54 protein-coding genes and 1 pseudogene (2 of these 55 only partly in view) are annotated in these 57,000 nt (G+C 55.0%); 23 read left to right on the top strand and 32 right to left on the bottom strand.

What is annotated here, in order from left to right:
- The 4 genes from xylA to xylF form a co-directional block, all read right to left on the bottom strand.
- On the bottom strand, positions 1-394 hold the beginning of the coding sequence (gene xylA, locus ACR0JG_RS13620) for a xylose isomerase (protein WP_480570417.1). It extends 914 nt beyond the left edge of the window; 394 of the gene's 1,308 nt are visible here — the first part of the coding sequence; the start codon lies at positions 392-394; the stop codon falls past the left edge of the window.
- 9 nt (positions 395-403) lie between these two features.
- On the bottom strand, positions 404-1,207 hold the full coding sequence (locus tag ACR0JG_RS13625) for an ATP-binding cassette domain-containing protein (protein WP_170379765.1): 804 nt from the start codon (positions 1,205-1,207) through the stop codon (positions 404-406).
- Positions 1,207-2,505: a sugar ABC transporter permease gene (locus ACR0JG_RS13630; protein ID WP_170396208.1), complete on the bottom strand. Its 1,299-nt coding sequence runs from the start codon at positions 2,503-2,505 to the stop codon at positions 1,207-1,209. The genes ACR0JG_RS13625 and ACR0JG_RS13630 overlap by 1 nt, the downstream gene beginning before the upstream one ends.
- A gap of 63 nt (positions 2,506-2,568) precedes the next feature.
- Positions 2,569-3,588, bottom strand: coding sequence for a D-xylose ABC transporter substrate-binding protein (gene xylF / locus ACR0JG_RS13635; protein ID WP_170512769.1), 1,020 nt, complete (start codon positions 3,586-3,588; stop codon positions 2,569-2,571).
- A 151-nt stretch (positions 3,589-3,739) separates the two neighbouring features.
- Between xylF and ACR0JG_RS13640 the strand changes: the two genes are divergently transcribed.
- Both ACR0JG_RS13640 and ACR0JG_RS13645 read left to right on the top strand, forming a co-directional pair.
- Entirely contained in the window at positions 3,740-4,957 is a 1,218-nt protein-coding gene (locus ACR0JG_RS13640; protein WP_170612510.1) for an ROK family transcriptional regulator, read from the top strand.
- The gene (locus ACR0JG_RS13645) at positions 4,947-6,455 is read left to right on the top strand and encodes a CRTAC1 family protein (protein ID WP_480570421.1); all 1,509 of its coding nucleotides are present in this window, start codon (positions 4,947-4,949) and stop codon (positions 6,453-6,455) included. The genes ACR0JG_RS13640 and ACR0JG_RS13645 overlap by 11 nt, the downstream gene beginning before the upstream one ends.
- Here ACR0JG_RS13645 and ACR0JG_RS13650 read toward each other — a convergent pair whose 3' ends face one another.
- The 13 genes from ACR0JG_RS13650 to ACR0JG_RS13710 form a co-directional block, all read right to left on the bottom strand.
- A complete protein-coding gene (locus tag ACR0JG_RS13650) occupies positions 6,456-7,754 on the bottom strand; it encodes a cytochrome-c peroxidase (RefSeq protein ID WP_480570424.1) in 1,299 nt (432 codons plus the stop codon).
- Entirely contained in the window at positions 7,744-8,691 is a 948-nt protein-coding gene (locus tag ACR0JG_RS13655) for an aldose epimerase family protein (RefSeq protein WP_480570427.1), read from the bottom strand. Before ACR0JG_RS13655 ends, ACR0JG_RS13650 begins: the two co-directional genes overlap by 11 nt.
- 8 nt (positions 8,692-8,699) lie before the next feature.
- Positions 8,700-10,157: a xylulokinase gene (gene xylB, locus ACR0JG_RS13660; protein ID WP_480570430.1), complete on the bottom strand. Its 1,458-nt coding sequence runs from the start codon at positions 10,155-10,157 to the stop codon at positions 8,700-8,702.
- Between the two features lie 76 nt (positions 10,158-10,233).
- Positions 10,234-11,388 (bottom strand): Gfo/Idh/MocA family protein, encoded by a 1,155-nt coding sequence (locus tag ACR0JG_RS13665; protein ID WP_170635298.1) that lies wholly within the window; start codon positions 11,386-11,388, stop codon positions 10,234-10,236.
- A complete protein-coding gene (locus ACR0JG_RS13670; RefSeq protein ID WP_480570434.1) occupies positions 11,388-12,443 on the bottom strand; it encodes a sugar phosphate isomerase/epimerase family protein in 1,056 nt (351 codons plus the stop codon). Before ACR0JG_RS13670 ends, ACR0JG_RS13665 begins: the two co-directional genes overlap by 1 nt.
- Before the next feature lie 28 nt (positions 12,444-12,471).
- Positions 12,472-13,500, bottom strand: a complete 1,029-nt coding sequence (locus tag ACR0JG_RS13675) for a LacI family DNA-binding transcriptional regulator (protein ID WP_480570437.1) — start codon at positions 13,498-13,500, stop codon at positions 12,472-12,474.
- 37 nt (positions 13,501-13,537) lie between these two features.
- Positions 13,538-15,160 carry a dihydroxyacetone kinase subunit DhaK gene (locus tag ACR0JG_RS13680; protein ID WP_480570440.1) on the bottom strand — a complete coding sequence of 541 codons (1,623 nt, stop codon included), beginning with the start codon at positions 15,158-15,160 and terminating at the stop codon, positions 13,538-13,540.
- Between the two features lie 11 nt (positions 15,161-15,171).
- Positions 15,172-16,164 (bottom strand): ABC transporter ATP-binding protein, encoded by a 993-nt coding sequence (locus tag ACR0JG_RS13685; protein ID WP_170511811.1) that lies wholly within the window; start codon positions 16,162-16,164, stop codon positions 15,172-15,174.
- A complete protein-coding gene (locus tag ACR0JG_RS13690; RefSeq protein WP_170511808.1) occupies positions 16,157-17,254 on the bottom strand; it encodes an ABC transporter ATP-binding protein in 1,098 nt (365 codons plus the stop codon). Before ACR0JG_RS13690 ends, ACR0JG_RS13685 begins: the two co-directional genes overlap by 8 nt.
- A gap of 2 nt (positions 17,255-17,256) precedes the next feature.
- The gene (locus tag ACR0JG_RS13695; protein WP_170399676.1) at positions 17,257-17,445 is read right to left on the bottom strand and encodes a hypothetical protein; all 189 of its coding nucleotides are present in this window, start codon (positions 17,443-17,445) and stop codon (positions 17,257-17,259) included.
- Positions 17,442-18,380, bottom strand: coding sequence for a carbohydrate ABC transporter permease (locus tag ACR0JG_RS13700; RefSeq protein WP_010442361.1), 939 nt, complete (start codon positions 18,378-18,380; stop codon positions 17,442-17,444). The genes ACR0JG_RS13695 and ACR0JG_RS13700 overlap by 4 nt, the downstream gene beginning before the upstream one ends.
- A complete protein-coding gene (locus ACR0JG_RS13705) occupies positions 18,377-19,324 on the bottom strand; it encodes a carbohydrate ABC transporter permease (protein ID WP_480570443.1) in 948 nt (315 codons plus the stop codon). Before ACR0JG_RS13705 ends, ACR0JG_RS13700 begins: the two co-directional genes overlap by 4 nt.
- 79 nt (positions 19,325-19,403) lie before the next feature.
- On the bottom strand, positions 19,404-20,723 hold the full coding sequence (locus tag ACR0JG_RS13710) for an ABC transporter substrate-binding protein (RefSeq protein WP_480570446.1): 1,320 nt from the start codon (positions 20,721-20,723) through the stop codon (positions 19,404-19,406).
- Positions 20,724-21,125: 402 nt separating this feature from the next.
- Between ACR0JG_RS13710 and ACR0JG_RS13715 the strand changes: the two genes are divergently transcribed.
- A complete protein-coding gene (locus ACR0JG_RS13715; RefSeq protein ID WP_170403467.1) occupies positions 21,126-21,905 on the top strand; it encodes an MOSC domain-containing protein in 780 nt (259 codons plus the stop codon).
- 104 nt (positions 21,906-22,009) lie between these two features.
- Here ACR0JG_RS13715 and ACR0JG_RS13720 read toward each other — a convergent pair whose 3' ends face one another.
- The 3 genes from ACR0JG_RS13720 to ACR0JG_RS13730 form a co-directional block, all read right to left on the bottom strand.
- Positions 22,010-22,654: an IS6 family transposase gene (locus ACR0JG_RS13720; protein WP_480570449.1), complete on the bottom strand. Its 645-nt coding sequence runs from the start codon at positions 22,652-22,654 to the stop codon at positions 22,010-22,012.
- Between the two features lie 310 nt (positions 22,655-22,964).
- Positions 22,965-23,771 (bottom strand): phytanoyl-CoA dioxygenase family protein, encoded by an 807-nt coding sequence (locus ACR0JG_RS13725; RefSeq protein ID WP_480570451.1) that lies wholly within the window; start codon positions 23,769-23,771, stop codon positions 22,965-22,967.
- 4 nt (positions 23,772-23,775) lie between these two features.
- Entirely contained in the window at positions 23,776-24,834 is a 1,059-nt protein-coding gene (locus ACR0JG_RS13730) for an L-idonate 5-dehydrogenase (RefSeq protein ID WP_170396195.1), read from the bottom strand.
- A 69-nt stretch (positions 24,835-24,903) separates the two neighbouring features.
- On the opposite strand from ACR0JG_RS13730, the gene ACR0JG_RS13735 reads away from it, so the two are divergent.
- A complete protein-coding gene (locus ACR0JG_RS13735; RefSeq protein ID WP_480570454.1) occupies positions 24,904-25,671 on the top strand; it encodes an SDR family oxidoreductase in 768 nt (255 codons plus the stop codon).
- Positions 25,672-25,718: 47 nt separating this feature from the next.
- On the opposite strand, the gene ACR0JG_RS13740 is transcribed toward ACR0JG_RS13735, so the two are convergent.
- The 5 genes from ACR0JG_RS13740 to ACR0JG_RS13760 are packed head-to-tail and all read right to left on the bottom strand — an operon-like array spanning position 25,719 to position 30,653.
- Positions 25,719-26,309: a LysE family transporter gene (locus ACR0JG_RS13740; RefSeq protein WP_170403474.1), complete on the bottom strand. Its 591-nt coding sequence runs from the start codon at positions 26,307-26,309 to the stop codon at positions 25,719-25,721.
- Between the two features lie 16 nt (positions 26,310-26,325).
- On the bottom strand, positions 26,326-27,249 hold the full coding sequence (locus ACR0JG_RS13745; protein ID WP_480570457.1) for a 2-hydroxyacid dehydrogenase: 924 nt from the start codon (positions 27,247-27,249) through the stop codon (positions 26,326-26,328).
- Positions 27,242-28,090, bottom strand: coding sequence for a fumarylacetoacetate hydrolase family protein (locus ACR0JG_RS13750; protein ID WP_480570460.1), 849 nt, complete (start codon positions 28,088-28,090; stop codon positions 27,242-27,244). Before ACR0JG_RS13750 ends, ACR0JG_RS13745 begins: the two co-directional genes overlap by 8 nt.
- 11 nt (positions 28,091-28,101) lie before the next feature.
- A complete protein-coding gene (locus ACR0JG_RS13755) occupies positions 28,102-29,898 on the bottom strand; it encodes an IlvD/Edd family dehydratase (protein ID WP_480570463.1) in 1,797 nt (598 codons plus the stop codon).
- The gene (locus tag ACR0JG_RS13760) at positions 29,895-30,653 is read right to left on the bottom strand and encodes an SDR family oxidoreductase (protein WP_170635307.1); all 759 of its coding nucleotides are present in this window, start codon (positions 30,651-30,653) and stop codon (positions 29,895-29,897) included. The genes ACR0JG_RS13755 and ACR0JG_RS13760 overlap by 4 nt, the downstream gene beginning before the upstream one ends.
- 190 nt (positions 30,654-30,843) lie before the next feature.
- On the opposite strand from ACR0JG_RS13760, the gene ACR0JG_RS13765 reads away from it, so the two are divergent.
- Together ACR0JG_RS13765 and denD are read left to right on the top strand one after the other, a co-directional pair.
- Complete coding sequence (locus ACR0JG_RS13765; RefSeq protein ID WP_480570466.1) at positions 30,844-31,728, top strand: NAD(P)-dependent oxidoreductase; 885 nt, start codon at positions 30,844-30,846, stop codon at positions 31,726-31,728.
- Positions 31,725-32,693, top strand: a complete 969-nt coding sequence (gene denD / locus ACR0JG_RS13770; RefSeq protein WP_480570469.1) for a D-erythronate dehydrogenase — start codon at positions 31,725-31,727, stop codon at positions 32,691-32,693. The genes ACR0JG_RS13765 and denD overlap by 4 nt, the downstream gene beginning before the upstream one ends.
- On the opposite strand, the gene ACR0JG_RS13775 is transcribed toward denD, so the two are convergent.
- On the bottom strand, positions 32,690-33,340 hold the full coding sequence (locus ACR0JG_RS13775; RefSeq protein ID WP_170396177.1) for a GntR family transcriptional regulator: 651 nt from the start codon (positions 33,338-33,340) through the stop codon (positions 32,690-32,692). The two genes, denD and ACR0JG_RS13775, sit on opposite strands and share 4 nt — an antisense overlap.
- Positions 33,341-33,537: 197 nt before the next feature.
- Here ACR0JG_RS13775 and ACR0JG_RS13780 point away from each other — a divergent pair, with 197 nt between their 5' ends.
- The 10 genes and pseudogenes from ACR0JG_RS13780 to ACR0JG_RS13825 all read left to right on the top strand — a co-directional run bounded on the left by ACR0JG_RS13780 (position 33,538) and on the right by ACR0JG_RS13825 (position 44,542).
- Entirely contained in the window at positions 33,538-34,551 is a 1,014-nt protein-coding gene (locus ACR0JG_RS13780) for a TRAP transporter substrate-binding protein (RefSeq protein ID WP_170396175.1), read from the top strand.
- A 79-nt stretch (positions 34,552-34,630) separates the two neighbouring features.
- The gene (locus ACR0JG_RS13785; protein WP_480570472.1) at positions 34,631-35,800 is read left to right on the top strand and encodes a mandelate racemase/muconate lactonizing enzyme family protein; all 1,170 of its coding nucleotides are present in this window, start codon (positions 34,631-34,633) and stop codon (positions 35,798-35,800) included.
- 16 nt (positions 35,801-35,816) lie between these two features.
- Positions 35,817-36,659, top strand: a complete 843-nt coding sequence (locus ACR0JG_RS13790; protein WP_255612041.1) for a TRAP transporter small permease subunit — start codon at positions 35,817-35,819, stop codon at positions 36,657-36,659.
- Entirely contained in the window at positions 36,659-38,281 is a 1,623-nt protein-coding gene (locus tag ACR0JG_RS13795) for a TRAP transporter large permease (protein WP_480570475.1), read from the top strand. The genes ACR0JG_RS13790 and ACR0JG_RS13795 overlap by 1 nt, the downstream gene beginning before the upstream one ends.
- 10 nt (positions 38,282-38,291) lie before the next feature.
- Positions 38,292-39,242, top strand: a complete 951-nt coding sequence (locus ACR0JG_RS13800; protein WP_480570477.1) for a phytanoyl-CoA dioxygenase family protein — start codon at positions 38,292-38,294, stop codon at positions 39,240-39,242.
- A gap of 24 nt (positions 39,243-39,266) precedes the next feature.
- The gene (locus ACR0JG_RS13805; protein ID WP_170396167.1) at positions 39,267-40,769 is read left to right on the top strand and encodes an altronate dehydratase family protein; all 1,503 of its coding nucleotides are present in this window, start codon (positions 39,267-39,269) and stop codon (positions 40,767-40,769) included.
- Positions 40,766-41,770, top strand: coding sequence for a Gfo/Idh/MocA family protein (locus ACR0JG_RS13810; RefSeq protein WP_480570480.1), 1,005 nt, complete (start codon positions 40,766-40,768; stop codon positions 41,768-41,770). Before ACR0JG_RS13805 ends, ACR0JG_RS13810 begins: the two co-directional genes overlap by 4 nt.
- Before the next feature lie 106 nt (positions 41,771-41,876).
- Positions 41,877-42,797 (top strand): annotated as a pseudogene (locus tag ACR0JG_RS13815) (NAD(P)-dependent oxidoreductase); the annotation flags it as partial.
- A 3-nt stretch (positions 42,798-42,800) separates the two neighbouring features.
- Positions 42,801-43,682 carry a DMT family transporter gene (locus tag ACR0JG_RS13820; RefSeq protein WP_480570483.1) on the top strand — a complete coding sequence of 294 codons (882 nt, stop codon included), beginning with the start codon at positions 42,801-42,803 and terminating at the stop codon, positions 43,680-43,682.
- Positions 43,679-44,542 carry a sugar kinase gene (locus tag ACR0JG_RS13825; RefSeq protein WP_480570486.1) on the top strand — a complete coding sequence of 288 codons (864 nt, stop codon included), beginning with the start codon at positions 43,679-43,681 and terminating at the stop codon, positions 44,540-44,542. Before ACR0JG_RS13820 ends, ACR0JG_RS13825 begins: the two co-directional genes overlap by 4 nt.
- Here ACR0JG_RS13825 and ACR0JG_RS13830 read toward each other — a convergent pair.
- Positions 44,529-45,725: a mannitol dehydrogenase family protein gene (locus tag ACR0JG_RS13830; protein ID WP_480570489.1), complete on the bottom strand. Its 1,197-nt coding sequence runs from the start codon at positions 45,723-45,725 to the stop codon at positions 44,529-44,531. The two genes, ACR0JG_RS13825 and ACR0JG_RS13830, sit on opposite strands and share 14 nt — an antisense overlap.
- Positions 45,726-47,069 carry a glucuronate isomerase gene (gene uxaC, locus ACR0JG_RS13835; RefSeq protein WP_480571128.1) on the bottom strand — a complete coding sequence of 448 codons (1,344 nt, stop codon included), beginning with the start codon at positions 47,067-47,069 and terminating at the stop codon, positions 45,726-45,728.
- Between the two features lie 123 nt (positions 47,070-47,192).
- On the opposite strand from uxaC, the gene ACR0JG_RS13840 reads away from it, so the two are divergent.
- From ACR0JG_RS13840 to ACR0JG_RS13870, 7 genes are all read left to right on the top strand, one after another.
- Positions 47,193-48,209 carry a Gfo/Idh/MocA family protein gene (locus tag ACR0JG_RS13840; RefSeq protein WP_480570492.1) on the top strand — a complete coding sequence of 339 codons (1,017 nt, stop codon included), beginning with the start codon at positions 47,193-47,195 and terminating at the stop codon, positions 48,207-48,209.
- Positions 48,206-49,207, top strand: coding sequence for a Gfo/Idh/MocA family protein (locus tag ACR0JG_RS13845; RefSeq protein ID WP_480570495.1), 1,002 nt, complete (start codon positions 48,206-48,208; stop codon positions 49,205-49,207). Before ACR0JG_RS13840 ends, ACR0JG_RS13845 begins: the two co-directional genes overlap by 4 nt.
- A complete protein-coding gene (locus ACR0JG_RS13850; protein WP_480570498.1) occupies positions 49,204-50,256 on the top strand; it encodes a Gfo/Idh/MocA family protein in 1,053 nt (350 codons plus the stop codon). The genes ACR0JG_RS13845 and ACR0JG_RS13850 overlap by 4 nt, the downstream gene beginning before the upstream one ends.
- A complete protein-coding gene (gene uxuA, locus ACR0JG_RS13855) occupies positions 50,253-51,434 on the top strand; it encodes a mannonate dehydratase (RefSeq protein ID WP_480570501.1) in 1,182 nt (393 codons plus the stop codon). Before ACR0JG_RS13850 ends, uxuA begins: the two co-directional genes overlap by 4 nt.
- Before the next feature lie 224 nt (positions 51,435-51,658).
- A complete protein-coding gene (locus ACR0JG_RS13860) occupies positions 51,659-52,549 on the top strand; it encodes an NAD(P)-dependent oxidoreductase (RefSeq protein ID WP_480570504.1) in 891 nt (296 codons plus the stop codon).
- An 11-nt stretch (positions 52,550-52,560) separates the two neighbouring features.
- Positions 52,561-53,424 carry a sugar phosphate isomerase/epimerase family protein gene (locus ACR0JG_RS13865; RefSeq protein ID WP_480570507.1) on the top strand — a complete coding sequence of 288 codons (864 nt, stop codon included), beginning with the start codon at positions 52,561-52,563 and terminating at the stop codon, positions 53,422-53,424.
- A 112-nt stretch (positions 53,425-53,536) separates the two neighbouring features.
- The gene (locus ACR0JG_RS13870) at positions 53,537-53,956 is read left to right on the top strand and encodes a secondary thiamine-phosphate synthase enzyme YjbQ (protein WP_480570510.1); all 420 of its coding nucleotides are present in this window, start codon (positions 53,537-53,539) and stop codon (positions 53,954-53,956) included.
- Positions 53,957-53,986: 30 nt separating this feature from the next.
- Here ACR0JG_RS13870 and ACR0JG_RS13875 read toward each other — a convergent pair whose 3' ends face one another.
- The 4 genes in view from ACR0JG_RS13875 to ACR0JG_RS13890 are tightly spaced (each overlapping or abutting the next) and all read right to left on the bottom strand, a layout consistent with a single transcriptional unit that may run on beyond the window.
- Entirely contained in the window at positions 53,987-54,757 is a 771-nt protein-coding gene (locus ACR0JG_RS13875) for an SDR family oxidoreductase (protein ID WP_170733469.1), read from the bottom strand.
- Complete coding sequence (locus ACR0JG_RS13880) at positions 54,754-55,794, bottom strand: zinc-dependent alcohol dehydrogenase (RefSeq protein ID WP_480570513.1); 1,041 nt, start codon at positions 55,792-55,794, stop codon at positions 54,754-54,756. Before ACR0JG_RS13880 ends, ACR0JG_RS13875 begins: the two co-directional genes overlap by 4 nt.
- On the bottom strand, positions 55,791-56,891 hold the full coding sequence (locus ACR0JG_RS13885) for a mandelate racemase/muconate lactonizing enzyme family protein (RefSeq protein ID WP_480570516.1): 1,101 nt from the start codon (positions 56,889-56,891) through the stop codon (positions 55,791-55,793). Before ACR0JG_RS13885 ends, ACR0JG_RS13880 begins: the two co-directional genes overlap by 4 nt.
- On the bottom strand, positions 56,891-57,000 hold the end of the coding sequence (locus tag ACR0JG_RS13890) for an ABC transporter permease (protein WP_170403549.1). The gene runs 886 nt beyond the window's last position; 110 of the gene's 996 nt are visible here — the last part of the coding sequence; the start codon falls outside the window, past its right edge — the gene reads right to left on this strand; the stop codon is at positions 56,891-56,893. The genes ACR0JG_RS13885 and ACR0JG_RS13890 overlap by 1 nt, the downstream gene beginning before the upstream one ends.

Below are 57,000 nucleotides of genomic sequence, written 5' to 3' on the forward strand. Positions count from 1 at the left end.
CCTGCATCTTTTCACTGATATAATCGGTGATATCTTCCAATGTGCGCAGGTTATCGGCAAAATTTCCTTGTTCGGGCCGGATGTCAGCGTCGTGCCAGCAAAAGAATGGCTGCCCCAAAAGCTCAAACAATTCGAATGCATTATCTGCCTTCTGACGGGCCCGGCCCATATCGTCCTGAGGATACCATGGGCGTTCGAACGTAGGTCCACCAAAGGGGTCTCCGCCCTCCCACGCGAATGAATGCCACCAGGCCACTGCAAACCGCAGATGGTCCTCCATACGCTTGCCCATGATTATTTCATCCGGGTCGTAGTGACGAAAGGCCAACGGGTTCTTGCTGTCCACGCCTTCAAACTGGACCTTCTCGATCCCTTCAAAAAATCCACTTGGCATTTCTGCCCCCTACTCTGCTTTTTGTGCTGGCTGCTTGCCTAGAATGATCATCGACAAAAGATCGTCGTCAGTGACATCTGCAATATCGACCGTCCCAACCAGTTTTCCGTTCTTCATGACCGAGGCGCGGTCGCACAGTTCCATGACGGCGTGCACATCGTGATCGATCAGAAATATCCCAATTCCTTGCGCCTTCAGCTGGTGGATCAGATCCGCCACCATCTGGGTTTCATGCGGCCCAAGCGCCGCAGTGGGTTCATCCATGATCAGAATGCGGGCATTGAAATAGACGGCCCGAGCAATCGCCACTGATTGTCTTTGCCCACCCGACAAGGCGGAGACCGGGTCATTGAACTTCTGAAAGTTCGGGTTGAGCTGCGCCATGATCTTTCGGCACTCGGCCTCCATGGCTGCGTCGTTGACCAAGCCAAAAGGCGTCGTCATCTCGCGCCCCAGGAACAGGTTTGATGTCGCGTCCAGATTGTCGGCCAAGGCGAGCGTCTGATATATCGTTTCGATATTGTTCGCCCGGGCGTCACGAGGATTGCCAATCTCGACCGGCTTGCCATCGATCAGAATCTCGCCGTGGTCCATCTGATAGGCGCCGGACAATACCTTGATCAACGTGGACTTTCCGGCCCCGTTGTGGCCAAGCAGGCCAACGACTTCACCCGGATAGAGATCGACCGACACATGGTCGACGGCCTTGATCCCACCGAAGGAAATCGAGATGTCGCGCATCTCGACCAATGGCGGCGCGCCTGAACCGCGCCCAGTGCCAGAAGGTTTTTTCTGCGTATCCTGAGCTTGCATCACTTTGCCCCCAGTCGCTTGCGGTAAACGATGTCGATATAGACGGCCAACACGAGGACGCTGCCGACGACGATGTTCTGAAACGGCGCGTCAACGCCAACCATTGCCATGCCCGATTGCAGCGCCTGCATGATCAATGCACCCAGGATCGCGCCATAGATAGTGCCGATGCCGCCCGACAATGCGGTTCCTCCGATCACTGCAGCTGCTATGACCCGAAGTTCGTCGAGCGTACCAATGTCGTTCGAATGGTTCGCCAAGCGGGCCGAGGCGACCACCGCGGACACGGCGCACAAGAAACCCATCAAAGCAAAGATTTTCACGGTTAGCAGTCGAGTGTTGATACCCGAAAGCTCTGCCGCATCCGGGTTGCCGCCAGTGGCAAAGATGTACCGACCAAACCGGGTTTTTCGCGCCACAATTGTCAGCGTGACAGCCACGATGATTAGGATGAGTACAGAAATCGGTATGCCGTATCCGACGACCAGCCCCTCTGGCATTGTCTCTCCGCGCGCTTCGAACATACGTTGCAGCCGCCGCGTTGGTATGGCGTAACTGTTTACGATGTAAACGTACCCAAGGATGGCGATTGCGATTATCCCGGCCAGAGTGGCTTCGGCCCAGACAGGTTTGACGGGGAATCCATGTGCCGCCTTTGCGCGACGACTGCTCCACAAAGCCCAGATCGCGATTGCGGTAGCAAACAAGCCGAACAGCCAGCTTGTCGTCGTTCCCAATGTCCCGTTGGTCCCGCCAAACATCAGGAATGTACTATCCAAAGGACCAATCGTCTGACCGCTGGTCAAATACCACGCCACATTTCTCCAAACCAGAAATCCACCAAGCGTGACTATGAAGGCTGGTATCGTCAGGTATCCGACCATCCAGCCATGAAACGCACCAATCAGCGTGCCGACAAACAGCCCGACAACAATGGTGATCGCCCAGGTTGCTGGATTGTTCAAACCCATCCCAAGGACTTGTGGCAAAAGCTCGGTTTGCGTCATCGCCATCACGGCCGAGGTTGTTGCCAGCAGTGCACCAACCGACAAGTCGATGTGCCGTGTGACGATAATAAATACCATCCCGCATGCCATAATGGCGACCGAAACCGTTTGGATGGACAGGTTGAACAGGTTACGAGGGGTCAGGAAGCGCCCATCTGTGAAGATGTTGAACCCGATGCACAGGATGACAAACGCGCCGATCATTCCCAAAAGCCGCATATCCAGTTCCAGTTGCTGGAACAGGCTGGGTTTCGCTTTTTCAGGTACCGGCTGAGACGAAGTTTCGGTCATTTCCGATCTTTCATATTCAGCATTTGCCCCAGGCCCGGACTAAAGGGCCCAGGGCTGAGTGGTTTAGTTACAAGGGGCAGGTCCGTTTTCAACGCCTTGGCAAAGATCTTCCAGCGGGATCCATCCGGCATCAACAACCACAGACAAGTTGTCCTTAGTGATTGGAACAGGCGCTAGGAAAACCGAGTTCATCTCGGTCCCACCCGGTGATGTCCAGCTCACTGCGCCTTCGACATCAGCAGGGCTTGTCCCACCGCTCAATGCGACAGCAATTTCACCAGCCGCCTTTCCAAGTTCGCGAGCATCCTTCCAAACCGAAACCGTCTGCGTTCCCAGTGCGACACGATTCAATGCCGCGTGGTCGCCGTCCTGACCGGAAACAGGAATGCCTTCCATGCCCTGTGCGGTCAGCGCAGCAACAACACCACCTGCAGTACCGTCATTCGACGCAACGACTGCATCCACGTTGTTCTCGTTCGCGGTCAGGATTTGTTCCATGTTCCGCTGCGCGTTTGCGGGCAGCCAGCCATCCGTGTAAGCCTCACCAACGATTACGATGTCACCGCTGTCGACGGCTGCTCCGATGATCTCTTGCTGACCACCGCGCAGGAAATCTGCGTTCGGATCAGTAGGAGAGCCTTTGATCATCACGTAGTTGCCTTTGGGCATGGCCTCAAAGACAGCCCGAGCCTGCATTCTGCCGACTTCCACGTTGTCGAAGGTCAGATAAAATGCTCGGTCGTCCTCGATCAGACGGTCATAGGCAATCACAGGAATACCTTCGTCCGCCGCGGCCTGAACCGCGGGACCAATGGCCTGCGCGTCCTGCGCTAGGATGATAAGCGCGTCCACGCCTTGCGCAATCAGGCTTTCGATATCCGAAAGCTGTTTGGCCGAGGATGATTGCGCATCGGCCGAGATATACTCGGCACCGCCGGCTTCTAGCGCCGATTTGATCGCGGCTTCGTCTGTCTTCCAGCGCTCTTCCTGAAAGTTGGACCAGCTTACGCCGACTACCGGCTCTGCGAACGCAGTCGAGGCCAGCAGCGTGGCCACAGCTGAGAAGCTGAGAATTTTTTTCATGATTTCCTCCCATATGCAGAGCCATCTCAACTCGATTCGCGGCTCTCACAATTTTAAATAACACATTTATTTCAGTCGGTAAAATATTTAGTCTATAAGACACATCAAAATTCAAATAGATTGAACCAAAAGTAAGATTCGCGAGGGCAAGATGCTGAAAAGCAAAGCGTCTGTAGTTTCTTTGGACCAACGAAACGCGACCCGCCTGCGGGTGTTGGAACAGATCAGAAGCAATGGATCCGTATCGCGGATTGATATCGCATCCGCCTTGGAGACCAGTCCTGCCACGATCACTTCAGCGACGGCTGATCTGATCTCGGCAGGGCTGATTAAGGAAACCGAAGGCGAAGCTCAGTCAAAGTCTGGAAAAAGAGGGCGGCCCAGAGTTTTGCTGCAATTGGATGGCCAATCCATCCTTGTTGCGGGCCTGAAGATTGCTCGTCAGGTGATCTCTGTCATTTTGGTGGATTTTGAAGGCAACGAGGTGACGTCGCACAACGTCCCGCTTGAAGACGCCCGAATGTCGCCGACGAACCTTATATCGACTATTCGCGAAGCCCTTGAAGATACGTGCCAACGGGTCGGTCTTTCAATCGGACACTTGGCTGGCGTTTCAATCGGATTGGCCGGGCAGATTGATGCGGCAAAGAACTTTGTCCACTGGTCATCCTCGGTAACTGAAAGAAACATTGACTTCAGCCCTTTACTTGCGAAAGAACTCCCCTGCCCTGCATTCGTGGAAAACGACGCGAACCTTGTCGCAAAGGCTGAACAGCTTTCTGGGCTAGGCAACGGGTTGAAGAATTTCCTTGTCGTCACGATTGAACATGGTGTTGGGCTTGGCATCGTTCTGGACGGCCGACTTTATCGCGGGGAAAGAGGGTGCGGGGCCGAATTTGGGCATACTAAGGTGCAACTCGATGGCGCATTATGCCAATGTGGACAACGGGGGTGTCTGGAAGCCTATGTGGGGGACTACGCCCTGATCCGGGAAATGACTGTCACAGGTCACGCCGATAATATGCAAACGGTCTCGGATATCCACGCTCGCGCCAATTCCGGTGATGATAGAGCCGCCTCGGTTCTAGCGCGTGCAGGACAGATGTTCGGGCTTGGAGTATCCAATCTGATTAATCTTTTCGATCCCCAGTGCATTATTGTATCGGGCGCGCAAATGAGTTTTGAACACCTTTGCTCAGCCGAGGTTATGACGCGCATTCGAAATGGTGTTGTGAATGTCGACGCACCCTTGCCTGAAATCAAAGTGCATCACTGGGGTGATCTGATGTGGGCCAAAGGTGCGGCCGCCTATGGGATCGAACAAGTTTCGATCCTGAAGGTGAAGGAGCTTGCGGCGAATGCGTCCTGAACTTGCGGCATTACTCTTTCTTGCCACGGCTGCCGAAGCGGGCACTCAACCGCAATTCAAAGTAATAGATGTACCTGCACATATCTACGACGGCGGTTGGGAGCATTTTGTGGGTGGTGGCGTAGCAGTTTTCGACTGTGACGGCGACACGTTTCCCGAATTGTTCGTCGCGGGCGGATCCAATCGATCTCAGCTGTTCAAAAACACCTCTCAGGGCGAGATTTCTTTTCGGATTGAAACGCCGGATCCACTGTTCTTGACGGGAGTAACCGGTGCTTACCCATTAGACATTAACGGCGACGGCTTGACTGACCTGGCCATTTTGCGCGTTGGTGAAGATGTGCTGCTTCAAGGGCAGTCGGATTGTCAGTTCCGTCCCTTCGATAACATCGAGTTCCAATCCGAAGATCACTGGACCACAGGGTTTTCAGCCACTTGGGAAGAAGGCCAGTCTATGCCGACTCTGGCGTTTGGAACTTACGTGGATCGCTTCGATCCAGAAGGTCCGTTTGAATCCTGCGGGCCAACCCTGCTCTATCGCCCGAACGGGAACAGTTATGGCCAACCCCAGCATCTGAAACCGGGATATTGCTCGCTTTCCACTTTGTTTTCAGACTGGGCGCGAACCGGACGTGCTGACCTCCGTATCAGCAACGACCGCCACTATTATGTTCGTGGTGGGCAAGAGCAACTATGGGCCATGGAGCCAGAGCCCCGATTGTATTCGCCCGAAGACGGATGGCTGCCCTATTCGATCTGGGGCATGGGAATAGCCTCTCGCGATCTGACCGGAGACGGCTTTCCTGAGGTTTACTTGACTTCGATGGGTGACCAAAAACTCCAAATTTTTGACCCCGATACCGGCGGCCCGACGTGGCGCGATGCAACTTATGAAAAAGGCACGACTGCCCACAGGCCGCATGTCGGCAACGACGGAAGGCCGTCGACCGGTTGGCACGCGCAGTTTGGAGACGTCAACAATGACGGCAGAGACGACATCTTCGTCGCCAAAGGCAATGTCGAGCAAATGCCCGATGCAGCACAGAACGACCCGAACAACCTTTTGGTTCAGGATTCGGAAGGTCAGTTTATCGAAGCTTCGGCAGAGGCTGGTGTTGCGTCGATAGCGAAGTCTCGCGGCGCAGCGCTTGCGGATCTGAACAACGATGGGCGGCTCGATCTGGTGGTCGTAAACCGTGGATCAAAACTTGAGGTCAACCAGAATATATCAGCAGGTGGCAATTGGCTGTTGGTAGAAGTTACTCAGGACAAATTCAATTGGGCAGCGGTAGGCGGATTTGTCGAGGTTCGAACCAGGCGGGGATTACAGACCCGCGAAATAACCATTGGCGGCGGACATTTAGGAGGCACGGCTGGCTATCATCATTTCGGCTTGGGGGCTGAAACTCAAGTACAGTTACGGGTAATATGGCCGGACGGAGAAGTCGGTGCGTGGCAGGAGGTCGTGCCGAACCAGATCGTTGAAATGCATAGGTGACTATTGATCTACCGGCAGACCGCTTGGAACATAGGCAGGAACGCCCAACCTCTGCGCAGGGTCTTCAAGGCTTGCCAGAAAGCTCAATAACGCGTCGACCTCATTATCTGTTAGAACAACCTTCGGTAACCTATTGCTTTTGGCTATGGCATCTAGATGTTGCTGATCCAGCAGCGGAGTTTCGTCTTCAGAACCCGGAAAATCTGGCAAATAAGCCATTTTAATAGTGTAGCTTCGCAAAGAAGAAACCGAGTCCAGATGGTGGCGTACGATATCCTCAAGCCGTGCAAATGCTCCATTGTGCCCGTAAGGAGCGGTTAGCGTCACATTGCGGAGCGATGGCGTACGAAAGGCAAACGCGTCCTCGGGGTTACCCGTGACGCGAAGACGACCATCATCTCTGACATGGTTCTCAAATCGAGCGGCCTTTCCGGGCCCGATTTGCGGAAGGGCGATCGAATGAAACTTGTGATCTGTTTGGAACCATCCCACGTGGCATGCGCTACACCCCGCCTCTCCATAAAACAGGTTCATGCCAAGTTCGGCGTCTTCGGATAGTGTGCCCTCGCCTCGCATCGCGCGATCAAAAGGACTGTTATCTGCGCGCCATTCGAACGCGATGAATTCTGCGATCACATTTGCTATGGCCGTAAAAGATATCTCACCACCCGGCGTAATGGCTTCAAACCGCTGCTTGTATTCTGGGATAGCGGCAACACGTGCTGCAATCAGATCCCACGCGCCGCCTTGCTGTGTCAAAAGCCCGAGTCGAACTGCCTTGCTGACGTCATTTTCCGAGTAATGACCAGCCATTTCGTCTGGTGAAAGAACCGGGAACATCGCCTGCGCCGCTAATGCCGATTGAAAACCGGACCGCATATGTGTCCCCAAAGGTGTTCTAATCCCGTTGGGTTGTGATGGATCGGCCTCAAGGCGCCCATCATGAAAAAACGTCGTAAACTCTGTCGCACCAAGATTCCAAAGCGCTGGTGAATTACGGGGGATGCGTTGCTCCGGCGTATTCTGGGGATCCAGCCTGCGTTCAGCAGCCAGGCCAATCCCGCCTTCCCCGATTCCTAACGAAAGGCCGTCCGAAGTGCCAAACCTCGGGTGATGGCATGTCGCGCAACTGATGTTCTTGTTGCCGGACAAAATCGGGTCGTAGAATAGCAACTGTCCTAGTTCAACGCGGTCGAAATCAGGTTCTAGGAAAGTTGGAGGTGGCCCAAGCTCCTGAGCATTGGCGCCATTGCCGGAAATCAAAAAGCCAATGGTGGAAATGACTAACCTAGCTCTCATTGCCATCTTCCGAAATCTCGAGCGTGAGCACCTGCCTGTACGGTTTCTCGTAGGTGCATATGATCGAAGGAAACGAGGGTATGTTAGGCGCATTCGGATATCCGGAGGGTTCGATGCACAAACCAGCCGAACCGCTTAGCGGCTTCGCCAATTGGGCACCCGAATAGACCTGTACTCCGGGTTGGTCAGAATAAGCAGTCAGAGAAAGACCAGACGGTGCGGTGAACTTCGCGACCGGACCAGTTGGATCGCGATTCAGGTCAAAGCAGAAATAGTGGTCGATGGCCTTTGGAACATGCCCGATCGATCTGGGCGCAGAGAAATCAAGTTCGCAGTTCTTGGTCGAACACATCGCACCGGACGGAACTCCTTGTTCGTCTAGTTCCAAGTAGCGGACAGAGGCCAGTTCCAGCTTGTGTGCGTCGACACCTTTTGAGCTGCCCAACGAATAATAGTTATGCTGCGTTAGGCTGATCGGCGTAGGACGGTCAGGATAACCTTTTAATATATAGGTCAACCGTGGGTACCGCAGCGTGACGCTGACCTCGAACCGGACATTCGCAGGAAAACCGCTTTCCCCGTCGTGTGAAAGGTAGTGCAATACCACTTCGTTCGGTGCGGTCTGTCTAAGGCTCCAGAATTGTTTGGAAAGCCCCTCAGCCCCGCCATGCAGAGTATTTTTACCCTCATTGGCGCTAAGCCCAAAACGTGTGCCTGCCAACTCGAACCGCGCGCCGCCGATCCGGTTCGCAACACGACCTACAACTGCGCCCACATAACTTGTATCGAGTAAGTACTTGATTGGATCATCAAACCCCAAAATAAGCGGTATATCCTTGAACCACCAACTTTGAGTGATTGCCCCGTAGTTCAGTACCGATGCCCGCATATCGCCATCGGTCAGCATAACCTTCTCGATCCGAGAAGAATATTCCATTGCAGGCGTCATCCTGCCGCCAAGGGCGCCAGCGCCATGTAATACTGTCGATATCGCCCATATTCCTTTTCATAGTGTTCGGCCAGATCGTTACGTGGATCGATAACTTCCTGAATTTTGGGCGGTGTCATGATGTCCCCAAGGTTTGCGTTGTTGGCCGCGCAGATAGCGAGGCGCGCTGCGCCCATCGCCGCTCCGAAATCACTGCCTTTTGGCAAGCCCAACGGCACTTGCAATACGGTCGCCATTGTTTCCAACCAGAACCTGGATCGTGCACCTCCTCCAACAGCCATCAAGTTGGTCGGTACGGTTCCTGTGCTTTTTAAGGCTTCAAGACAGTCCCGCATCGCAAAGGCGACGCCTTCCATCACAGATTGTGTCAGTTCAGCGGGGCCCGACGCGACATCTATGCCTAAGAAAGCTGCTCGGATACGGCTATTGTTATGCGGCGTTCGCTCGCCTGAAAGGTACGGTAGGAACGCAATCGAGGAGGGTCCGGTTATACTGTCGGGTACCATCGACGCCAGTTTTTCCACAGATTGACTTAGATTGCGAGACAACCAATTCATACTGTTTGTTGCCGAGAGTATGACCCCCATTTGTATCCACATTTCGGGAACAGCGTGGCAAAAGCAATGTACTGCAGTTTCAGGTGCCGGAGCATATGCTTCCCGAGCAACAAGAAGAACTCCGGACGTTCCCAAAGATACAAAACCCGCGCCGTCCCGAATGCTCCCGATGCCACACGCGGCGGCCGCATTGTCACCTGCGCCACCTGCCACAACGACAGGATTGGAAAGCCCCCACGCCCGCCGCAGCTCAGTTTTCAACTCGCCAGCCGGTTCGTTCCCTTCGACAAGACGCGGCATCTGCGAGGCATGCATGTGACCCAAACCCAAAGCCGTTTCCGACCACTGACGATTGTCTACGTCCAACCATGACGTGCCGGCACTGTCTGACATGTCCGATATGTACTCACCCGTCAGCCAAAACCGCAGATAGTCTTTAGGCAATAGAACCTTGGCTGTTTTTGAGAACACCTCGGGCTCGTGCGATCGCACCCATTCCAGTTTCGGGGCCGTGAAGCCAGGAAAAACGATGTTTCCTGATATGGTGCGCATCTGTGGAATCTGGTCGAGTGTACTTGCCTCGTCCGCCGAGCGTGTATCATTCCATAGAATGCAGGGCCTAAGAACCCTTCCACTGGTATCCAATAAAGTGGCACCATGCATGTGTCCGCTCAGACCAATGCCGCGAAGTTTTGCGAATGCCGGTTCGTTGTCCGCACGGAGATTCGCGACAACTTCTAAGCAAGCGCTAATCCAATCTGACGGATTCTGCTCGGACCAGCCGGGTTTTGGCGTCGATGTAGAAATGCCAGCTTCTGCGTCGCTGACGACGAGACCGGATTCATCGATCAGAATGCCTCTGAGTCCCGACGTTCCCAAATCCAATCCAAGATACATTCGGCGCCATCCTTTGAGTTTTATTTTAGTTGATAAAATTAATCATGGAAGACGCAGTGTCAAGGCGACTGTCGCGCTACTCCAACTTTACCCAAGCCGCATTTCTTTCAGAGCTTTGTACGCAAGCTGCAACGAACCTGACACCATTCAATCCATCCTGAACAGTGGGATAGATCACCGATGGATCAGCTGAATTACCACTTCGAAACGCTGTTATGGCGTCCGCAGCTTCACAATAGACATTTGCAAAACCTTCCAGATACCCTTCCGGATGGCCCGGAGGCACCCTGCTCAGACGGTTGGCGGCGTCCCCGGCTCCGGCCCCATTTCGGGTGATCAGTCGTTTCGGCTCACCATAGGGCGTAAACCAAAGATAGTTTGGATCTTCCTGCGCCCACTCGATCCCACCTTTTTCACCATAGACACGCAATCGCAGTGCGTTTTCGTTGCCGGGGGCAACTTGGGACGACCACAGCATCCCGCGCGCGCCACCGTCGAACCGCAGCAGGACATGTGCGTTATCGTCGACCCTGCGCCCCGGAACAAAGGCCTGCAAGTCAGCCGCAAGGCTTTCCGCCTTCAAGCCTGTCACAAAGCAGGCGATATTGTAGGCGTGGGTTCCGATGTCACCCGTCGATCCCCCTGCTCCGGAACGCTCAGGATCGGTTCGCCATTCGGCTTGCTTAAAGTCTTGCTGCTCGGTCAACCAGTCCTGCGGATATTCAACCTGAACCACGCGGATATTGCCAATCTCTCCGTTGGCGACCATCTCACGCGCCTGCCTGACCATTGGATAACCGGTGTAGTTATGGGTTAGAATGAACAGCGCGCCTGAACTCTCTGCCGCCTTCACGAGCTTCTTGGCATCCGCAAGGGTCGAAGTGAGGGGCTTGTCGCAAATCACGTGAATACCGCGCTTCAAGAACTCTCGCGCTGCGGCGTAATGAACGTGATTAGGCGTGACGATCGAGACTGCTTCGATCCCCGATTTCAAACGCGCTTCTCTGATCGCCATCTGCTTAAAGTCGTCATAGACCCGTTCGAGCCCTAACGCTTCTCCGCTTTCTCGAGATTTTTCTGGCGTTGAAGACAAGGCACCTGCGACCAACTCGAACTTGTCATCCAAGCGCGCCGCAATTCGATGCACACCGCCTATGAAAGCATCAGTGCCGCCGCCAACCATGCCAAGGCGAATGCGGCCTGATTTCACTTCACTGCGTCCAGTTACCATTAGTCTATCCCCAGCATTTTTCGATTGGCCGCCATATCGGTGCCGCCATCCGCAAAGTCGTCGAATGCTTTCTCTGTGACACGGATAATGTGGTCAGAAACGAATTGCGCGCCTTCGCGCGCTCCGTCTTCTGGGTGTTTCAAGCAGCACTCCCACTCGACCACGGCCCAGCCGTCAAAATCGTTTGCAGCCATTTTCGAAAAAACGGCCCCAAAGTCGACCTGACCATCACCAAGCGAGCGGAAACGCCCTGCCCGGTTAACCCAGCTTTGATAACCAGAATAGACGCCCTGCCGACCGGTCGGGTTGAACTCGGCGTCTTTGACATGGAACATCCGGATTCGGTCTTTGTAGATGTCGATATTATCCAGGTAGTCGAGACACTGCAGAACGTAATGCGACGGGTCGTATAGCATACAAGCCCGAGCATGATTGCCCGCCCGTTCGAGGAACATCTCATAGGTCACGCCATCATGCAGATCCTCGCCTGGATGGATTTCATAACAAACATCGACTCCACAATCTTCTGCGTGATCCAGGATCGGGACCCAACGGCTGGCAAGCTCATCAAATGCTGTTTCGATAAGGCCAGCAGGACGTTGCGGCCAAGGGTAAACATAAGGCCATGCGAGCGCGCCAGAGAATGTCGCGTGCGCTGATATCCCTAAATTTTTGGAAGCTGACAGCGCCTTCTTAACCTGATCAACGGCCCACTCCTGCCGGGCTTTTGGGTTTCCCCTGACGCTTTCGGCGGCGAAGCCGTCGAATGCTGCGTCGTATGTGGGATGCACGGCAACAAGTTGGCCCTGAAGATGCGTGGACAACTCCGTCACTTCGACGCCGTTCTCTTTGGCCTTGCCCTTGAATTCATCGCAGTAATCCGTGCTTGAGGCAGCGGTTTCAAGATCAAACAACCGGCCGTCCCAACTGGGCACCTGAACGCCTCTGTACCCACAATCCGCCGCCCATTTGGTAATGGTGTCCCACGAGTTGAAAGGCGCTTCATCTCCGGCGAACTGTGCCAGAAACAACGCCGGGCCTTTGATCGTTTCCATAATGTCTCCTCCCCAAAAACCGATGCCTCTATGGCGGTAAATTTTCCTTCAGATAGATATCGATGCGAATACGTTCTTGTGCCTTGTTGAACGGAACCTTGTCTGATGTTGCGCGCAACAGACGGACCGCGGATCGGACCAAGTGACCTGAATCCTGCGAGATTAACGCATCAAATGTTCCACGGCTTAGTGCGTCACGGCTGAGCGGCGTGAGTTCATGGGCTATGATCACCAGATCTTTGCTGATTTTGCTGTCGGACAGAAACTGGATCAAACCGGCGTTGCCAGCAGCGGAAGAATAGATACCGACAAGATCTGGATAGGTCTCAAAAATCTCGGGCATCATCTTGTAAATCAGCTCAGGGTCATCGCGACCTTCGACCGACGCCACAACTTCGAGATGCGGAAAATCTTCGGCAATCACCAGATCGAAACCCTGCCGTCGTTCCAAATGATCCCGTGCCAAGCGCGAGCCTGTCAAGACCAACAACTTTCCCTTGCGATGCACAAAGCGCCCCATCAACTGTGCCGCAGTCCGACCAGCCGACACGTTGTCAACTCCGACGAAGTGGTCGCGCTCCGAGCTGGGGAGGTCGGACACCAACGCGACGACTGGAACGCCTTTGTCCCGGACCCGTTTCACTGCATCACGTACCGACGGTGTTTCCGGACCGAAGACAGCGACGCCATCGACTTCCCGAATGTCCAAGGCGTCTAGGATTTCGACAATTTCCTGGGGATCAAATGGAGCGACACGTTGGATTTTCATACGAGTCCGCTCGATGAACTGATCGCGCGACTGTTCTACGATTTGCTTGCTAAGCGCTTCGACAAACTCGTTGTCGCTATCGGGCAGCACAAACAAGAAGTTATAGACACGCTTTCTCGCAAGGTTGGCTGCAGCGGTGTCGCGGACATAGCCAAGCTCATTAATTGCCTGTTGAACCTTTTGTACAGTCACTGCACGAACGCCCGGCCGTCTGTTCAGGACACGATCAACGGTTGCCAGACTGACACCCGCAACACGCGCAATGTCATTCACAGTTGGTTTGTTCACCAATTCTAGTTTGTGTTTTTGCTCTTTCACGTGTCGTTCAGCCTTTAATCTCCTGCGCCAACCCCTCGAACAGCAAGGCGACGGCTTCAGCGCCAGGGTCGTTGTTTCCCATCAGGTTTTCCTCGGGAACATAAGCGGCCCGACCGGCCTTGGCACGGTGAATATTTGCAGTGCTGTCCGCGCCTTCGCGCGCTGCATGTGCAGCTTGGACCAATCCCAAAGGCAGAGCGTCCAAAGCGGGTGCCAACGCGTCGATCATTGTCCTGTCGCCGACCTTCGCGCCCCCAACCTGGCTGACGCGGTTCAAACCTTCCACCAAAGACTTCGGGATCGATGCGCCACTGGCGCAGGCGTCTCCTGCTGCATTGAAAAAGATGGCAAGAATGACCCCTGAAGAACCACCCATTGTTTGGCTGAGTTCGTTGCCCAAAGCCGGAAAAAGTTGCGTCAGATCCGCAAGTGGCATTCGGTCCAGACTACCCTGCAGAGCCCTGGCCGCAGTTGCCAATGTGCTGCCGGTATCTCCATCGCCGGACTTGGCATCTAACTCATTCAGGTCCTTCTCAGCATTTATCATCAATTCGGACAATCGCGTGATCGTTTCCTTCGTCGCAGGATTGTTGGATGGAATAGGATCAATCGGTGTCAAGCCATCAGGCAAAGGCGCGACTTGAATTGGATCAATAGAATTGACGCCTGGCCATGCCACGAGAGCTACCGGAGCTTCAAGCGCCGACAGTTCGCCTTCGCTCACGGGCAAGACAGAAACAGAGAATCCGTGCATGTCCAGAGATGTCATCATTGGCGAAGGACCGATAATGTGACGCGCCATCCCTGTTTCGGATAACGCGTGCGTCAACACGGACATTTCCAGTGGGGTTGTAGACCCGAGGTTGTTAACCAACGCAACACATTCCCCCGAGCTAATCCGTTGTTTTAACTTTCCTACGACGGTGGACATAGCCGTGACCGCGTTGGCAAAATCCACCTGCTCAACACCCGGTTCGCCATGGATTCCCAAGCCCAACTCGGCTTTGCCCGGTGCAATCCTGTCCTCTTTCGGAGATCCCGGAACGGTACAGGTATCGAGGCTCATCCCGATACTGACCACTTTACCGATGACGCTTTTTGCAGCCTTGGTCACTGTGTCCAGGTCAGCGCCATCTTCCGCAAGCGCGCCTGCAATTTTGTGTACGAACAAGGTCCCGGCCACACCACGCGGCTGCGGCAGATCCGGCAAGGCGATGTCATCATCGACTACCACCATCTCAACCTTGCGCCCCAAGGCGCGGGCGCGTTCTGCCGCAAGCCCAAAGTTCAACCGATCACCAGTGTAATTTTTCACAATTAGCAAACACCCCGCCTCACCGGTCACGGCCAGAATGCCCGCAAGAACCGCCTCAACTGAAGGCGATGCAAACACCTCTCCACACACAGCCGCAGTCAGCATGCCAGCCCCGACAAACCCAGCATGAGCAGGTTCGTGACCAGACCCGCCACCAGACACCAATGCCACCTTGGATTTGTCCCAATCAGAGCGGTAAACCACCTTGATATGCGGGTAGCCGTCCAATCGGGTCAATGCGCCGCCAGAAGCGGCCAAAAGACCGTCAATCGCCTCTGTTACAAGGGTTTCTTTGGTGTTGAGGAACTGGGCCATGCTTTTGCTCCTTAAGTCACGCGTGCGCCAGAGGCGTCAAAATACAATGGGTTGTGCGGGCTTATTTTTATCGTTTGCCCAGCGGGGTAATCCTGATGAACATCGATCAAGGTCACGACCGAGTGGCCGTTCAAATCTAGATGCAATCGCGTTTGGTCACCCAGATGTTCGGCCCGGATGACACGAGCATCACTGCCCTCGCCTTCCACGATATGCTCGGGACGTAAGCCAATCTGAGGGCCTTTATGGTTCCCGCCAAACAAGTGAGATGGCAGAATATTGATCCGCGGCAATCCCAAACGGCTGGCGACATAGACGCTGCGCGGGTTTTCATAGATGTCCCGAGGCGTACCGTACTGAACCAATCTGCCCTCTTCCAGCACGCCGATATGCGTTGCCATGGTCATCGCTTCAACCTGGTCGTGGGTCACGTACAGAAGCGTGGACCCCAAATCCGCCTGAATTCTCTTCAACTCAACTCGCAAGTCCGCACGCAGCTTGGCATCTAACGAACTGAGCGGCTCGTCCATCAAAAAAATCTGTGGATCGCGCACCAGCGCTCGCCCAATCGACACCCGTTGCATTTCGCCGCCGGACAGTTCGGTAGCTTTGTTGTCCAGCTTATGCGGGATTTGAAGTATCTCTGCGACTTCATTCACTTTCTTTGTGATTTCGTCTTCTGGTGTCTTTAGGATCGGAGATCGTAGCGGAAAAGACAGGTTTTCGCGCACCGTCATATGCGGGTAAAGTGAGTACTGCTGGAAAACCATCGCAACATCACGTTGAGCGGGCGTTTCAAACCCCACATCCCGACCAGCTATGTGAATTGAGCCGGAATCGAGTTTTTCAAGCCCGGAAATCAACCTTAGTGTAGTCGTCTTTCCGGCGCCAGTCGGGCCCAGCAGCACGACAAAAGCGCCGTCGGGGATCGTAACCGAGATATCATCGACTGCCTTCAGGCTGCCGAAGGACTTTGAGATGCTTTCCAGAACGACTTCAGCCATGACCCAATACCTCATCGTTCAGAACCGACCTGAGAGCTTTGCCCGTGGACTCTTTGAACAGCGTGATGGTCGGAGACCTAAACTCCAGACCCACAGTTTCGCCGGGATTTACCGTCTCGCGCGCATCAATACGGGCTTTCAGCTCTCCATTCGGACTCTGTAGCGTTACGATTTGAGTTGTCCCAAGGTATTCTGCCGCCAGAACTTTGGCCCTATAGTCGCTTGTGTCGGACAGAAACACGTGCTCGGGACGAACACCAAACACCAGATCTCCCTCGGCCCCTTCCATCAGTTTGGGAACAGCCTCATCGTGTCCGTTCAACCGGACCAACTCAGAGCCGGGTGCGACCTTGCCCCGAAACGGCAAAAAATTCATTGACGGAGACCCAATGAAGTCTGCGACGAACATTGTCGAGGGCTTGTCGTAGATTTCCTGAGGCGTGCCAAATTGCTCTATTTCGGCGTTGTTCATCACGACGATCTTGTCGCCCATCTGCATGGCTTCCAGCTGATCGTGCGTGACATACACCGTGGTCGCACCCATGCGATCATGAAGTGCACGCAGTTCCTCAGCCATATGCTCGCGAAACTCAGCATCCAATGCGCCTAGAGGCTCGTCCATCATGAATGCTTTGGGTTCACGCACAATCGCGCGTCCAAGCGCGACGCGCTGTCTGTCCCCACCAGAAAGCCCGCCGACAGGGTTGTCCAGAATGTCTGTTATCCCCAGAATTTCGGAAACTTCTTCCACTTTGGCTTTAACAGCCGAGCGCGGCATCCCCTGCGATATCAACGGATAGCTGATATTTTTGCGCACGTTCATGTGGGGATACAGCGCAAACATCTGGAACACGAATGCAATGTCTCGCTCTGATGGGGGTCGCTGGCTGATTTCTTCGCCGTCGAGATAGATCTCACCCGATGTTGGAAGCTCCAAGCCTGCGATCATCCTCAGCGTCGTTGTTTTGCCACAGCCCGATGGACCAAGCAGCATGAAGAATTCACCATCTTCAATCGTGAACGAGCTTTCCCGCACAGCGGTGAAATCGCCGAACATCTTCTTTACGTTTTTGACAACGATCTGGGCCATTTCTACTCCGGAAAATGGCTGACGATGATGAACATGACAGTTCCGATCAGCGTAACGATGAAGGAATAAGTGAACGCCCAAAGGACGAACGGTTGCATCAGCATAAATACGCCGACCGCGATGAGGATGGTCGCGACCATCTCCCATGGGCCTCGGCGAAAACGCATTAATCCTGATAGAAACTCGCTCATTTGCGCACCGCTCCGAATGTGATCCCGCGCAGCAGGTGTTTGCGCATCAGGATGGTGAAAATCATGACCGGAATCAGGAATATCGTGGCACCAGCCGCAACTGCAGGCCAATCCAGCCCACCGATCCCGATGATGGTGGGAATAAAGGGCGGCGCGGTCTGCGCATTCGCGGATGTCAGCAACACGGCAAACGCATACTCGTTCCATGCAAAGATAAGGCAGAAGATCGCTGTCGAAGCGATACCCGTCGCAGCCTGCGGCAGTACAACTTTGTAAAACGCCTGAAACCGGGTGTAGCCGTCTATTAGTGCCGCTTCCTCGTACTCTCGCGGGATTTCGTCGATGAACCCTTTCAGCAGCCAAACAGCCAACGAGATGTTCACACCCGTATAGAGAAGGATCATCCCCAAATGCGTGTCGCTTAGACCGAGGTTTCTGAACATCAGGAAGATTGGGATCGCAACGGCAACCGGGGGCATCATTCTCGTACTGAGGATGAAGAACAGAAGGTCATCCTTGAGCGGCACCTTGAAACGGCTGAATGCATAAGCAGCCAAGGTGCCAAGGAAGATGCTTAGGAACGTCGATCCAAACCCGATGATCACCGAATTCATAAAACGCTCGCCAAACTTGGATGGCCCGACAATCACCATGTCGTATTGGCGGACGATCTCATCGGCCCAGTTCTGTGGCGGGTTTGCTTCCAGGAACTCCTGCGTCTGCCGTGTGCGAGTGGTGAAGAGATTAACATAGCCTTCAAGCGTTGGGTCAAAGACAACCTTGGGCGGATAGCTGATCGCGTCGGCTGGAGACTTGAAGCCAGTTAGCAAAATCCAAACCAGCGGGATCATCGTGATCAGCGCATAGGTGATAACCAGAAACCCGGCGATCCACTTTGAACGGTTCGAAGGTTCGGTGACGGAAAAACTGCTCATCTCTGTTTCACCTTGTTCAGAGCTTTGACGTAGATCGACGCAAGGCCGAACACGGTGACGAAAAGGATAATCGCATAGGCCGAGGCATAGCCCGTGCGCCATTTCTCAAAGGCTTCGCGTTTCAGGTTGATCGAAGTGAGTTCCGTAACAGACCCCGGCCCACCGCCGGTTAGCTGTACCACCAGGTCGAACATCTTGAAGTTCTCGATCCCTCTAAACAGCACCGCCAACATGAGGAATGGCAGGACCATCGGGATGGTAATCGTAAAGAACTGGCGCAGCTTGCTGGCCCTGTCGATCTCAGCTGCCTCGTAGATGTAATCGGGAATACTGCGCAGCCCGGCCAGACAGATAAGCATCACGAAGGGGGTCCACATCCAGGTGTCGACAATCACGATTGCCCACGGAGCCAACGTCACGGATCCCAGCATTTCAAAGCTCGACGGGTCCTTGCCGGTAAACCAGGACACGATGTAGTTAAACAGTCCGATTTGAGGTTGATACAGGAACTTCCAGAAGTTCCCGACAACCGCCGGGGACAGCATCATTGGCAGCACGATAATCGTGGTCCAAAGATCGTTGCCCTTGAATTTCTTGTTGATCAACCACGCCAGAGTAAATCCGATCAGCACCTGAAAAAAGATCGTCCAGAACAGGAAATGCGCCGTCGCCTGCATGTTCAGCCAGGTGTCCGAGTCCGTCAGGATACGCTCGTAATTCCTGAGCCCGACATCTTTGACTTCACGGCCGATCCGGTTGGCCTTGTAGTTGGTAAAGCTCAGTTGGATGGTCCAGATCAAAGGGAAGATATTGATCGCCAGCAGTAGAAATATCGTTGGGGAGATGAATACCCAGGCGATCGCGCGGTCGGATAACCCCCGAATTTTTCGCGCAACTCGCTCGGGCGTTGCCTGCGCAACGCGATCTACGGTCCTGTCAGACATCTCTTTGCCAGTTCTTGTTGGTTTAGGACTCACGGGTGAAGGTAGAGCGGGTTTGCACCCGCTCCTGCCTGTGTCCGGACTAAAGCTTGCCTTCGTCTTCGAAGACTTCCGTCCAATCTTCGATCAGAAGATCAAGCGCTTCTTGAGCTGTGCCTTGGTCGGCAACCACGTAGTCGTGGATGCGCTTCTGCATTGCCAGCAGCAGTTCCGCGTAGGCAGGCTCTTGCCAGAAATCCTGCACCCCGGCCATTGCTTCCAGGAAGTCACCGGCGAACGGTTGGCTGTCTACGAAACCAGGATCTTCCAGCACCGAATTATGTGCTGAGTAGCCGCCTAGTTCCCACCATTTGGCCTGAACTTCTGGCTGCGCGAACCACTTAATGTACTCAAGCGCGGCGTCCTGTTTGTCAGAGTAGCTGACAACAGAGATACCTTGTCCGCCCAGTGTCGAGCCTGCCTGATTTTGTGGTGGGTTCACGAAGAAGTCGATCTTGTCACCACCGGTATTGGGATCGGCATAGAGACCTGGGAAGAACGCGAACCAGTTCATAGCCATGGCGACTTGACCGGACTTAAAGGCGTCCAAGCTCTCTCCCATGTAGGAGTTTGTGTATCCTGGGGGTGTCGCTGTTTTGTAGAATTCTTTGTAAAACTCTAGCGCTTCGACTGCTTCGGGCGAGTTTACGGCACCCTCCATATCGTAGGATCCTGGTGTGTTTTCATATTTGAAGCCCCACGGATAGAGCGCTCCGGTCACACCCATGGTGATCCCTTCCGACCCACGCTCAGTAAAGATCGCCGCACCGTAGACCGTCTTTCCATCGATCTCACGACCCTGGAAAAACTGCGCGATTTGCAGCAATTCTTTCTGAGACTGAGGTTCACGCAAATCTTGCCCTGTTGCTTCCTTGTACGCATCTTGGATGTCCGGATTCTCGAACCAGTCCTTGCGATAGAACCAGCCGTTTGCATCCCCCATTGCGGGCAATGCGTAGTAGTTCGGAGTACCTTTGGGCCATGTCGAATAGGCGTAAACCGTTGCCGGCGCGAAATCGTCCATGCTGATGCTCTCGGCATCGAAGAAATCATTCAGTTTTACATAATGGCCGTTTTCAGCGCCCCCGCCGATCCACTGACTATCTCCGATCAACAGGTCACAGAGCTTACCCCCAGAGTTCAGCTCATTCAGCATCCGGTCCGCAAAATTTGGCCACGGCACAAACTCGAAGTTCATAGTATGGCCGGACTCAGCTTCGAATTCTTTTGAAAGCTCAACTAGAGCGTTGGCCGGGTCCCATGCTGCCCAACACAGTGTCAGGTCTTCGGCATATGCCCTTGTAGAAAGAGTAGTAGCGGCAAGGACTATTGCGCTGGCCGAGGCCAGTTTTGAGTAAGTCATCCATTCCTCCCTTTTTTTGCGCCGTCATTCGAGGATGTGCGAATCGCGGCATGTCTATAAGGCTATTTGAGGTACGCACCTCAAGTCCAGAAAATTTTGAGGTTCGTACCTCAAAATCACCGCCAACACATCAACGTATCCCAGTAATAATATGCTTTTACTATATTTTTCTTCCTCTCGATCACTCAGGACCATCAAGCGCAAAGGAAGAAGGAATTCGAAATCAAACGCGCCAATTCTTCAAATCAAGGCACCGACGGTATTGCATTGCCAACCCGAGTCTATCCATGATTGTGCCGAAGCCCAATTCTTGCCGTTCGACCAAGATTCCAATGTAGGATCGCTAGGAGGGCGCTTGCTAGCCCCACCACCCGGATATCTCGACAAGCCAGGACCCCAATTATGAGTAAACTCACCATTGTCCGGATGAACCGCTACCCGATCAAAGGTTTGAGCCCGGAACCACTAAGCACCATAAACCTGCGAGCGGGTGAAGGCATTCCTGGTGACCGCCTATTCGGCTTTGCCCGCTACAACTCCGGTTTCGACCCTCGAGATCCAAAACCATTGAGAAAAGACCGCTTTGTTGTGCTTTTGAACGAAGCAAGACTGGCTGGACTGCAAACCAAATTCGACGCTCAAACTCAATTGCTGGAAATTAAGCACGGAAGGAAAACTCTCCACTTCGATATGAGTGAGCCAAACGGGCAATTGGACGCGGCGAGTTTCCTCAATACCACACTCGACTTAAGAGACCCCGAACCGCCAGTGTTTGTCTCTTCCCATCCGCATCGATTCACAGACGTTTCGGTCGTGTCGCCAAAAATGATGAACGCAATTTCCGTTCTCAACCTAGCGTCTGTTGATGCACTTAGTAGAGAGCTCAATGTGGAAATACACCCGGCAAGGTTTCGTGCAAATATTGAATTGGACGGACCACCTCCATTTTCCGAGTTAGACTCTGTCGGCTCAACCTTGGCCTTTGGCGATGTGAAGCTAAAGATAATTTCGCGAACAAAAAGATGTGCCGCTACCGAAGTTAACCCTCAAACAGCCGAACGAGACCTGAAAATCCCGTTCCTTATTCGAAAACACTTGGGCCACATGGATATGGGCGTGTACGCAGAGGTGCAGGAGAAGGGAACCCTAAACGTGGGCCAACATGGAAAGATAACGCAGTAGAACAAATATGAACCAATCTCAGCTAGGCTCTGGACCCATTGATTTGGATGCAGGTGCTGTCAGACGAATTTTAACCAGTCTCAATTTGACGCAAAATCGTGAACCTATCCGGAACAAAGTTGACGCCACTCGTCAAGAGCGGCGGTTCGCGTCAGCTTGAAGGAGTCTCGGCTGGTGAGGGATCTTTCCTGGTTAAAGTGGTTGTATACGGAGGAATGGTCGGAAGCGAAATTCTGTAAACTTCGAATGCGCCTTAAACCCTGCATCGCGCGCTCGCATTGTTGATACGGCAGGTGCGAGTTCTCGACCCGGTTGTTGAGCCATCTACCCGTCGGTTGTTTTTCGAGCGTGCCCAGCTCTCTGACCGCGACTCTGTATCCGGCGAAGCGATCCGTGACGACGGCTTCCGCTTGGCCGTGTCGATTCATCAATTTCTTTAGAAATTTCAATGCTGCAGCTTTGCTTCGACGTTTGGTGACAACGGCTTCCAGCACTTCGCCCTCATGATCTACGGCCCGCCAGAGGTAATGTTTCTTGCCAATCACCTTCACGAAAACCTCGTCCACCTGCCACCTCCAATTCGAGAATTCACGCAGTTGTTGCACCCGCTTTTGTCTGATCTCAGAGGCGAAGATCGGACCGAACCTGTTCCACCCATATCGGACAGTTTCGTGGCTCACGTCGATGCCTCGCTCGTGCAGCAGATCTTCGACATTCCGAAGCGAGAGCGGGAATCGGATGTATAGCATCACCGCAAGGCGGATGATCTCTGGGCTGGTTTTGAAGTACTTGAAGAGGCAGGTCTGGTCATGCGCAAAAGCTACGCAACACCCCTACCCCGCTTAAGCAAACTTCTTCTGACAAGACCAAACAGAATGCCTTATGAGCTAGCGATGAATAGTCTAATTTCGAGCTTGCCGTAGACTACCTCTTCAGCTTTTTACCCGATGGAAGAAAAGCTGAGCGACGATGATAACACTTGTAAGTCCACCAGTTTTCGCGCTTCAGGTCGGCTTTTGGGTCGAAATAAAATTGGTTCTGAGCTTGCGAAGGGAACCATTACACTCCGGCGAAGAGTATTTGTTTCTTGCGGTCTGCATCCCTTTGACACAAAACGAAATCGTGCTCATGCAAAAAGCCCTGAGGGGAGGACGCAAGTAAAAAATGCCCAAAATCATCTCGCCCTGCGACTAGCGCAACCAAAGTTTTCACGCCATTCTGCTGTTTCATTGAAGGCTTTATGAAACGCAACGCCGCACCAATGCGTCTATCGTCTGTGTTATTGGGCCCGGATGCGTGAAAGAGATGCCCGTGATGCATGGATGCCTGCCCCGCACGCAATTCGGCAGCAACTGCATCTTTTTCGTTCACATCGACTGCGATTTCCTGCCCACGTGATAACAGATTGTTTTCGCTGAAAGTGTCCACGTGAGGCACGATACGGCTTTTGTGGCTGCCAGGAACAAACTTCATACACCCGCTTTGCTCAGACGCTTCTGAAATCGCAACCCAACAGGTAACCTCTTCAGCATCATCCAATCCCCAATAGGTCAAGTCTTGGTGCCACGAGACTATCTTCGATGATCGCGCTTCTTTTACGAAAAGTGCACCGCTCCAAACCATGAGGTCCGGCCCTAACACCGTTGAAGCAGCCTCAATCAGCTTCGGATGGCGAAGTAGTGCATCGAATGATGGTATCAGCCTGTCCGGATAAGAATATAGAAGCTTGAGTTTATCTGGGTCGTCTCTGAGAATGCGCTCGGCTTTCTCAAAATCATTGCGCAGCGCTTGGACCTCAGAAGCTGTCAGGATATCCAGCGGAGCTACGAAACCGTCTCTTTCATAAGTCTTTGCAATATCACTCATTCGTCTATCCATCGTCATTTTCTGGAAACGTTAACTGCACCTTCATTGATTGGGTTCGATCAGACGCGACCTCGAAAGCAGTGATGGCCTCGCCTACCTCGAAGGAATGCGTCACCAACTGGTCGACGTTTATTAGTCCGCTTCGCATCATCTCGACCGCGACTGAGAACTCGGAATGGAAACGGAAAGACCCGCGAAGCACTATCTCTTTTGCAGTCAACGCCTGCATCGGCACAGTCATATCTCCGCCCAGACCAAGCTGAACCAATGTTCCACCCGGTCGCAAGCATGCGACGCCAGAAGCCAGAGCCGATTGAGCCCCGGAACACTCCAGTTGTACATCAACCTGACCCTTGTCGTTTTCAAACTGCTCCAGTTTTTGCGGATCGGTGTAGGTGTTGATGACATCGTCTGCCCCGCATTCACGCGCCAGAGCGAGGGTCTGGTCCGAGATATCCGTCGCCACTATTCTGGCCGCCCCAGAACGACGCGCCGCCAAGATCGTGAGGCAGCCGATTGGACCGCATCCCGTGATAAGTACCGTTTTACCTAAGAGGCTCCCGGCTTGTTTAATCGCGTGCAAACAGACCGCCAAAGGTTCGGCCATAGCGGCCTGCGCAGGACTTAACCCATCTGCTGGAACGCATTGACTGGCTTTCGCTACGAGTTTGCTTTGAAAAGCGCCTTGGATATGCGGGAACGGCATCGCGCTGCCATAGAACTTCATATCAAGACAGTGGTTTTGCTGCCCGTTCAGACAATAAATGCAGGCTTGGCAAGGTCGGGATGGAGAAACTGCAACCAGTTGACCTAAATACAACCCCTGCACACTTGACCCAACTCTCACTATTTCCCCGGCGATTTCGTGTCCAAGCACCATCGGTTGACGCAACTTGATCGCGCCAAAACCACCGTGGTTATAATAATGCAGGTCAGAGCCGCAAATCCCTCCCGCGCGCATGGCAATCAAGACTTCGTCTGGCCCCACGTCGTGCACATCCCGGTTTTCCAACCTCAGATCTTTTGCGGCATGGATAACAACAGCAACACTGGCCGAAGACATTGCACGGACTCCCTATACAGATTGCCAAAAGATACGGATAGTCGGTGCTGACAACCAAGGGATTTTTGCATGACGCTTGAAATGTTTAGCCTAGAGGGAACACGCGCGCTCGTAACAGGCTCTAGCCAAGGCATTGGATTTGCGTTGGCTCGTGGTTTGGCTGCTGCCGGTGCGGAGGTCGTTTTGAACGGACGCGATGCCACTAAACTAGCGGCAGCAGCATCCGAGCTGAGCGAAACAGGTGCCTCGGTACGCGAACTTTCGTTCGATGCAACCGATCATGAAGGTGTCCGATCTGCTGTGGACGACTTTGAAGAAAAAGTCGGCCCAATAGACATCCTGATAAACAACGCCGGAATGCAACACAGGACGGAGTTACAGGATTTCCCCGCTGATGCCTTCGAGCGCCTGCTACAGACAAATGTAGCGTCCGTCTTTCACGTCGGTCAGGCTGTGGCACGGCACATGATTGAAAGAAAGTCTGGTAAGATCATTAACATTGCGTCGGTTCAATCCGCATTAGCAAGACCGGGTATTGCGCCTTACACGGCGACAAAAGGCGCCGTGACCAATCTTACAAAAGGAATGGCAACTGATTGGGCTAAGTATGGTCTAAACTGCAATGCCATTGCGCCTGGATATTTCGATACACCTTTGAACGCCGCCTTGGTTGCCGACCCAGAGTTTAGCTCATGGCTTGAGAAACGTACCCCGGCCGGTCGCTGGGGCAATGTAGAAGAACTTGTCGGCGCCGCCATTTTCCTTGCTTCCCCTGCATCCAGTTTCGTCAATGGTCATACTCTCTATGTCGATGGTGGAATAACGGCGTCACTTTGATCTGCAGCTTCCAATCGCCTGCTAAGTAAGACCGACTTAGATATCGTTCATAGCGCCGACCCCAAGGCAATCACCACAACCACCATTAATGAAGCGGCCATCGCAATATTGATCCTTTGATGCGATCTCTCGCTTAAATCAAGGCTACCCAGCTTTGCGCCAGCACCCAGCCAGATCATGTGCACTGGAACCCAAATCATATTGAATACTACGATTTTTATGACGACCTCCCAAACGGGCGCATCGGGCAAAAAGGCAAACCCTGAAAACAATGCAGTGCCGACCACGTAAGCCTTGGGATTGATGAACTGAAGTGTCAGACCGTTCGCAAAACCAAGCGGCGAAACCGCAGGAGAAAATCCGACCTTTGAGCCGGCGCTGGCAATACGCCAGGCGAGAAATACCAGATACCCGACAGAGGCGAATAGCAACAAAGTTCTAAGCACCGGTACAGCCAAAGCAACCGCAGCGACTCCAGAGACAACTAACATCATGTTGATGAAACCGCCCAGCATCAGACCAGCCACAAAGGCGAGTCCAGCTCGAAAACCAAATGCTGATCCAATACCCGCGGTTGTTAGAACACCCGGGCCCGGCGTAATCAGCAGAAAGAAAACCGCGACAGCAAACTCAAACACTTTTCAGATTGGCCTATTACAGATCTCTGCATTCCGGCACAGCTGTGATCACCGATCCGTCCTTATGGTGTTGCAGCAGATTGTCGACAGTCAGGTCACCCATTGCTGCACGCGTCTCAAAAGTCGCGCTACCAGCGTGAGGGAGCAGAACGACATTGGACAACTCGCGCAATGCTTTTGGAACGCGCGGTTCGTCCTCGAAGACATCAAGCCCTGCCCACCCGAGCTCACCATTTTGCAATGCAGTAATTAAGGCAGTTTCGTCGACAACCGAACCTCGACTAACGTTTATCAGAGTGCCGCCTGCCCCCAACGCGCGCAACACCTCAGCGTTGACCAGCCTATTGGTCGACGGGCCGCCAGGCGTGATGCATATGAGAACGTTCACATGCTCTGCCATTTCAACCAAATTGTCGAAATATCGGTACGGGACATCCTTTTGATTGCGGGTGTGATATGAGATTTCGGGTGCCCACGGCTCCAACTTATCAACAATCGCCTGACCAATGCGACCAAGACCAAGAATGCCTATTTTTTGATTGTCCGCTGATCGCGTCAAAGGGGCATTACCTTCAACTTCCCATCGCCCGGACCGGACGTAATCATCGTCACGTATGAGCTCTCGATAACATGACAGCAACAGCAGAACGGCGGTGGTTGCGACTTCTTTGTTCAACACATTGGGCGTGTGCGTCACAACAATCCCACGCTCAGCCGCAGCATTAGCGTCGACGGCGTCGTAGCCGACTCCATAGACGCTGATCATCTTCAGATTACTGAGTGAAATCATTAGGTCATGCGGAACGCCATCATGCCCGTTCGTTACGATATGCGTAATACTTTCCGCGTTGAAATCGTCCAATTGTTGAATATTGAACACTGAGGACAGGCGTTCTCGCATCCGTTCAGTGATCCCTCCGATTTGCAACAATTCAGTCATCTTGGCCGACCTTTTGCCGCTGAACACCAAGCCCATCGATACGAAGCTCCATGACGTCGCCCTTTTTCAGATAAACTGGTTCCGGTTTGATCCCCATTCCAACACCGGGCGGTGTTCCGGTTGAAATGACGTCACCGGGGTGCAGCGTAAAAAGTTGGCTTAGATGCTCAATGATCTCGGCAACGGAAAAGATCATCGTGGCAGTATTCCCGGTTTGCATGCGCTGACCGTTTACATCCAGCAACATACCAAGACTCTGAGGATCCGGCACCTCTTCCCGGGTCACTAGCCACGGGCCGGTAGGGCCAAATGTGTCGCAGGATTTTCCTTTGGTCCATTGACCGGTCAGTTGCGTTTGAAAATGCCTTTCCGACACGTCATTTACGATGCAATAGCCCGCAACATAATCGAGCGCGTCGGCCTTGGAAACGTATTTGGCCGTCTTACCAATGACGACCCCCAGTTCGCATTCCCAGTCGGTATGTGTAGACCCCCGCGGCATAACAACATCGTCATAGGCACCTATGACAGCCGAATTCGCCTTGAAAAAAAGTATCGGATGCTCGGGAATATCTGCGCCGGTTTCTGCAGCATGGTCCGAGTAGTTCAAACCGATGCAAAGAAATTTACCGATGTCACCGACACACGGCGCGATACGAGGGTCACCCTCTACAATTGGCAGGTTGTTCGGATCCAATGACCGCAGGTTATCAAGCGTTCCGTCATCCAACATATCCCCCGTGATATCATTGATATGAGCGGACAGATCCCGCAATTGACCCTCAGAGTCGACCAAGGCTGGCTTTTCCGAGCCCTTGGCTCCGTAACGAACAAGTTTCATTTCTGTTCCTTTTAGTGGTTATCGCGTGGCATGAAGCCTCGCGCGATATCGCGGTAGTTTTCTGCACCCTTGAGCGTCATACCGCGATCCAACTGATCTACTTTTTCGCGGAATAATTCCTGCCACGGGGATTGGTTGGGCGGGGTTGAATAACCACCCTTTGCCTCCAGATCGCGGGCGCGTTGATGCAGTTCTTCGAGCGAAACCAGCATATCTGCTGTGCCTTTGCCAAGATCGATGCGCAGTCGGTCACCATTTCGCACCAAAGCCAATCCACCACCCTCTGCAGCTTCGGGTGAGGCATTCAGGATAGACGGACTTCCTGATGTACCGGATTGCCGTCCATCACCGATGCAAGGAAGGGCTTCGATGCCCTGTTTCAACAAATATGAGGGCGGCCGCATGTTCACGACCTCTGCAGCACCAGGGTATCCTTTTGGTCCCGCTCCGCGCATAATCAGAATACAGTTTGCGTCGATGTTTTCTGCAGGATCATCAATCCGATGGTGAAAGTCCTCAGGCCCATCAAACACAACCGCCCTGCCCTCAAATGCATCCGGATCATCCGGGTTCGACAGGTAGGTCTCTCGAAATGCCTGTGAGATCACAGACGTCTTCATAATCGCACTCTCGAACAGGTTGCCCGAGAGATTGATGAACCCCGCCTGTTGCTTAACCGGGTTACTGACGGGCTTGATTACGTCGCTATTCTGAGACCGGCGTGCCGAGCAATTGTCGCCCATTGTCTTGCCGTTCACCGTTATCGCATCGGGATGCGGCAGCAATCCAGCATCAAGAAGCTCTCCGACAACGGCGGGTACACCTCCGGCCTGTTGGTAGTCTTCGCCCAGATACTTACCCGCTGGCTGCATGTTAACCAACAGTGGAACGTCGTGGCCAAGTTTCTGCCAGTCATCGTTGGTCAACGGAACACCAAGATGCCGGGCGATTGCATTCAGGTGGATCGGCGCGTTCGTCGATCCGCCAATCGCAGAGTTGATAACAATCGCATTCTCAAAAGCCTGACGTGTCATCACATCGCTCGGGCGTAGATCCTCCCAGACCATGTCCACAATGCGTTTACCCGTTTCATAACTGATTTGACCGCGCTCTCTATACGGGGCTGGAATGGCTGCTGATCCGGGCAATTGCATACCCAAGGCCTCAGCAAGCGAATTCATGGTCGTTGCTGTTCCCATCGTATTGCAATAACCCACGGAAGGTGCTGCGGCGGCTGCGATTTCCATGAACTCATCGGTGTCAATTTCGTCAGCCGCAAGGTCTTCGCGCGCTTTCCAAATAACCGTTCCCGATCCGGCGCGTTCACCTTTCCACCAACCGTTGAGCATGGGGCCGACCGACAGGGCAATCGCTGGGATGTTGACGGTCGCAGCGGCCATAAGAAGCGCGGGCGTGGTCTTGTCGCAACCAATGTTCAGAACAACGCCATCAATCGGATACCCGAATAGACTCTCAACCAAGGACAGATAAGCCAGGTTGCGATCGAGTGACGCCGTTGGCCGTTTACCGGTCTCTTGTATCGGATGGACCGGTATTTCGATGCACGTTCCCCCGGCGGCGATGATTCCATCGCGAACACGTTTGGACAATTCGATATGATGCCGATTACAGGGGCTCAAATCACTGCCGGTCTGAGCAATGCCAATGATCGGTTTGCCTGATTGCAGTTCCTCACGGGTCAATCCGTAATTCAGGTATCTTTCCAGATACAATGCCGTCATCTCAAGGTTCTCAGAATTCATGAACCACTTGCGAGATCGCAAATCGTTTTTTGATACTTTTGTCATTGGCCTGACCAACCCCCGTCAATTATGTGCGTGTGTCCTGTGGTGAATGCACTTTCATCGCTCGCCAGATAGACGACCAATGCAGCAATCTCTTCTGCTTTCGCTACACGCCCCATAGGCTGACGCGCCACAAATTGTGCAAGGGCCTCTTCTCTGCTGCCCAGTTGCTCGCCCAACGCATCTACGCGGTCACGCCAACTGGGACTGTCGACTGTTCCCGGACAAATGCAATTGCACCGGATTCCTTTTGTTATGAAGTCCACGGCTACCGATTTCGTCAGCCCAACAACAGCGGCTTTTGTCGTTCCATATACAAAACGATTTGGCGCACCGATTATGGAACCCAGCGCGGAAGACATATTGATTATCGAGCCTCCTCCGCGCTCTAGCATTCCCGGCAATACAGCCTTTGTCGTGCGCACCATTGAGCGCACATTAAGGTCCATGGCAAAATCCCACTCTTCATCGGTTGCATCCAGAATAGTTCCGTGATGCACGAACCCTGCGCAGTTGAACAAAACGTCCGGCTTCGCTCGCGCGACCCCATGATGAATGCTGTCATTATTCGTAACATCCATCTCGAAAATTTCGAGATTTTCGAGATTCTGACCGCGAATCAAATTCAGTTGTTCAGGGTTAATATCCGTCGCATAGACCTTTGCACCCTCTCTTGCCATTGCAATTGCGCTTGCAAGTCCGATCCCCTGTGCGGCGGCTGTGACCAGGACGCTTTTTCCCTTAAGTCTTTCTGACATATAAATATTCCGACCTCAAAAGTGGCGACTGGACAAGTGTTACGTCGTCCCACAGATCAACCGAGAAGCAAAGAAACCTTGGCGGATATGCAACGACTTCTGGCATGTGGGCACAGAGCCGTTAGCGTATGACAGAGATTTTGGTTTGGCCATAACCATGCGTGGCGCACCTTCGGAAGGACAGTAGATGATGAGCAAGCAGTTCAAAGTGGCTCTGTTGGGAACCGGCCTGATGGGAGCTCCTATGGCGCGGAATATTTTGCGCGCCGAGTTTCCGCTCTCTGTATGGAACCGCAGCTTGAAAAAGGCAAAACCGTTGACAGCAGAAGGCGCGACATTGGTGGAAACTGCCCCGCTGGCGGTTTCGGGTGCAGACGTAATAATAACCATGCTCTCGGATGGATACGCGACCGGCGCGCTACTTGCTGACGAGGCTTTCCGCGAGCAACTCAAACCGGGGATGATCTGGATTGATATGTCGAGCGCCAAACCCGAACACGCAAGAGAGCAATCCGCGCAGCTTTCCTCGATGGGGGTACTGCATCTGGACGCCCCGGTTTCCGGTGGCACCAAAGGTGCCGAAGCTGGCACCCTTGCGATCATGGTCGGTGGCGATCAGGACGTTATGGAGCGCGTGCGACCGGTTCTGACAGCAATGGGCGAGCCTGTGCATGTTGGCCCAAGTGGTTCTGGTCAATTGTGCAAATTGGCCAATCAAACAATTGTCGCTGTAACAATATCGGCTGTCGCCGAAGCGACTCTGCTGGCTCAGCAAGGTGGTGCGGACCCCTCCGCGTTGAGGGCCGCACTGAAGGGGGGCTTTGCGGATAGTATTATCTTGCAACAACATGGCGAACGCATGTCTGATGGAAATTTTACACCTGGGGGTTTGTCTAAGTTTCAACTAAAGGATTTGGACAACACGCTGGAGGAAGCGGGAAGCCTTGGCGTTGAGCTACCTAGCACCCGATCTGTGCGCGACCGTTTCGAATATCTGATAGACGAAATGGATGGGGCCGAACTGGATCATTCGGCTTTGTATCTAGAACTCAAAAAACGGAACGGAATGCTGTGACGCGGATCCTGATTATAGGCGGCGGAGGAATGCTGGGTCAGAAACTGGCCCATCGCGTGTCGACCCAAGAAACCTTCGGAGCCGATGCCCAAGTCTCACTGTTCGATCTCTCGTTCCCGCCCGACAGTGCGGCAGGTAATCAAATTGTGGGGAACTTGACTGCGTCAGGCATAGCTAAGTCTTTTGCTACGCAGCGGCCAGACGTCATTTTTCATCTTGCAGCTATCGTTTCAGGCCAAGCTGAAACAGACTTTGCGTTGGGTTGGGATGTAAACCTTATGGCAACGTGGGCACTGCTGAACGCACTTAAGGATGAACACGAGGCATCAGGAAACGAGTACACACCTCGTCTGGTTTTTGCCTCGTCCATAGCAGTTTTCGGGTCACCATTCCCCGAAAAGATAAGCGATGAGTTCCTCTCGGCACCTTTGACAAGTTACGGAGCGCAGAAAGCGGCCGCTGAATTGATGATCACGGATTTCAGCAGGAAAGGGTACATCGACGGTATTTCCTTGCGCTTGCCCACTTTGTGTGTGCGCCCGGGCAAAGCCAACGCTGCCGCTTCGTCCTTCTTTTCGGGTATAATCCGAGAGCCATTGAATGGGGATGAGGCTGTCTTGCCAGTTGCCGAAACCGTTCGCCACTGGCACGCCAGCCCCCGCGCCGCTGCGACTTTTTTGACCCACGCAGCAACAATGGACACACAGCTTTTGAATGACAGACGCGCATTGAACATGCCTGGCGTAAGTTGCACCGTCGCCGAACAAATCGAAGCTCTGCGCAAAGTGGCAGGTCAAGAAGCGGTTGGCCTAATCAGGCGAGAACCCGACGAGGCAATCGAACGAATAGTCAAGAATTGGCCGCGCGACTTTCAAACAGATCGCGCTCTGGAGTTGGGGTTCGAAGCGGAATCAAGCTTCGACGAAATCATTCGCGTGTATTTAGAAGACGATTTTCGGCTTTAGTCGCCCATCGTCTTTCCAGTTAGGTGGCGTTCCAGATGATCGTGAATTTTCTCTCGTGTTAACTGCTCATCCCCTGACAATGCTGCTTCAAGTATATCGGCATGGTGTCTTATGTTCTGAGAAATGAATTCAAAGTTCCGGTCTGCAACCATCAACTGCTGCCTGAACTGCGCGTAAACTCGGCTATGCATTTGTTTTAAAGTTTCCGAGCCACAGGCAGAAATAAGTGTTTGGTGAAACTCCTTTTCCGAGGCAAACCATATCTCGATAAGGCCGCTCGGGTCGTCTGTGGCGTGAATGCGTTTTTCGATATGGCTGAGTTTGTGATGTGCGGCCGTCAATCTTGCTTCCCAATCCACCCCGCCATTACGGATCGACATTGCGGTGCCTTCGGCCTCCAACAGAACACGGACGTGCGTCAATTCGATTAGCTTCTGCGGCGATCGCATTGGCACGCGGAAACCTTTTTGTTCCTGAAAGTCCACCAAACCAACAGCGGCCAAACGAAAAAGGACTTCACGAACGGCGCTCGCAGAACAGCCATACACTTTACGAAGTTCTTCAGCCCGCACCTTCGCTCCATGCTCGAATCCATTAGAGATCAGGCGCATCTTAAGATCTTGATAAATATCTATTTCGTCGTTCATTCCAGTATGCACCTTCAAGTTTTGTCCAAGTAGCGTCCTAACCTTATTTTCGAATTATCGCAAGAATCTCGAAATTTTTAGAAATTTCAATTTTTTCTTGTTGCATTCGATTCTTCGGCTTAACGTTTACCTGCGCGACAGCAAAGGAGGCGGCAAGATCTTCCACACCGCGCACGCTCAACGTCTGGGAGGACAATATGAAAATAGTCAAGACAGCGGCCCTGGCGGCCGTAGCCACGACAATGGCAGCCGGTTTCGCGATGGCTGAAACAACGAAGCTTAGAATTCAAACCCATTTTTCGCCCGAAACTCTGTCAGGCCAGATGGCTGCAAAATTCGTTGAAGACATTCAGGAAATGTCGAACGGCGAAATCGAAGTTGAAATGTTCTATTCCTCTTCGGTGGTCAAATCAGTTGAAACCTTCGATGCCGCAGCTACAGGAATTCTGGATTGCGACATGACGGGCGGCGGCTATCAGACCGGTAAAAACCCGGCCTTCCAGTTTGCGGGCGACCTGCTCGGCGGATATCAGAACCCATATCAGCAAATGGCTTGGCTTCTTCATGGCGGCGGAAGAGAAGCTGTAAATGATCTATACAACGGCTACGACATGGAATTCATCGGATGGTGGATTCCCGGGCCAGAGTCGTTGTCTTCGACCAAGCCGATTGCAAAAGTGGAAGACTTCAAAGATTGGAAGTTCCGCTCGCCTCCAGGCCTTGCAACCAAGGTGTTCGCGGAACTTGGTGCTTCTCCGATCGTGATGGATTTCAACGAAATTTTCACGGCTTTGGAAACCGGCATCATTGATGGTGCGGATGCTGCGAACCTGACGAACAATGTGGGCCTCGGTCTGTACGAAATCGCAGGTCACACAAACTATCCCGGTTTCCACTCGATGCCTGCAGATCACCTAGCTTGTCGCAAAGACGTCTGGGAAGCGATGCCCGCGCATCACAAGAAGATCATGGAAGTCGCAATGGATAGCCTGGCATTGCACAATGCCACAATCAATGAGGTGCAGAACGCTCAGACTGCAAAAGACCTGAAGGCAAAAGGCGTTCAGTTGTACGAATGGTCGCCTGAAGACCTGGCAGCGTATCGCGCGGCCGTTCAGGTCGGTTGGACTGAGTTCGCAACGACACCTGAAGCACAGGCGCTTTTGGAAAGCCACATCAACTTCCTGCGTGACCTGGGCGCAATGCAATAATCAGGCTTCGATCGAACTACGACACACGGAAAGGCCGCGCTTGCGGCCTCTCCGGATCGGCGCCGGGATCCAGAACTTCATGAAAATCACCAGAATAATAAGTCATGTACTGCAGTACGACATGCCGGAAGTTCTGGGCTACTCGCAACAGTATTATGACAAGCGTACAACCCATCTGGTCGAGATTCAGACAGATGAAGGGGTAACCGGTTGGGGGGAGTGCTTTGGTCCCGGAAACATAGCCATTGCGAACAAATCCATCGTGGAAAAAGTAATCCAACCAATGGTCCTTGGCATGGACCCTTTGGACAAAGACGTGATCTGGCACAAGGTGTACAATCTTTTGCGAGACCATGGCCAATGCGGAATGCCAATACAGGCTTTGTCCGGGGTGGACATCGCACTTTGGGACATCTCCGGCAAAATCTCTGGCCTCCCCCTCCATAAGCTTGTCGGCGGGGCTCATCGCGCAAGCGTTCCTTGCTACGGCTACGGCATGATGCTCCGGGATGAACCGATTTCTAGTCTTGCAAGCCGTTTTGAGGATGAAGCCGCAAAGATCAAGTCAATGGGATTTACCGCCACCAAAATGAAAACGGGCTTTGGCCCGAAGCCTGATGTGAAACTGTGCGAAGCAGTTAGACGCGGAGTTGGTGACGACTTTCCTTTTATGGTCGATGCAAACCATGCCTATACGACTTCAGACGCGTTCTTTGTCGGTCGGGCGCTGGAAGAACTGGACGCATATTGGTTCGAAGAACCGGTCGCGCCAGAAGACATTGACGGATACCGCGAACTGCGCACTTCGCTTAAAGTAAACATCTCGGGCGGAGAGGCGGTATTCAATCGCTGGGCATGGCGCAATCTTCTTGAAAACCGTGGCATCGATATCGCGCAGCCAGAGGTTTGTGCTTTGGGCGGTGTTTCAGAGTATCTCAGGGTACTGTCACTATGCCACGCACATTTCACGCCGGTCGTAAATCACGTCTGGGGTAGCGCCATCGCCGTCGCAACTAATCTGCATTTACTAGCGGCCATGCCCGCAATTCCAGGCGGCTTGCATCCATGGGAGCCGATGCTGGAGTTCGACACAACGGACAACAAGTTTCGGGACGATCTGCTGACCGAACCGCTGGAAATTCAAAATCAGGTCAAGGCCAACAACGGCCGAGTCATGATCCCGACTGGCCCCGGATTGGGTGTCGAGCCGGACCGAGACTTTATCGATCACTACAGGATCGAAGGATAGGGACGAGGGTTACGCGATGCACAAGAACTCAGGCGGACTAATTGAATGGCTCATACCGTTGGCCTTCGTCGCAACAGCCAGCTGGCTTGTTTGGCATCTTCCCGCATTCCTATTGGACTGGCTGCCTTACACCTCTGAATCCCTCAAAAGTCAGGTAACTGAAATATATCTGCGCAGCGACGTTACGCCCGAATTGTCTGGCGTATTCGGGGGGTATGTCGACATCATCGACATGGCCGCGCTCGTCCTTCTACCGTTTCTTGCAGTGATTGGTACCAAGACCGTGCGCCCGGCGACGATGGAGTTCGAAGGCTCGACGGTAATGGACCGTTTCGCCCTGTTCATAGGTCGAGTGACGATGATGATGATCGCAATCATGACTGTCGTCATGCTCTACGAAGTCTTCATGCGCTACATACTGGAGAAGCCGACCGAGTGGGCGAACGAAATGACACTCTGGTTCGCCAGCTTTGTGTTTTTAATGTCTGGCTACTACGCCATGCAGCAACGCAGTCACATTCGAATATTCCTGATGTACGACGCAGTTCCACGTTGGCTTCAGCGCGTTTTTGATACGGTTTCGACTATACTGATCGTGCTATTTGCCTTCTTTCTTGTCTACGGCAGCTACAAACAGGTGTTCGTCAACAAGCTCTACAAATGGGAGCTTTATGGCTCTGCCTTCAATCCGCCGATCCCGGCGACGTTGCAGCCGATGGTGCTGATCGTGATTACGCTCGTCGCAATGCAAGCAATTTTGAACCTGGTCGCGGATTGGAACAAAGAACCGGAAATCCACACAGATGAACCGGACGAAGACGAAATTGAAATGATCAAACGGGCGGTGGGACAAGACTGATGGACATTGGAACAATCTCACTCATCCTGATGGTCGCCCTGATTGTGCTTCTGGCGATCGGGATGCCCTTGGGTCTGGCCTCGGCTTCGCTTGCGGTTCTGGTTCTTGTGCTCAAGTTCGAACCGACACTGCTTTTAAACCCGTTTTCATTCGGCGACGGGATTCTCACAGGTCGGCCTGGGACTGGGCCGCTCTATATCCTGGCGCAGAAGATATACGGGCTCTTAACGGACTACGTGCTCATATCCGTGCCATTGTTTATCTTCATGGCGTCGCTGCTAGAGCGGTCCGGGATCGCGCGCGACATGTATTCGTCGCTGAATGTCTGGCTGTCCAGAACACGCGGCGGCATCGCGATCGTGACCTCGATCATGGCGGTGATCATGGCGGCCATGTCCGGCATCATCGGCGGTGAGGTTGTCCTGCTGGGCCTTATCGCCCTGCCCCAAATGCTGCGCCTGGGCTACGATCAGAATCTCGCGATCGGCGTCATCTGCGCCTCTGGGTCGCTGGGCACCATGATCCCTCCTTCGATCGTTCTGATCATCTACGGGCTGATCACCGAAACCTCGATCAAGTCACTGTTCACCGCGTCTTTCATTCCCGGCTTCATGCTGGCCTCGATGATCATCCTGTACATCATCATCCGCACGCGGTTGAATCCTCATCACGCTCCGCTGCCGGAACCAGACCCGAACGACCCCGAACCAGCCGAGAAACGCAAACTGTTTGGTGCCTTCATGAGCATCGTCATCGCCGGATTTTCCACCGTTCTGTTTATCCGGGCCGCTTTTTTCGAGCTGTCAGGCTCAAACGCTGCCAGCCAGGGCGAACCAGCGCGATTGGGGACAGCTGACTACCTGCCCTGGTTTGCCGGTATCACGATCGTCGCCCTTCTGCTGATTTTCTTCGTCTTTGGCAGACAGCGCGCAAAAATCGGTTGGGAAATGGGCAAGGGTCTCGTCGCGCCGCTGGTTGTAATCGGCGTCGTGCTCGGCTCGATCTATGGCGGGATCACAGGGATCACTGAGGCTGCTGGCATGGGCGCCTTCGCCGTCCTGATCATCGCCATCCTACGGGGCGAAGGATCGTTCGAGCTGGTTTGGGACAGCTTGATGCGGACACTAAAATCCACAGGCACCATCATCTGGGTTACGATCGGGGCCGCCGCGCTGGCGGGTGCCTACACCATTGCTGGAGGGCCCCAATACGTGGCCGACCTGATCGTCGGCCAGGAGCTGCCGACCATGTTGGTCATTCTGGTAATGATGCTGATCTTGCTGTTCATGGGCGCATTCATGGATTGGGTCGGCATCGTACTGTTGATCATTCCGGTCTTTCTGCCGATCGTCCTGCGCCTTCCTATCGAGGAAATCGGAGTCTTTGGCCAGTTGGAGCCGAGTCATGTCGCCATCTGGTTCGGCGTCGTGTTCTGTATGAACATGCAGGTCAGCTTCCTCTCGCCCCCTTTCGGCCCGGCCGCGTTCTACCTGAAGTCAGTGGCTCCGCCGCATATCAGCCTGACGGATATCTTCCGCGGCTTCCTGCCATTCATCGGGATCCAGTTGCTGGCGCTTTCCGTTCTTCTGATCTGGCCGGGTATCATCGCGCTGCTGTTGTGAGGTTGCACCCATGCTGACACAAGATGCGATTGGCAAGTTCCAGACCGATGGATACCTCGTGGTTGAGGATGTAATTCCCCGCGATGTCCTGGGTCGGGTGCAAGCGGAATACTCAGATGTCCTGAACCGGCTCTATGACTGTTGGTACAAAAAAGGACTGGTCAAGGACGAGCCGTCCGGAATGACCTTCTGGGACAAACTTCTGTCCGCCTATCAGGCCGGATGCGACTATTTCCAGCCGCTGGACATCTCGCTGCCCGGCGATCGGATCATGGCGGACACACCGTTCCATATTGGGCCCGCAGTGTTCGACTTGCTGACGGCCCGTCCCATGCTTGACATTGTCGAGCAGCTGATCGGGCCAGAGTTGGTGAGCAATCCAATCCAGCACGTTCGGCTGAAGCCCCCTGCCCTGAAGCTGTCCAAGGACGAGGTGCGCGCGCACATCACCGCAACGGACTGGCATCAGGACCGAGCGGTTGCGCTGGAGGATGCTGATCAGACCGACATGGTCACGGTGTGGATTGCCGTCAACGATGCAACCGTCGAAAACGGCTGCCTGCAAGTGCTGCCAATGGCACCGGACCAAACCATCCTGCCGCATTGTTCCCGGACGCAGACAGGCATTGCTTACGGGTTCATTGATGAAGGCCGCGCCGTACCCCTTCCTGTCAAGGCCGGCGGGATAATCCTGTTTCACCCTTTGACGCCACACGCTTCGCTGATCAATAAAACGGACCGGTTCCGCTGGTCGTTCGACATCCGCTTTAGTGCAGCAGGTCAACCGACCGGTCGAGATCATTTCCCCAGCTTCATCGCGAGGTCCAGATCGCGCCCCGAAACCGAGCTGCGAGATTGGCGCGTCTGCAAGTCCAATTGGGAGGCGGCACGAGCAAGACTGTCTGGCAAGCCGCATATAGATATTCACCGGTGGTCATCGGACTCACCGTTCTGCGCCTAGCTGCTGCCGCCAGGAAAGCTGATTATGACTTTTGTACGTTTAGATCGAACGGATAGCGTGGTGGTTGCAACTCGGCACCTGGAGGCCGGCAGTATGGTCGAGGATGTCACGACCAATGCGCGCATCCCCTCGGGGCACAAGGTCGCCACGCGGAATCTTGCACTCGGCGATCCGGTCAGAAAGTACGCCCAGATCATCGGCTACGCCACCCAACCGATTGAACCCGGCGACCATGTGCACACCCACAATGTCGAGTTCCGCAACACCAGCGTGAACTACGAGTTTGCGACGGATCACAGACCCACGAAACCCGCCAACTCGGTCGATACGTTTATGGGCTACCACCGGGATAGCGGTCGGGTCGGCACGCGCAACTACATCGCGGTTCTGACCACCGTGAACTGTTCGGCAACTGCGGCCCGCATGATCGCCAATCACTTCACGCCGGACAAGCTGGCCGAGTTTCCGAACGTCGACGGCGTGGTGGCCTTTGTCCACGGAACGGGCTGCGGAATGGCCGATTCCGGCGACGGTTTTGAAGCCCTTCAACGGGTCATGTGGGGGTTTGCAAAACACCCCAACCACGCTGCCGTTCTGATGGTCGGTCTAGGCTGCGAGATGAACCAGATCGACTGGCTGCTGGACGCGTATGGGCTGAAGCAAAGTCCCACCTTCCAGACGATGAACATCCAGAACGTCGCCGGATTGCGTCGGACCGTGGAAATGGGCATCAACAAGATCAAAAAGATGCTTCCCATTGCCAATGAGGCGAGGCGCAGCGAAGCCCCGGCGTCCGAACTGATGGTTGCGCTGCAATGCGGTGGCTCGGACGCTTGGTCCGGCGTGACCGCGAACCCGGCGCTCGGACATGCCTGCGACCTGTTGGTTGCGCAAGGCGGCACAGGTGTACTTGCGGAAACACCCGAAATTTACGGAGCCGAACACCTTTTGACCCGCCGCGCCCTTAGTCGCACAACTGGGGAAAAACTGATCGGACTGATCGATTGGTGGCAGGACTATACCGCTCGCAATCACGGTTCGATGGACAACAACCCAAGCCCCGGCAACAAGCAAGGGGGTCTGACGACCATCCTAGAGAAGTCGCTGGGGGCCGCGGCGAAGGGCGGAACCACCCCTTTGACCGGTGTATTCAAATACGCCGAACCCATCACCGCCAAAGGCTTCACCTTCATGGACAGCCCCGGATATGACCCGGCCTCGGTGACCGGGCAGATCGCGGCTGGGTGCAACCTTGTGTGTTTCACCACGGGACGCGGCTCTGCATTTGGGTCCAAGCCGGCACCCACGCTGAAAATCGCTACCAACTCTGAATTGGCAGCACGCATGCCCGAAGACATGGACGTGGATGCGGGCGACATTCTGACCAAAGGCGCCAGCGTCGAAGAAAAAGGACAGGAAATATACCGACGGCTGCTCCAAGTCGCCTCTGGCGCGCGGACCAAGTCCGAGGCGCAGGGCTTGGGTGACTACGAATTTGTTCCCTGGCAAATCGGAGCGGTGATGTGAAACGGATTCTTGTAGCCGGCGGCGGATTAATCGGTATCCGCCACGTCCGCGCCGTGATTGAGCATCCCGGTTGCCAGTTGGTCGGGTTGGCCGATCCAGATGGCTCGATCCAGATCGACGCGCCGCGTTTTGCCAGTATGGACGAGGTGCAAGACCCGGTAGATGGCGTCATCATCGCCACTCCGACCCGCCTGCATGCCGAACATGGCATTCTGGCCGCATCCCGCGGTTGGCACATGCTGATCGAAAAGCCGGTTGCCGCGTCGGTCGATGATGCCCTGCGCCTGAAGACGGCCGTTCGCCAGGCCAATGTCCGCAGCCTTGTAGGCCATCATCGGCGGTATCATAAAATCTTGCAACACCTGAAGGAGGTGATCGCGCAAGGTACGATCGGACAAGTCATCAATGTCTCGTTGCTGTGGGCCATGCGCAAACCCGACAGCTATTTTGAACAGAACTGGCGGACTTCCGATGGCAGCCCAGTCATGATCAATCTGGTGCATGATATCGATGTCCTGCGCTTTGTGATCGGAGAAATCTCGGATGTCGTCGCCCTGCCCGGAGCGCCCATCCGCGGATCGGAACGGATAGAAAGCGGGGCTGTCGCGATCGCATTCGAAAACGGCGCGACGGGCACTATCAGCTTTGCCGATACCGCACCCAGCCCCTGGGGGTTTGAGGCCGGAACCGGCGAAAACCCGAACATCGGCACGACCCATCAGGACATGATCTGGATCACGGGAACCAGTGGCGCTGTGAGTTTTCCTTCCATGACCCTGTGGCGCGGACAGGATTGGGGCACTGCGGCCCAAAAAGACCAACTTACACGACCGGAACAACAACGCGCACCGCTAGAGGTGCAGCTGGATCACTTCCTTGACGTGATCGATGGAGCTCCTCCACTGATTGACGTCGAGGATGCAGCCCGAACGCTCGAGGTCACATCACGGATTGAACAGGGGCTAAAGGCGCGAACGACTCGAGCGCGGGCGCCGGCCTGATGGACATGCGGCCCAGCCAAATGCCGGACCACCCAAAAACCAATGATTATCCACCGAGCAATATGAGCATTAAAAAAGCAAAGCCGCCCGCAACAAACACAAGAATAAAAACCAGACACATTCACGGAAAGGGAAACCAATGAGCAAACCATCAATCGGGTTTATCGGCTTGGGACTAATGGGCGGAGCCATGGTTAGCCGACTGTTGGACCAAGGATATTCGGTCGCTGTATTGGGAAACCGCGACCGCACGTACCTGGACGCCGCGATTGACCGAAGCGCCCGCGAGATGCGAAACGCCCAAGAACTGGCTCAGGCCAGCGACATCGTGATGCTGTGCATGGGCACCTCCGAACAAGTCGAGGGTCGTATGCGCGGTGCAGATGGAGTGATTGCGGGATTGAAGTCCGGCGCGATTGTCATCGACTTTGGCACCTCGCTTCCTGGCAGCACACGCGCCTTGGCCGAGGAGGTTGCCGCAGCCGACGGAAGCTATCTTGACGCACCGCTTGGCCGGACACCTTCACACGCGCTGGAAGGCAAGCTCAACATTATGACGTCTGGCGACAAGGCTGCCTTTGACAAGGCCGAGCCGACACTGAAAGATTTGGGCGAAAACGTTTTTTACCTTGGCCCCGTTGGGTCCGGACACACGATCAAGCTGATCAACAACTTCTTCGGAATGACCGTTGCGAACGCGATGGCCGAAGCCTTTGCCATGGCTGACATCACCGGTGTTGACCGCAAGCAGCTGTATGATGTGATGGCCGCAGGGCCGCTGCATTCCGGAATGATGGATTTCGTCAAAGCCTATGGCGTTGAGAGCGACCCAAATCAGCTGGCCTTTGCGATCAAGAACGCGGCAAAAGACCTTGGGTATTATGACCGTATGGCACGCGAGGCAGGCGTTATCAGCTTGATGTCGCAGGGCGCGCTTTCGGCGCTGAATGACGCCCGCGACCACGGTCAGGCGGATGACATGGTAAGCCAGATGGTTGACTACTACGTCAAGCGTTTCAACACCTGATCGATGGCCGTCTCCGCCAACCCCACCGCTGACCTGCCGCGCCTTGGCATTGTGCTGATGCTGATGGCGTGGCTGTTCTTTTCGTTGGTTGACCTTGGGGCCAAGTGGTTGGCGTTGGCCGGAGTGCCAGCATTTCAGTTGGCGTTCATGCGCTATGCGGGGCACTTCGTGATCTCAGTGGGCGTGATCGCCAAGGGCGGGATAGAGGCCGGTCGGTTCAAGACTGACCATCCATGGCAGGTGATAAGCCGGGCCTTGCTGCTGATCTCGGCGACCGTTTTCAATTTTTATGCCCTACGGTTTTTGCCACTGACCGTTGTGTCGGCAATCATGTTCTCCAGCCCGGTCATCGTGTGCTTTCTGTCCGTCTTTGTATTGAAAGAAAGCGTGGGCCCATGGCGTTGGGCGGCTATAATCCTGGGCTTTCTGGGGGTGTTGGTTGTCGTACGGCCGTTTGGTTCGGCCTTTCATCCGACCATGCTGCTGATCGTATACAATGCCACCGCTTTGGCTTTGTACTCGATTATGACGCGCAGGCTGTCCGGGGTCGTTGCCGTGGACACTATGCAATTCTACCTCGGGCTTACCGGTACGGTGGTCCTGTTGCCGTTCGCCATCTGGTTTTGGGTCCAGCCAGAAAACACGTGGAGCCTGATTGTACTGATCGGCCTTGGTGTGTTTGGCTGGTGCGGGCATCAGCTGCTGACGAACGCGCATCGGTTTGGAACGGCGAGCCAGTTGATGCCATTCACCTATTCGTTCCTAATCTACGTGGCAATCTGGGGTTATCTGTTCTTTGACACAGTACCGGACGCATTCACGTTGGCGGGGGCTGCGCTGATCATGGCTGCCGGTCTCATCATCTGGAAAAGAGAAAAGAAATGACGCGAATTGCCTGCATCGGCGAAGCAATGATCGAATTGTCCATGCTGGAAACCGGCGCGAAGGTGGGCGTCGCGGGGGATACGCTGAACACGGCCATCTACATGCACCGTGCCGCGCCTGACCTGCAGGTGGAGTATGTGACATGTCTAGGCGACGATCCGTTCTCAAGGCGTATCGTGGACTTCATCGCCAGTCATGACATCGGAACATCCGGCATCCGCATCATTCCGGACGCCTCTCCGGGACTATACGCGATCACTACATCTGCGGACGGTGAACGCAGCTTTACCTATTGGCGCAGCGAGGCGGCCGCCCGTCAGCTTTTTGCCGATCACGACTTCAGCCCGCTGAACGGTTACGACGTGCTGTACTTGTCAGGGATTTCCGTGGCCATTCTTCCGCATGCAGTCAGGCTTGCGCTTCTGGACTGGCTCGAAGGCTCTTCCGTCCGGTTGGTATATGACAGCAACTTTCGTCCGCGTCTTTGGGACAGCGTCCAACACGCTCGGCAGATTAACCAACGGCTTTGGCAACGTGCAGACATTGCCCTGCCGTCCATTGACGACGAGATGGCATTGTTCGGGGAAAGCGCGGACCAGGTGGCTGCACGCTTTGCCGATCATCACGGTGTTGGTGCGTTGAAACGCGGAGAGAATGGCCCTTTGTCCATCGGTCAGAACACTGACCAAACCTATGAACCTGCCAAAAACGTGCTGGATACGACAGCGGCGGGCGACAGTTTCAACGGTGGGTACCTCGCGGCCTTGCTGATGGGGAAATCACAGGCCGACGCCCTGATGGCTGGACACAATTTGGCTTCCACCGTTGTTCAATTCCGCGGCGCGATCATTCCCGGATAAGTGGCGCGAGATCCTCAGCGCCAACGAGACCCAAAAGCGGCGCTACCGGGTCCGGCTGCTTGACAGCCGAGGCAATTTCCAACGCGCAAGGATCGTTCAGCGCCCTGCCCTTGGCGGTCTGGGACATGCAATAGGAGATCCAGGCCCGCATCCCTGCAATCACCGCCTGAGAGCCGGTCTCACGGAGTGTGGGAACAAACCGATACGGCAGCTTCTGGCTGCCATCCATCGCGATTTGGTCCAGACGATGCGCCAGCTCGGGGTTTTCAAAGCGGCGCAACAAAGCCCCGGCATAATCCGGAACCTGTGCTTGCAGTGCAGCGGGCAGCGTTGCGCCCGCATCCTTCATCAACTCAGAAACCAGCGGGCGCAAAACCGGGTCTCGAACCGCTTCGTGGACGTAGGTCATGCCCCGCTCCAACCCGGCATAAGCCAACAGGGAATGGGCACCGTTCAACATGCGCAGCTTTCGCATCTCGTGCGGGGCTACGTCATCGACCAGTTGCACTCCCGGCCAATCCGGGTGCGGACCGGAGAAACTGTCTTCGATCACCCACTCCGAGAACGCCTCGGTCGGAACAGCCATAGGATCGCCGCTGATTGCGCGAACGGCGTCCGTGGTAGCCGGGGTGATCCGGTCGACCATCGCGTTGGGAAAGCGAACAGAGTCCCAATTCACGTCCAGACCGGCTGCTTCCGCAAAATCGGCAACTGCCGTTTCGAGCGTCTTGCCGTTTTCCATGCGATTGTCACAACTTAGTACCGTTACTGGCTTGCGCCGTTCCGCAAGGCCATAAGCTAAAAACCCGATCAGCGTCGCAGGCCCTTGCCCTGCCAGATCGGCGGCAATCGCTGGATCCTGAAGGTTCAGCTTGCCCGCGGCGTCCAAGTGATAACCTTTCTCGGTAACGGTTGCCGAAATGATCTCGGCATCCGCCATCACATCGAATATCTCTGCGCGATCCTTGGGCGCGACCAGAACGTCACGCAGAGCCTTGATGCGCCGGACTCCCTGCCCCTGTACGCACAAATCGTACTCGAATCCCTGTCGGGCCAATCCATCCCGAACCGAGGATGAACGCAGGCTGACGCCGACAACGTCCCATTCGCCCGCTTGATCGGTGTAATCCAGCAAGTGCGCCCGGGCAAAGTTTCCAAGGCCGAAATGAAGAATTGTACCCATCTAGCTTTGCAACCTGTAAACCTGTTTCGCCAGATCGACCGCCAGCAATCGCGCCAGATGCTCGGCACTGTCCCGATCGAAATAGCCGCGCGCAACCTGCTCCGCCAGATGAATCGCCACACCCCTTCGCCACAGGTCGTGACGTGCAGGAATGGACAGGAAAGCCCGCGTGTCGTCATTGAATCCGGCCAGATTGTAATATCCGGCCGTTTCAACGACCTGATCGAAATACCGCGCAATCCCGGCTGGGCTGTCGTGGAACCACCAAGGCGGCCCGATCCTAAGGCACGGCCAATGTCCCGCCATCGGGGCCAATTCACGGGCATAGGTGCTTTCGTCCAATGTGAAAAGTATGATGCGCAGTTCCGCCGAGTTGCCGACCCGGTTCAACAGCGCCTCAAGGCTCGTGACCCAATCCATCGCGATTGGAATGTCGGCCCCCTTGTCCCGTCCGAAGTCCCGCAGTACCGCGTGGTTCGTGTTGCGCTTGCTGCCAGCATGTATCTGCATTGTCAGACCATCATCGACAGACATCTGCGCCATTTCGATCAGCATATGCCCATAGAACCGGCGAGCATCCTGTTCGGTACCTTCCCGCCGTCTCAGCCGCTGGTACAGCGCATCCGGGTCGTCCAGCCACTCGGTCTGTACGCGTTCGATACCGTGGTCGGTGGCAGTACATCCCAGCTGGATGAAGTAAGCCCGCCGCATTCGCAGCGCGTTGAGGTAGCCATCATAGCTGCTCAGATCGCAGCCTGTCAGCTCGGCCAACTTGTTCAGGTTCTGTACGAACTCCGGGTCCGCCCCATCCAAAACCCCGTCTGGGCGGAACGTCGGAACAACCCGCCCGCCCCAACCGCTTGTACGGATCTCCCGATGCTCCACGAGTGCGTCAAGAGCGGAATCCGTGGTGGCCAGAACCTCGATCCCAAACCTGTCGAACAAAGCCCTCGGACGAAATTCGGGTCGCGCCAGCTTTTCTGAGATCTTATCATAAATCAGGTCAGCCGTGCGCAAAGACAACTCTTCAGACACGCCCAGCGTTTCGTGCAGCACGTAGCTAATCCAGATCCGGGATGGCGTTCCCAGAAACAGATGCCAGTGTTCGGCAAAGGTGCGAAAAACGGCGCGGGGATCCTTCTTTCGCCCCTCTTCCCCAACGCCAAGTTCGGACAAAGGAACGCCCTGCGAATAGAGCATACGGAATACGTAATGGTCGGGAACCACAAGCAGCTCTGCCGGGTTGGGAAACGGCTCATCGGTTGCAAACCACCCCGGATCGCAGTGACCATGCGGAGACACGATTGGCAGGTCCTTGATGCCCAAGTACAGGTTTTCTGCCATGCCATTCAAATTGCCAGTCAATTCTGCCTCCGATACTGCTGCCCGCAATTGTTAACACAGTTTTTAATGGTTGCATCTTTCCCGTTCGAACCCGCAGACTGACCGTGTGATCCGGGGGAATGAATGAATATTGCGCTGATTGGTTTGGGGATGGTTTCGGGCACGCATGTCGCTGCCATTCGAGCATCGGATCAAGGCCTCAGTCTTGCCGGCGTCCTCGGGCGCAACTCTGAAAAAGCAGCTGAGTTCGCGCGGCGAAACGGCACCCGCGCATTCGGCTCGATCGAGGAAATCGCAGACGACCCAAACGTCGACTTTGCGATCATCGCAACACCGCCCGATCAGCGCTCAGAGTTGGTTCGGGTTCTTTCGAGCGCTTCGAAACCGATCCTGTTGGAAAAGCCCATCGAGAGAACGCTGGGCGCCGCGACAGCCATCGTCGAGCAGTGCGAGGTATCCGGTGTGCCGCTGGGCATCGTCTTTCAGCACCGCGCCCGCGCCGCCTCGCAGGCGCTGAAATCAGCCATTGAACAAGGTGAGCTGGGCGCGATCGCCACGGTGGAGATCCGTGTCCCCTGGTGGCGCGATCAGAGCTACTATGACGAGCCGGGTCGCGGCACTTATGCGCGCGACGGAGGCGGTGTCATGATCTCGCAGGCAATCCACACGCTTGATCTTGCGATGTGGCTGCTGGGGCCGATCTCGGGCATTCAAGCCATGATGAGAAAAACTCCGTTACACGTTCTCGAAGCTGAGGATTGGGCAGGTGCAGTCTTTGAAACGGATAGAGGCGCCGTGGGCACTATGATGGCGACTACTGCCGAATATCCCGGGGCCGCTGAGTCCATTACCATCCAAGGCACACGCGCCAAAGCGCATCTGGAGTCAGGTGTCCTGACCTTAACGACTTTCGATGGTCATAAATCCACGGTTGGCGAAACGTCCGCCACAGGCGGAGGGGCCGATCCCATGGCGTTCACCCATGCTTGGCATCAGGCGGTCATCGAGGATTTCGCCAAGGCTGTTGCCGATGGCACGCTGCCCATGGCCACCGGACGCAGTGCCCTTTTGACCCACGCCGTCATAGACGCGATGCAGATCGCCAATCGAACCGGCCAGAAAACACGAGTCATCTCATGAGCCTGACCTGCGTCGCCCTTGGCCTGGACCACCGCCATATCTATGGCATGACGGAAAACATGCGTAAAATCGGCGTGGACTGCGTTGGCTACTGGACACAAGGCGATCCGGAATCGCTACCGGGCTACGTCAAAAGGTTTCCCGATATTCCGCGGCTGGCCCGACTGGAAGACGCCCTAACCAGTGGGGCGGATCTGGCGCTGATTTCGGCAATACCGGCAGATAGGGCCGCGTTGACGATCCGCGCCATGCAAAACGGCATGGATGTCATGAGCGACAAGCCGGGCTGCACGACGTTCGAGCAACTCGACCAGATCAAGCGAGCGGTCGCCGACACCGGTCGAATCTGGTCGGTGAATTTTTCCGAACGATTCGAAACGCCCGTCAGCACCCGGGCGACCGAGTTGGTCGAGTCCGGTGCCATCGGGCGCGTGATCCAGACGGTTGGGCTTGGCCCGCACCGATTGAACCGGGCAACCCGGCCGGATTGGTTTTTTCAGCGTGACCGCTATGGCGGTATTCTGACCGACATCGCCTCGCATCAAATCGATCAGTTCTTGCATTACACAGGTTCGAAAACCGCAGAAATCACGAACGCTTATGTGGCGAACTACGCAAACCCCAAAGATCCCGGATTGCAGGATTTCGGAGAACTCAATCTAAGAAGCGAGAATGGCACCGGGTACATCCGGGTTGACTGGTTCACGCCGGATGCCTTGCCAAACTGGGGGGATGGTCGTCTGACGATCCTCGGAACCGAAGGATATATCGAGTTGCGGAAATACGTCGATGTGGGTGGGGCCTCAGGGACAGACCATCTGATCCTCGTCAATGGTGAAACCTGCCAAAAGATCGACGCAGCCGACGCCGGCCTTCCCTACTTCGCGCGCCTGGCCGATGACATCCGCAACCGGACCGAAACCGCGATGACACAGACCCACTGCTTTACGGTCATGGAACTGGCACTGCACGCGCAGGAAATGGCGCAACGCAGATGATCAACGTTGCGATCCTTGGCGCAGGTATCGGTGCGCAACATCTGGACGCTCTGGAACGGCTTGACCGCACCTTTCGCGTAGCCGCCGTGGTCGACCAGAATACGGACCGGATCGAACAGATACGGCAGAACTCGGATTTTCGAGCACTAACCAACATTCAGGACGCTCTTGATGATCCGGCGATTGATGTCATCGACATCTGCCTGCCGCCCCATCTGCATGTACCGACCACCCTTGCAGCACTGGCCGCAGGAAAACACGTTGTCTGCGAAAAGCCTCTTGCGACCTCGATGCAAGATGTGGATCGGATCACGGCAGCCACACGCAGCGCGGGCAAGCAGGTGTTTCCGGTGTTTCAATACCGGTGGGGGCCGTCACTGGCCCAACTGCGCCACCTGCAACGCGCAGGCCTGACCGGAGCGGTCCAAACTGCCGCGCTTGAGACCCATTGGTCCCGCGGGGCAGACTATTACGCTGTGCCGTGGCGGGGAACATGGGCTGGTGAACGCGGCGGCGCAGTGCTGGGCCATGCCATCCACAACCATGATCTGCTGGCTCATATCGCGGGTGAAATCGCCTGGGTGTCTGCAATGGCCACAACGCGGGTCAACCCGATCGAGACCGAAGACTGCGCCGCGATCTGCTTTGGCATGACTTCCGGAGCTTTGTGTACAAGCAATATCACCCTGGGCGCCGCCACGGACGAAACCCGCCTGCGGTTCGTCTTTGAAAAGGTGACCGCCACCTCTGGCACGGAACCCTATGCCCCGGGTCAAACGCCCTGGACATTCGTCGCGCGGGACCCGGTGGACCAAGCCGCTATCGACGACGCCCTTGCAGCCTCCGCTGCCGAGCCAACGGGGTTCGAAGGGTTCTTTACCGAAGTCGGCAGGGCGCTGCGGTCCGAGGCAAATTCGGCCGTTACGCTGAAGGATGGCGCTGCATCCATCGGCCTTGTGACAGCGATTTATCACGCGGCGCGCACCGGGCAGCGCGTTGCTCTTCCCATCAGGTCCGATCACCCGCTGTATGAAGGATGGCTGCCATGAAACAATGCTGGCGTTGGTTCGGACCCGATGATCCGATCGCCCTTGCCGCTCTCCATCAAGTCGGGGTTCAGGGCATCGTCACCGCGCTGCATCACATCCCGCCGGGACAGCCCTGGGACGAACCAAGCATCGCCGATCGGCAAGCAGTTCTGGCTACTGCCGGGTACAGTTGGGACGTTGTCGAAAGCCTGCCCGTTTCCGAGGCGATCAAAACACAGTCCGCAGACATGGCTGAACATCTGCAGGCGTATAAGTCCAGCCTCAGGTCCCTGTCCGCCCGTGGCATCAAAATCGTTTGCTACAACTTCATGCCAATCCTGGATTGGACGCGCACCGCCCTTCGCGCACCGCAGCCGCACGGCGGAACGGCCATGCTGTTCGACCTGACCGATTTTGCTGTTTTCGACATACATATTCTTGAACGTCCGGGCGCGTCCGAAGACTATTCCAGCGACGTCCAGCAAACGGCCAAGGATCGCTTCTTGCGCATGTCGGATAAATCCAAGGCCCAGTTGCAGCATAATGTCACAGCGGGGTTGCCCGGCGCCAACGATCAGTGGAGCGTGCAGGACGTGCGCGCTTTGTTGCAGACCTATGCACATATCGACCGTGACCGGCTTCGCGCAAACCTGATCGACTTCCTGTCAGAAGTCGCCCCAGTCGCCCAAGAACTGGAACTACGCTTGTGCTGTCATCCGGATGATCCGCCGTTCTCGTTGCTTGGTCTGCCGCGGATCATGTCCAGTACCGATGACTACGGCGCCGTTCTGGATGCGGTTGATTTGTTGGCGAACGGCGCAACGTTGTGTACCGGATCGCTGGGAGTGTCTCCCGAATTTGATGGGCCGGACTTCGTGCGCAGGCATGGCGACCGAATTCACTTTGTCCATCTGCGGAATACCAAACGCATCGCCGGATTAGACAGCCAGAAACCGGACTTCTTTGAGGCCCCGCATCTGGAGGGCGACACCGACATGGTCGGCACCATTCGCGAACTGATGAACGAACAGCGCCGCCGCAAATCCCAAGGGCGTTGCGACTGGCAAATTCCGATGCGACCCGACCACGGACAAGAACTGCTGAGCGATCTGGGCGGACACAGTACTCCCGGCTATCCGTTGATCGGGCGTATGCGCGGGCTTGCGGAACTGCGCGGCATCATGGCGGCGTTCTCGTAACGCGTCGGATCAGGCGGTTTCTTTTCGCCCGCAACACTTCTTTGCTTGCCTGAGCGCCGCATTCTTCGTTTAATTGCTATACGTAAACGGGCAGCGGGGTGTCTTCCGGACTCGCCCGACGTCTGTACAAGACGCGTGAAACTCCCGCGAAAACCGATGCGATTGGGCATCATTTTTCGAAACGTCTGCCATACGGCAATGGCGAAATATCGGGAGGAGTCCAAATGAAAACTGCAGGCGTAATAGGTCTTGGCGACATGGGCAGCGGCCTTGCCAAGAACCTGATCAAGAATGGCTTCGAAACATCAGGTTTCGACCTGAGCGAGACGCGCATGACGGCATTTGCTGACATGGGCGGCCGGCACAAGGACAGCGTGGGACAGGTCGGTCGACACGCCTCCAGTGTGTTTGTCATGGTGATGAACGGAGATCAGGCCCGCGATGTCATTCTGGGTGAAAACGGGCTGGTTGCGAACATGGCCAAAGGCGGAACGGTCATCCTGTCGGCGACCATTACCCCGACCGAAGCCCGCGCCATCGGGCAGGATATGGAAGGCTCGGGCATTAACTTAATCGACACGCCGGTCTCAGGTGGGTTTCCCGGCGCGCAGAACGGCACATTGACGATGATGGCTGCCGGTGCTGCGGATGTGCTGGACCGAAATGCAGAAGTCATGAAGGCAGTGTCGGCAACAATTCATCGGGTCGGCGAAAGCGCTGGCGACGGGCAAACCGTGAAAGCCTGCCTGCAATCCCTGATCGGATCGATCTTTTCCGCCACATTCGAGGCTGCGGCCCTGGCGGCCAAAGCCGGTGTCAGCGGTCAGGCATTACTTGATGTGTTCTCCTCATCCAGCGCGGGGTGCGGCGTCGTGAATTCCGCCCTTGAAAACATCATTGATCGCAAGTTCGAGGCCACCGGTAGCCATATCGCAACCATGCACAAGGACCTGACGATCTCGCTAGCACTGGCCGGTGCGTTGGGCGTTCCAATGCACACAGCTTCATCCGCTATGCAGATCTTTCACGCAGGAAAAACCAAATACCCAAATGGCGACAACTGGGTGTGTACTCGCGTCATCGAAGAGATCGTTGGCGCAGAATTGCATCGCTGAGGGGACCGGACATGAAATTAGGTGTAATTTGCGACGGCATTTCCCGCGATCTGCGGCATGCCGTGGACGTGATGGACGAGTTCAGCCTGGACTATGCAGAGCTTCAATTCGTTGGCGATGCGGAGGTCGGGGATCATTCCCCGCAGGAAGTTGCCGAGATCAACGCGCTCTTGCGCGACCGAGGCAAGCCTGTGTCATGTCTGTCGCGCCATATCTTTGCTGGGATGACAGCTGCCAATAGGCCCGGCGACGACCTGCACACTCGGCATATGGACGCCTTGAAACGCGTAGTCGACATGGCGCATGTTGTTGGGTCTCCGCTGGTTCGGATCATGACTCAACGAAAAGAGCAGATACTGTGGGGAAAAAACGGCGCCGAGAAGTGGAACGTAGCGCATGGGGTATGGGACTCGATGCCGCCGCTGATCGCGCCGGCGGTTGAACTGGCAAGAGCTGAGGGCGTGACGCTTGTCGTGGAAACCGGAAACGGCACGCTGGTCAATTCCAGCTATACGGCCCGCAAGCTGATTGACGAGTTGGACGCAAAAGACTCTTTGAAAGTGCTGTGGGACCCCGGAAACAACTGCTGGTGCCATGAACTGGCATACCCAGACGGTTATGAAGAACTGCGCGGCGGCTATCTGGGTCACATTCACATCAAGGACGTAAAGGTCGACACGCCGCGGGCAACGCTGGAAGTGCGCCGCATGGGGGAAGGTCAGCTTGCGCCTTTGTTCCAACCCATCGCGGACGCGCTCAGATCCGACGCCTATGATGGCGTCATTTCCTTCGAGAGTGTTTATCACCCCGGCAACGGGAATTTCGAAGATGGTTTTCGTCTGTGTGTGGACAGGTTCAAAAGCCTGTTTGCATGAACTTACAGTCAATATACCCTATAAATCAGATATTTGAGCCCCGCAGCTGAATGCCGAATGGGGTATACGAGACTGGTCGCGATCGCGTGAAATCAAGGAAAGGGCCTGCTGGATGAAGCAACAGTTTTTTGACCTGTCCATTGAAACGCCGGGCAAATCCCTCATCGACATCAGCGGGATCGTTCAGCGTGCGGTGTCCGAACACGAATTTGTCTCGGGCCTGCTGACCCTTTGGTGCGTCCACACCGGCGCCGCGCTGTTGGTGCAGGCCAATGCCGATCCCGAAGTGCTCAAGGATATCGAGACGTTCTTCGAGAAACTCGTACCCAAGTCACCAGGCAAGTATCACCACCGCCCGACCGAGAACGACAACGCTCCATCGCATCTGCGGGCGCTGTTGACGCAAACTCAGATATCGATCCCGGTCGAACAGGGGCAGCTTCCGCTGGGGCGCGTACAAAGCCTGTACCTGTTCGAACATCGGGAAGCACCCAAGGCACGCCGATTGAAGGTGCACTACATCGGGACGTGATGCCTTGGATCACATGGGGCGTTGGCAGTGCTAACGCCCCATCCAGCCCCCGTCGACTACAAGGATTTCACCGTTGACGAAGTCCGACGCAGCAGAGGCCAGAAAGACCACCGGTCCGGCAAAATCAACAGGCGTACCCCAACGGCCTTGGGGTGTTCGTTCCAGGATCGACTTCGACCGGACCGGATCATCCCGCAGGGCTTGGGTGTTGTCGGTCGCGATGTAGCCAGGCGCGATCGCATTCACGTTTACGCCCTGCCCGGCCCATTCGTTGGCCAAGGCTTTGGTCAGCTGTCCAATCCCGCCTTTCGAGGCCGCATAGCCCGGAACGGTGATGCCACCCTGAAATGTCAGCAGCGATGCAGTGAAGATGATCTTCCCCGAGCCGCGCGCCAGCATGTCCTTGCCGATCTCGCGTGACAGAACGAACTGCGAGGACAGGTTCACCTCCATCACTTCGTCCCACCAGTCGTCCGGGTGTTCGGCGGCGGGTTTGCGTTTGATCGTGCCGGCATTGTTGACAAGTATATCAGGGGCTTGTCCGTCGGCCCTCAACTGATCAATGAACCCATGCAGCGCGGCGCGATCCGAGAAGTCGCATTGGTAGGCCCGGAAATTGCGTCCCATCGCCGTCACGGCTTTTTCGACATCCGAGCCAGACAGCTCGAGCGAGGCGGACACTCCGATGATATTGGCTCCGGCCGATGCCAATGCTTCGGCCATACCGCGCCCGATACCGCGTTTGCACCCGGTCACAAGGGCCGTCTTTCCCGTCAGGTCGAAACTTTGCAAAACACTCATGAACGCGGTCCTACTTCGATCAGGCTTTTCATTGCGGTTGGGCTGCGATCCAGTGCTTCGAACGCGGCCTGGATGTCTGCCAGAGGGCTGACGTCCGTGATCACAACATCCGCGTCCACTCCGCCCGAGGCGACAACTGCAATGGCTTTCTCGTAATCCTCTGGCTCATAGACCCGAGCACCGATCAGTTGCAGCTCTCGCCAGAAGAACTGGAACAGGTCGATCTGGGGCTTTTGAGCATGGATCGCGACCATTACGATCCGGGCCCGAGTCGCTGCAACAGCGGTCATCGCATCAACACCGGGCTGCGTTCCCGACACTTCGAAAACCACATCTGCCCCTTTGTCGCCCGTGCGCGCGTTGATTGTGGACACCAGATCGGTTTCGATTGGGTTGATCGTGTCAAAGCCAAGTTTTTCAGCTATCGCAAGACGGTTCGGATTCACTTCGGAAATTACGACATTTCCACCCGCGTCCCGCGCAACCATGGCAACCAGGATGCCAATCGGGCCGCCGCCGATAACGACAACGTCATCTCCAGGTTGCAGGTCAGACAGCCGCACATCGTGGCAGGCAACGGCAACCGGCTCGATCAGCGCCGCGTGATCCATGCGCAAGTCATCCGGCAGAACGTGCAACGTGTGGGTCGGAACAGTCCAGATCTCTTGCATCGCGCCATCGGTGTCGAGGCCGAGAAACTTGAGATTCTGACAGATATGCTGATGCCCCCGCTTGCAAGCTGGGCATTCTCCGCAATGATCAAGCGGTCGGACAACGACCTTCTGGCCGGGTTCGACCGTATCGACGCCCTCGCCCACCGCTTCGACCACACCTGACATCTCATGCCCAATCACCCGGTTCAGGCCGACGCGGGCATCCATGTTGCCGTGGTAGACGTGCATATCCGTCCCGCAAATCCCACAATAGGCAACACGAATGGCAGCCTCGCCGGGACCCGGATCTGTCGCTTGGGCTTGCTCTACTGCAAAGCTCTTATCGCCCCTGTAGTATGCGGCAGTGATCGTCTGGGTCGTCATCTATGCATCTCCTTGTGTTCCGCATTCAATTTATCCCAGTCGAATTCCACTCCGGTTCCCGGGGTATCCGGGGCCACGGCCAGACAGTCTTCGACAACTAGTGGATGGGTCGTGTACTGGTCTATCGGGAATGAGTGTACTTCTAGCCAGCCTGCGTTGGGTTGCGCAGAAACAAGGCTGACGTGCAGCTCCTGCATCCCATGACTGCAAACCGGAATGCCGTGCTGTGCGCTTAGCGCGGCCACGCGCAGCCAGCCGGTGATTCCACCGCAGTTTGAGGCATCGGGCTGGATAAAACTCAGTTTCGCGTCATCAAAGGCGTATTCAAATTCGTGTATGGTGTGCAGGTTTTCACCCATGGCAAGGGGAACGCCCGTCGCTTCGACAATCCGACCATAACCTTTGTAATCGTCTGGAATAGTCGGTTCCTCGAACCACAGAATATCGCAATCGGCGAACCCTCTGGCAGCCACAATGGACTGTTCAACGCTCATAGAGTAATTCGCATCGACCATGAAGAACCGGTCCGGCCCCAGCATCTCGCGCACCGCCCGGGCACGTGCAAGATCGTCGGCCAGGTCTGGTTGACCGACCTTGATCTTGACTGCGTTGAACCCACGCGCAAGGTACCCTTCGGTCTGACGCAGCAGTTTCTCCAACGAGAAATTCAGGTCGATCCCGCCGGCATAGGCCTTGCACCTTTTCGACGCTCCACCGGCCATCTGCCACAAAGGCGCATTCTGCGTTCTGCCGCGAATATCCCACAGTGCAATATCTACGGCCGAGATGGCAAACGAGGCGATCCCGCCCCGTGCGACGTAGTGCACGTGCCACTGCATGGTATCGTACAGGCTTTCGATCTGTTCGGCGTCTTGTCCAACAAGGAACGGTGCCAGGTCATGCTGGATCATCGCCAAGATGGCATGGCCACCCTTGCCCCCGGTATAGGTATACCCGACCCCCTCGACCCCATCCGAGGTTTGAATGGTGACAGTGATCAATTGAAAAAACGTGTGATCCCCATGTTTGGCATCGACTAGGACTTCGGCGAGCGGAACGTTGAACAGCCGCGCTGATACACTTTCTATGCGATTCATTAACCTAAGACCTTCTGCTGCCTGGCAATAACCCGAGACTGTAGAAGGATGACCGCAAATAGAAAGCCTCCACGTATGACCATTTGCCAATAGGCACTGAAACTGATGG

It is taken from the genome of Ruegeria sp. AD5 (genome assembly GCF_056542345.1).

Excerpts from the sequence above, each read along its gene's own strand:
- ACR0JG_RS13765 (WP_480570466.1), top strand. The coding sequence starts at position 30,844 with ATGAGCAAGCAGTTCAAAGTGGCTCTGTTGGGAACCGGCCTGATGGGA.
- ACR0JG_RS13745 (WP_480570457.1), bottom strand. The coding sequence starts at position 27,249 with ATGACTGAATTGTTGCAAATCGGAGGGATCACTGAACGGATGCGAGAA.
- uxaC (WP_480571128.1), bottom strand. The coding sequence starts at position 47,069 with ATGGCAGAAAACCTGTACTTGGGCATCAAGGACCTGCCAATCGTGTCT.
- ACR0JG_RS13725 (WP_480570451.1), bottom strand. The coding sequence starts at position 23,771 with ATGAGTGATATTGCAAAGACTTATGAAAGAGACGGTTTCGTAGCTCCG.
- ACR0JG_RS13655 (WP_480570427.1), bottom strand. The coding sequence starts at position 8,691 with ATGGAATATTCTTCTCGGATCGAGAAGGTTATGCTGACCGATGGCGAT.
- ACR0JG_RS13705 (WP_480570443.1), bottom strand. The coding sequence starts at position 19,324 with ATGTCTGACAGGACCGTAGATCGCGTTGCGCAGGCAACGCCCGAGCGA.
- ACR0JG_RS13680 (WP_480570440.1), bottom strand. The coding sequence starts at position 15,160 with ATGGCCCAGTTCCTCAACACCAAAGAAACCCTTGTAACAGAGGCGATT.
- ACR0JG_RS13665 (WP_170635298.1), bottom strand. The coding sequence starts at position 11,388 with ATGGTAACTGGACGCAGTGAAGTGAAATCAGGCCGCATTCGCCTTGGC.
- ACR0JG_RS13780 (WP_170396175.1), top strand. The coding sequence starts at position 33,538 with ATGAAAATAGTCAAGACAGCGGCCCTGGCGGCCGTAGCCACGACAATG.
- ACR0JG_RS13885 (WP_480570516.1), bottom strand. The coding sequence starts at position 56,891 with ATGAATCGCATAGAAAGTGTATCAGCGCGGCTGTTCAACGTTCCGCTC.
- ACR0JG_RS13760 (WP_170635307.1), bottom strand. The coding sequence starts at position 30,653 with ATGTCAGAAAGACTTAAGGGAAAAAGCGTCCTGGTCACAGCCGCCGCA.
- ACR0JG_RS13825 (WP_480570486.1), top strand. The coding sequence starts at position 43,679 with ATGACGCGAATTGCCTGCATCGGCGAAGCAATGATCGAATTGTCCATG.
- ACR0JG_RS13710 (WP_480570446.1), bottom strand. The coding sequence starts at position 20,723 with ATGACTTACTCAAAACTGGCCTCGGCCAGCGCAATAGTCCTTGCCGCT.
- ACR0JG_RS13845 (WP_480570495.1), top strand. The coding sequence starts at position 48,206 with ATGAGCCTGACCTGCGTCGCCCTTGGCCTGGACCACCGCCATATCTAT.
- ACR0JG_RS13625 (WP_170379765.1), bottom strand. The coding sequence starts at position 1,207 with ATGCAAGCTCAGGATACGCAGAAAAAACCTTCTGGCACTGGGCGCGGT.
- ACR0JG_RS13720 (WP_480570449.1), bottom strand. The coding sequence starts at position 22,654 with ATGCTATACATCCGATTCCCGCTCTCGCTTCGGAATGTCGAAGATCTG.
- ACR0JG_RS13805 (WP_170396167.1), top strand. The coding sequence starts at position 39,267 with ATGACTTTTGTACGTTTAGATCGAACGGATAGCGTGGTGGTTGCAACT.
- ACR0JG_RS13840 (WP_480570492.1), top strand. The coding sequence starts at position 47,193 with ATGAATATTGCGCTGATTGGTTTGGGGATGGTTTCGGGCACGCATGTC.
- ACR0JG_RS13715 (WP_170403467.1), top strand. The coding sequence starts at position 21,126 with ATGAGTAAACTCACCATTGTCCGGATGAACCGCTACCCGATCAAAGGT.
- ACR0JG_RS13700 (WP_010442361.1), bottom strand. The coding sequence starts at position 18,380 with ATGAGCAGTTTTTCCGTCACCGAACCTTCGAACCGTTCAAAGTGGATC.
- ACR0JG_RS13850 (WP_480570498.1), top strand. The coding sequence starts at position 49,204 with ATGATCAACGTTGCGATCCTTGGCGCAGGTATCGGTGCGCAACATCTG.
- ACR0JG_RS13690 (WP_170511808.1), bottom strand. The coding sequence starts at position 17,254 with ATGGCCCAGATCGTTGTCAAAAACGTAAAGAAGATGTTCGGCGATTTC.
- ACR0JG_RS13685 (WP_170511811.1), bottom strand. The coding sequence starts at position 16,164 with ATGGCTGAAGTCGTTCTGGAAAGCATCTCAAAGTCCTTCGGCAGCCTG.
- uxuA (WP_480570501.1), top strand. The coding sequence starts at position 50,253 with ATGAAACAATGCTGGCGTTGGTTCGGACCCGATGATCCGATCGCCCTT.
- ACR0JG_RS13800 (WP_480570477.1), top strand. The coding sequence starts at position 38,292 with ATGCTGACACAAGATGCGATTGGCAAGTTCCAGACCGATGGATACCTC.
- ACR0JG_RS13645 (WP_480570421.1), top strand. The coding sequence starts at position 4,947 with ATGCGTCCTGAACTTGCGGCATTACTCTTTCTTGCCACGGCTGCCGAA.
- ACR0JG_RS13775 (WP_170396177.1), bottom strand. The coding sequence starts at position 33,340 with ATGAACGACGAAATAGATATTTATCAAGATCTTAAGATGCGCCTGATC.
- ACR0JG_RS13790 (WP_255612041.1), top strand. The coding sequence starts at position 35,817 with ATGCACAAGAACTCAGGCGGACTAATTGAATGGCTCATACCGTTGGCC.
- ACR0JG_RS13670 (WP_480570434.1), bottom strand. The coding sequence starts at position 12,443 with ATGGAAACGATCAAAGGCCCGGCGTTGTTTCTGGCACAGTTCGCCGGA.
- xylB (WP_480570430.1), bottom strand. The coding sequence starts at position 10,157 with ATGTATCTTGGATTGGATTTGGGAACGTCGGGACTCAGAGGCATTCTG.
- ACR0JG_RS13630 (WP_170396208.1), bottom strand. The coding sequence starts at position 2,505 with ATGACCGAAACTTCGTCTCAGCCGGTACCTGAAAAAGCGAAACCCAGC.
- ACR0JG_RS13880 (WP_480570513.1), bottom strand. The coding sequence starts at position 55,794 with ATGACGACCCAGACGATCACTGCCGCATACTACAGGGGCGATAAGAGC.
- ACR0JG_RS13755 (WP_480570463.1), bottom strand. The coding sequence starts at position 29,898 with ATGACAAAAGTATCAAAAAACGATTTGCGATCTCGCAAGTGGTTCATG.
- ACR0JG_RS13820 (WP_480570483.1), top strand. The coding sequence starts at position 42,801 with ATGGCCGTCTCCGCCAACCCCACCGCTGACCTGCCGCGCCTTGGCATT.
- ACR0JG_RS13870 (WP_480570510.1), top strand. The coding sequence starts at position 53,537 with ATGAAGCAACAGTTTTTTGACCTGTCCATTGAAACGCCGGGCAAATCC.
- ACR0JG_RS13640 (WP_170612510.1), top strand. The coding sequence starts at position 3,740 with ATGCTGAAAAGCAAAGCGTCTGTAGTTTCTTTGGACCAACGAAACGCG.
- ACR0JG_RS13785 (WP_480570472.1), top strand. The coding sequence starts at position 34,631 with ATGAAAATCACCAGAATAATAAGTCATGTACTGCAGTACGACATGCCG.
- ACR0JG_RS13750 (WP_480570460.1), bottom strand. The coding sequence starts at position 28,090 with ATGAAACTTGTTCGTTACGGAGCCAAGGGCTCGGAAAAGCCAGCCTTG.
- ACR0JG_RS13650 (WP_480570424.1), bottom strand. The coding sequence starts at position 7,754 with ATGAGAGCTAGGTTAGTCATTTCCACCATTGGCTTTTTGATTTCCGGC.
- ACR0JG_RS13735 (WP_480570454.1), top strand. The coding sequence starts at position 24,904 with ATGACGCTTGAAATGTTTAGCCTAGAGGGAACACGCGCGCTCGTAACA.
- xylF (WP_170512769.1), bottom strand. The coding sequence starts at position 3,588 with ATGAAAAAAATTCTCAGCTTCTCAGCTGTGGCCACGCTGCTGGCCTCG.
- ACR0JG_RS13875 (WP_170733469.1), bottom strand. The coding sequence starts at position 54,757 with ATGAGTGTTTTGCAAAGTTTCGACCTGACGGGAAAGACGGCCCTTGTG.
- ACR0JG_RS13695 (WP_170399676.1), bottom strand. The coding sequence starts at position 17,445 with ATGAGCGAGTTTCTATCAGGATTAATGCGTTTTCGCCGAGGCCCATGG.
- ACR0JG_RS13865 (WP_480570507.1), top strand. The coding sequence starts at position 52,561 with ATGAAATTAGGTGTAATTTGCGACGGCATTTCCCGCGATCTGCGGCAT.
- ACR0JG_RS13860 (WP_480570504.1), top strand. The coding sequence starts at position 51,659 with ATGAAAACTGCAGGCGTAATAGGTCTTGGCGACATGGGCAGCGGCCTT.
- ACR0JG_RS13730 (WP_170396195.1), bottom strand. The coding sequence starts at position 24,834 with ATGTCTTCGGCCAGTGTTGCTGTTGTTATCCATGCCGCAAAAGATCTG.
- ACR0JG_RS13830 (WP_480570489.1), bottom strand. The coding sequence starts at position 45,725 with ATGGGTACAATTCTTCATTTCGGCCTTGGAAACTTTGCCCGGGCGCAC.
- ACR0JG_RS13795 (WP_480570475.1), top strand. The coding sequence starts at position 36,659 with ATGGACATTGGAACAATCTCACTCATCCTGATGGTCGCCCTGATTGTG.